72 protein-coding genes and 1 other annotated feature (1 of these 73 running past the window's edge) are annotated in these 55,475 nt (G+C 49.2%); of the genes, 3 read left to right on the plus strand and 69 right to left on the minus strand.

The window, feature by feature from the left end; genetic code table 11:
- Positions 1–212: 212 nt before the first annotated feature.
- Both C4S74_RS24815 and C4S74_RS24820 read right to left on the minus strand, forming a co-directional pair.
- The gene (locus tag C4S74_RS24815) at positions 213–443 is read right to left on the minus strand and encodes a hypothetical protein (RefSeq protein ID WP_009676794.1); all 231 of its coding nucleotides are present in this window, start codon (positions 441–443) and stop codon (positions 213–215) included.
- A gap of 152 nt (positions 444–595) precedes the next feature.
- Positions 596–1,207 carry a stage II sporulation protein M gene (locus tag C4S74_RS24820; RefSeq protein ID WP_103997994.1) on the minus strand — a complete coding sequence of 204 codons (612 nt, stop codon included), beginning with the start codon at positions 1,205–1,207 and terminating at the stop codon, positions 596–598.
- A 100-nt stretch (positions 1,208–1,307) separates the two neighbouring features.
- Between C4S74_RS24820 and pdaB the strand changes: the two genes are divergently transcribed.
- Together pdaB and gerD are read left to right on the plus strand one after the other, a co-directional pair.
- On the plus strand, positions 1,308–2,090 hold the full coding sequence (gene pdaB / locus C4S74_RS24825; protein WP_103997995.1) for a polysaccharide deacetylase family sporulation protein PdaB: 783 nt from the start codon (positions 1,308–1,310) through the stop codon (positions 2,088–2,090).
- 143 nt (positions 2,091–2,233) lie between these two features.
- The gene (gerD, locus tag C4S74_RS24830; RefSeq protein WP_103997996.1) at positions 2,234–3,070 is read left to right on the plus strand and encodes a spore germination lipoprotein GerD; all 837 of its coding nucleotides are present in this window, start codon (positions 2,234–2,236) and stop codon (positions 3,068–3,070) included.
- Positions 3,071–3,092: 22 nt separating this feature from the next.
- Here the strand turns inward: gerD and C4S74_RS24835 are convergent, their stop codons facing one another.
- The 63 genes from C4S74_RS24835 to C4S74_RS25150 form a co-directional block, all read right to left on the minus strand.
- Positions 3,093–4,202 (minus strand): Mrp/NBP35 family ATP-binding protein, encoded by a 1,110-nt coding sequence (locus C4S74_RS24835; RefSeq protein WP_103997997.1) that lies wholly within the window; start codon positions 4,200–4,202, stop codon positions 3,093–3,095.
- A gap of 51 nt (positions 4,203–4,253) precedes the next feature.
- The gene (cwlD, locus tag C4S74_RS24840) at positions 4,254–5,012 is read right to left on the minus strand and encodes an N-acetylmuramoyl-L-alanine amidase CwlD (protein ID WP_103997998.1); all 759 of its coding nucleotides are present in this window, start codon (positions 5,010–5,012) and stop codon (positions 4,254–4,256) included.
- A gap of 68 nt (positions 5,013–5,080) precedes the next feature.
- Positions 5,081–6,262 (minus strand): sulfate adenylyltransferase, encoded by a 1,182-nt coding sequence (gene sat, locus C4S74_RS24845; protein ID WP_103997999.1) that lies wholly within the window; start codon positions 6,260–6,262, stop codon positions 5,081–5,083.
- Between the two features lie 43 nt (positions 6,263–6,305).
- Positions 6,306–6,998: a phosphoadenylyl-sulfate reductase gene (locus C4S74_RS24850; RefSeq protein ID WP_103998000.1), complete on the minus strand. Its 693-nt coding sequence runs from the start codon at positions 6,996–6,998 to the stop codon at positions 6,306–6,308.
- 271 nt (positions 6,999–7,269) lie between these two features.
- On the minus strand, positions 7,270–7,662 hold the full coding sequence (rpsI, locus tag C4S74_RS24855; RefSeq protein WP_009676832.1) for a 30S ribosomal protein S9: 393 nt from the start codon (positions 7,660–7,662) through the stop codon (positions 7,270–7,272).
- A gap of 20 nt (positions 7,663–7,682) precedes the next feature.
- A complete protein-coding gene (gene rplM, locus C4S74_RS24860) occupies positions 7,683–8,120 on the minus strand; it encodes a 50S ribosomal protein L13 (protein WP_042235549.1) in 438 nt (145 codons plus the stop codon).
- A 174-nt stretch (positions 8,121–8,294) separates the two neighbouring features.
- Entirely contained in the window at positions 8,295–9,065 is a 771-nt protein-coding gene (gene truA / locus C4S74_RS24865; RefSeq protein WP_103998001.1) for a tRNA pseudouridine(38-40) synthase TruA, read from the minus strand.
- 122 nt (positions 9,066–9,187) lie between these two features.
- Complete coding sequence (rplQ, locus tag C4S74_RS24870; RefSeq protein WP_009676799.1) at positions 9,188–9,550, minus strand: 50S ribosomal protein L17; 363 nt, start codon at positions 9,548–9,550, stop codon at positions 9,188–9,190.
- 24 nt (positions 9,551–9,574) lie between these two features.
- Positions 9,575–10,519, minus strand: coding sequence for a DNA-directed RNA polymerase subunit alpha (locus C4S74_RS24875; RefSeq protein ID WP_009676831.1), 945 nt, complete (start codon positions 10,517–10,519; stop codon positions 9,575–9,577).
- 122 nt (positions 10,520–10,641) lie between these two features.
- Positions 10,642–11,037: a 30S ribosomal protein S11 gene (rpsK, locus tag C4S74_RS24880; protein WP_016423660.1), complete on the minus strand. Its 396-nt coding sequence runs from the start codon at positions 11,035–11,037 to the stop codon at positions 10,642–10,644.
- A 21-nt stretch (positions 11,038–11,058) separates the two neighbouring features.
- Entirely contained in the window at positions 11,059–11,427 is a 369-nt protein-coding gene (gene rpsM, locus C4S74_RS24885) for a 30S ribosomal protein S13 (RefSeq protein WP_016423661.1), read from the minus strand.
- 20 nt (positions 11,428–11,447) lie between these two features.
- On the minus strand, positions 11,448–11,561 hold the full coding sequence (rpmJ, locus tag C4S74_RS24890; RefSeq protein WP_003333770.1) for a 50S ribosomal protein L36: 114 nt from the start codon (positions 11,559–11,561) through the stop codon (positions 11,448–11,450).
- A gap of 88 nt (positions 11,562–11,649) precedes the next feature.
- Complete coding sequence (gene infA, locus C4S74_RS24895; protein ID WP_009676800.1) at positions 11,650–11,868, minus strand: translation initiation factor IF-1; 219 nt, start codon at positions 11,866–11,868, stop codon at positions 11,650–11,652.
- 3 nt (positions 11,869–11,871) lie between these two features.
- Positions 11,872–12,183, minus strand: a complete 312-nt coding sequence (locus C4S74_RS24900; protein WP_103998035.1) for a KOW domain-containing RNA-binding protein — start codon at positions 12,181–12,183, stop codon at positions 11,872–11,874.
- 10 nt (positions 12,184–12,193) lie between these two features.
- A complete protein-coding gene (map, locus tag C4S74_RS24905) occupies positions 12,194–12,946 on the minus strand; it encodes a type I methionyl aminopeptidase (RefSeq protein ID WP_103998002.1) in 753 nt (250 codons plus the stop codon).
- Entirely contained in the window at positions 12,943–13,596 is a 654-nt protein-coding gene (locus C4S74_RS24910) for an adenylate kinase (protein WP_103998003.1), read from the minus strand. The genes map and C4S74_RS24910 overlap by 4 nt, the downstream gene beginning before the upstream one ends.
- 85 nt (positions 13,597–13,681) lie before the next feature.
- Positions 13,682–14,989, minus strand: coding sequence for a preprotein translocase subunit SecY (gene secY / locus C4S74_RS24915; protein WP_009676812.1), 1,308 nt, complete (start codon positions 14,987–14,989; stop codon positions 13,682–13,684).
- Positions 14,989–15,429 carry a 50S ribosomal protein L15 gene (gene rplO, locus C4S74_RS24920; protein ID WP_009676816.1) on the minus strand — a complete coding sequence of 147 codons (441 nt, stop codon included), beginning with the start codon at positions 15,427–15,429 and terminating at the stop codon, positions 14,989–14,991. Before rplO ends, secY begins: the two co-directional genes overlap by 1 nt.
- Positions 15,430–15,460: 31 nt before the next feature.
- A complete protein-coding gene (gene rpmD / locus C4S74_RS24925; protein ID WP_009676811.1) occupies positions 15,461–15,646 on the minus strand; it encodes a 50S ribosomal protein L30 in 186 nt (61 codons plus the stop codon).
- An 11-nt stretch (positions 15,647–15,657) separates the two neighbouring features.
- Positions 15,658–16,155, minus strand: a complete 498-nt coding sequence (gene rpsE / locus C4S74_RS24930; RefSeq protein ID WP_009676829.1) for a 30S ribosomal protein S5 — start codon at positions 16,153–16,155, stop codon at positions 15,658–15,660.
- Positions 16,156–16,183: 28 nt separating this feature from the next.
- Positions 16,184–16,549, minus strand: a complete 366-nt coding sequence (gene rplR / locus C4S74_RS24935; RefSeq protein WP_103998004.1) for a 50S ribosomal protein L18 — start codon at positions 16,547–16,549, stop codon at positions 16,184–16,186.
- A 52-nt stretch (positions 16,550–16,601) separates the two neighbouring features.
- On the minus strand, positions 16,602–17,144 hold the full coding sequence (rplF, locus tag C4S74_RS24940) for a 50S ribosomal protein L6 (RefSeq protein WP_009676801.1): 543 nt from the start codon (positions 17,142–17,144) through the stop codon (positions 16,602–16,604).
- A gap of 29 nt (positions 17,145–17,173) precedes the next feature.
- Positions 17,174–17,572, minus strand: a complete 399-nt coding sequence (rpsH, locus tag C4S74_RS24945; protein ID WP_009676818.1) for a 30S ribosomal protein S8 — start codon at positions 17,570–17,572, stop codon at positions 17,174–17,176.
- Between the two features lie 32 nt (positions 17,573–17,604).
- A complete protein-coding gene (locus C4S74_RS24950; protein WP_040953112.1) occupies positions 17,605–17,790 on the minus strand; it encodes a type Z 30S ribosomal protein S14 in 186 nt (61 codons plus the stop codon).
- 93 nt (positions 17,791–17,883) lie between these two features.
- Positions 17,884–18,426, minus strand: coding sequence for a 50S ribosomal protein L5 (gene rplE, locus C4S74_RS24955; RefSeq protein ID WP_009676826.1), 543 nt, complete (start codon positions 18,424–18,426; stop codon positions 17,884–17,886).
- A gap of 29 nt (positions 18,427–18,455) precedes the next feature.
- On the minus strand, positions 18,456–18,809 hold the full coding sequence (rplX, locus tag C4S74_RS24960; protein WP_009676802.1) for a 50S ribosomal protein L24: 354 nt from the start codon (positions 18,807–18,809) through the stop codon (positions 18,456–18,458).
- Positions 18,810–18,910: 101 nt separating this feature from the next.
- Complete coding sequence (gene rplN / locus C4S74_RS24965; protein WP_103998005.1) at positions 18,911–19,279, minus strand: 50S ribosomal protein L14; 369 nt, start codon at positions 19,277–19,279, stop codon at positions 18,911–18,913.
- A 32-nt stretch (positions 19,280–19,311) separates the two neighbouring features.
- Complete coding sequence (gene rpsQ / locus C4S74_RS24970; RefSeq protein ID WP_009676813.1) at positions 19,312–19,575, minus strand: 30S ribosomal protein S17; 264 nt, start codon at positions 19,573–19,575, stop codon at positions 19,312–19,314.
- A gap of 26 nt (positions 19,576–19,601) precedes the next feature.
- The gene (rpmC, locus tag C4S74_RS24975) at positions 19,602–19,799 is read right to left on the minus strand and encodes a 50S ribosomal protein L29 (RefSeq protein WP_009676819.1); all 198 of its coding nucleotides are present in this window, start codon (positions 19,797–19,799) and stop codon (positions 19,602–19,604) included.
- Positions 19,789–20,223 carry a 50S ribosomal protein L16 gene (gene rplP, locus C4S74_RS24980; protein WP_103998006.1) on the minus strand — a complete coding sequence of 145 codons (435 nt, stop codon included), beginning with the start codon at positions 20,221–20,223 and terminating at the stop codon, positions 19,789–19,791. The genes rpmC and rplP overlap by 11 nt, the downstream gene beginning before the upstream one ends.
- A gap of 2 nt (positions 20,224–20,225) precedes the next feature.
- Positions 20,226–20,888 carry a 30S ribosomal protein S3 gene (gene rpsC, locus C4S74_RS24985; protein ID WP_103998007.1) on the minus strand — a complete coding sequence of 221 codons (663 nt, stop codon included), beginning with the start codon at positions 20,886–20,888 and terminating at the stop codon, positions 20,226–20,228.
- 13 nt (positions 20,889–20,901) lie between these two features.
- Positions 20,902–21,234 (minus strand): 50S ribosomal protein L22, encoded by a 333-nt coding sequence (rplV, locus tag C4S74_RS24990; RefSeq protein ID WP_016423663.1) that lies wholly within the window; start codon positions 21,232–21,234, stop codon positions 20,902–20,904.
- A gap of 30 nt (positions 21,235–21,264) precedes the next feature.
- Entirely contained in the window at positions 21,265–21,543 is a 279-nt protein-coding gene (gene rpsS / locus C4S74_RS24995) for a 30S ribosomal protein S19 (protein ID WP_009676795.1), read from the minus strand.
- A gap of 48 nt (positions 21,544–21,591) precedes the next feature.
- Positions 21,592–22,422, minus strand: coding sequence for a 50S ribosomal protein L2 (gene rplB, locus C4S74_RS25000; RefSeq protein ID WP_103998008.1), 831 nt, complete (start codon positions 22,420–22,422; stop codon positions 21,592–21,594).
- A gap of 30 nt (positions 22,423–22,452) precedes the next feature.
- Positions 22,453–22,743 carry a 50S ribosomal protein L23 gene (gene rplW, locus C4S74_RS25005; protein ID WP_103998009.1) on the minus strand — a complete coding sequence of 97 codons (291 nt, stop codon included), beginning with the start codon at positions 22,741–22,743 and terminating at the stop codon, positions 22,453–22,455.
- A complete protein-coding gene (rplD, locus tag C4S74_RS25010; RefSeq protein WP_103998010.1) occupies positions 22,740–23,366 on the minus strand; it encodes a 50S ribosomal protein L4 in 627 nt (208 codons plus the stop codon). Before rplD ends, rplW begins: the two co-directional genes overlap by 4 nt.
- A gap of 16 nt (positions 23,367–23,382) precedes the next feature.
- On the minus strand, positions 23,383–24,006 hold the full coding sequence (gene rplC, locus C4S74_RS25015; protein WP_103998011.1) for a 50S ribosomal protein L3: 624 nt from the start codon (positions 24,004–24,006) through the stop codon (positions 23,383–23,385).
- Positions 24,007–24,051: 45 nt separating this feature from the next.
- On the minus strand, positions 24,052–24,360 hold the full coding sequence (rpsJ, locus tag C4S74_RS25020) for a 30S ribosomal protein S10 (RefSeq protein WP_103998012.1): 309 nt from the start codon (positions 24,358–24,360) through the stop codon (positions 24,052–24,054).
- 429 nt (positions 24,361–24,789) lie between these two features.
- On the minus strand, positions 24,790–25,980 hold the full coding sequence (gene tuf, locus C4S74_RS25025; RefSeq protein ID WP_103998013.1) for an elongation factor Tu: 1,191 nt from the start codon (positions 25,978–25,980) through the stop codon (positions 24,790–24,792).
- Between the two features lie 45 nt (positions 25,981–26,025).
- Positions 26,026–28,101, minus strand: a complete 2,076-nt coding sequence (fusA, locus tag C4S74_RS25030) for an elongation factor G (protein ID WP_103998014.1) — start codon at positions 28,099–28,101, stop codon at positions 26,026–26,028.
- Positions 28,102–28,136: 35 nt separating this feature from the next.
- Positions 28,137–28,607, minus strand: coding sequence for a 30S ribosomal protein S7 (gene rpsG / locus C4S74_RS25035; RefSeq protein ID WP_016423665.1), 471 nt, complete (start codon positions 28,605–28,607; stop codon positions 28,137–28,139).
- A 42-nt stretch (positions 28,608–28,649) separates the two neighbouring features.
- Positions 28,650–29,069: a 30S ribosomal protein S12 gene (gene rpsL, locus C4S74_RS25040; RefSeq protein WP_009674503.1), complete on the minus strand. Its 420-nt coding sequence runs from the start codon at positions 29,067–29,069 to the stop codon at positions 28,650–28,652.
- A 158-nt stretch (positions 29,070–29,227) separates the two neighbouring features.
- The gene (locus tag C4S74_RS25045) at positions 29,228–29,479 is read right to left on the minus strand and encodes a ribosomal L7Ae/L30e/S12e/Gadd45 family protein (RefSeq protein ID WP_103998015.1); all 252 of its coding nucleotides are present in this window, start codon (positions 29,477–29,479) and stop codon (positions 29,228–29,230) included.
- 158 nt (positions 29,480–29,637) lie between these two features.
- The gene (gene rpoC, locus C4S74_RS25050) at positions 29,638–33,258 is read right to left on the minus strand and encodes a DNA-directed RNA polymerase subunit beta' (RefSeq protein WP_103998016.1); all 3,621 of its coding nucleotides are present in this window, start codon (positions 33,256–33,258) and stop codon (positions 29,638–29,640) included.
- Positions 33,259–33,336: 78 nt separating this feature from the next.
- Positions 33,337–36,873, minus strand: a complete 3,537-nt coding sequence (gene rpoB / locus C4S74_RS25055; protein WP_103998017.1) for a DNA-directed RNA polymerase subunit beta — start codon at positions 36,871–36,873, stop codon at positions 33,337–33,339.
- A gap of 419 nt (positions 36,874–37,292) precedes the next feature.
- Positions 37,293–37,892 carry a class I SAM-dependent methyltransferase gene (locus tag C4S74_RS25065; RefSeq protein WP_103998018.1) on the minus strand — a complete coding sequence of 200 codons (600 nt, stop codon included), beginning with the start codon at positions 37,890–37,892 and terminating at the stop codon, positions 37,293–37,295.
- 149 nt (positions 37,893–38,041) lie between these two features.
- Complete coding sequence (gene rplL / locus C4S74_RS25070) at positions 38,042–38,407, minus strand: 50S ribosomal protein L7/L12 (protein WP_009674515.1); 366 nt, start codon at positions 38,405–38,407, stop codon at positions 38,042–38,044.
- Positions 38,408–38,452: 45 nt separating this feature from the next.
- Complete coding sequence (gene rplJ / locus C4S74_RS25075; protein WP_103998019.1) at positions 38,453–38,962, minus strand: 50S ribosomal protein L10; 510 nt, start codon at positions 38,960–38,962, stop codon at positions 38,453–38,455.
- Between the two features lie 62 nt (positions 38,963–39,024).
- Positions 39,025–39,174 (minus strand) — a sequence feature (ribosomal protein L10 leader region).
- 59 nt (positions 39,175–39,233) lie between these two features.
- The gene (gene rplA, locus C4S74_RS25080) at positions 39,234–39,926 is read right to left on the minus strand and encodes a 50S ribosomal protein L1 (protein ID WP_009674490.1); all 693 of its coding nucleotides are present in this window, start codon (positions 39,924–39,926) and stop codon (positions 39,234–39,236) included.
- A 77-nt stretch (positions 39,927–40,003) separates the two neighbouring features.
- Positions 40,004–40,429, minus strand: coding sequence for a 50S ribosomal protein L11 (rplK, locus tag C4S74_RS25085; RefSeq protein WP_103998020.1), 426 nt, complete (start codon positions 40,427–40,429; stop codon positions 40,004–40,006).
- A gap of 179 nt (positions 40,430–40,608) precedes the next feature.
- Positions 40,609–41,142: a transcription termination/antitermination protein NusG gene (nusG, locus tag C4S74_RS25090; RefSeq protein ID WP_009674510.1), complete on the minus strand. Its 534-nt coding sequence runs from the start codon at positions 41,140–41,142 to the stop codon at positions 40,609–40,611.
- A 22-nt stretch (positions 41,143–41,164) separates the two neighbouring features.
- The gene (gene secE, locus C4S74_RS25095; protein WP_103998021.1) at positions 41,165–41,377 is read right to left on the minus strand and encodes a preprotein translocase subunit SecE; all 213 of its coding nucleotides are present in this window, start codon (positions 41,375–41,377) and stop codon (positions 41,165–41,167) included.
- Positions 41,378–41,395: 18 nt separating this feature from the next.
- On the minus strand, positions 41,396–41,545 hold the full coding sequence (gene rpmG / locus C4S74_RS25100; protein ID WP_082211310.1) for a 50S ribosomal protein L33: 150 nt from the start codon (positions 41,543–41,545) through the stop codon (positions 41,396–41,398).
- A 255-nt stretch (positions 41,546–41,800) separates the two neighbouring features.
- Positions 41,801–42,445 (minus strand): RNA polymerase sporulation sigma factor SigH, encoded by a 645-nt coding sequence (gene sigH / locus C4S74_RS25105; protein ID WP_009674492.1) that lies wholly within the window; start codon positions 42,443–42,445, stop codon positions 41,801–41,803.
- 130 nt (positions 42,446–42,575) lie between these two features.
- A complete protein-coding gene (locus C4S74_RS25110) occupies positions 42,576–43,088 on the minus strand; it encodes an NYN domain-containing protein (protein ID WP_103998022.1) in 513 nt (170 codons plus the stop codon).
- A gap of 6 nt (positions 43,089–43,094) precedes the next feature.
- Positions 43,095–43,832 (minus strand): 23S rRNA (guanosine(2251)-2'-O)-methyltransferase RlmB, encoded by a 738-nt coding sequence (gene rlmB, locus C4S74_RS25115; RefSeq protein WP_103998023.1) that lies wholly within the window; start codon positions 43,830–43,832, stop codon positions 43,095–43,097.
- A 27-nt stretch (positions 43,833–43,859) separates the two neighbouring features.
- The gene (locus C4S74_RS25120; RefSeq protein WP_308458033.1) at positions 43,860–44,459 is read right to left on the minus strand and encodes a Mini-ribonuclease 3; all 600 of its coding nucleotides are present in this window, start codon (positions 44,457–44,459) and stop codon (positions 43,860–43,862) included.
- Positions 44,444–45,841 (minus strand): cysteine--tRNA ligase, encoded by a 1,398-nt coding sequence (cysS, locus tag C4S74_RS25125; RefSeq protein ID WP_103998024.1) that lies wholly within the window; start codon positions 45,839–45,841, stop codon positions 44,444–44,446. The genes C4S74_RS25120 and cysS overlap by 16 nt, the downstream gene beginning before the upstream one ends.
- A complete protein-coding gene (gene cysE, locus C4S74_RS25130; protein WP_009674501.1) occupies positions 45,822–46,493 on the minus strand; it encodes a serine O-acetyltransferase in 672 nt (223 codons plus the stop codon). The genes cysS and cysE overlap by 20 nt, the downstream gene beginning before the upstream one ends.
- A gap of 376 nt (positions 46,494–46,869) precedes the next feature.
- Positions 46,870–48,324, minus strand: coding sequence for a glutamate--tRNA ligase (gene gltX, locus C4S74_RS25135; protein ID WP_103998025.1), 1,455 nt, complete (start codon positions 48,322–48,324; stop codon positions 46,870–46,872).
- A gap of 51 nt (positions 48,325–48,375) precedes the next feature.
- A complete protein-coding gene (ispF, locus tag C4S74_RS25140; RefSeq protein WP_103998026.1) occupies positions 48,376–48,861 on the minus strand; it encodes a 2-C-methyl-D-erythritol 2,4-cyclodiphosphate synthase in 486 nt (161 codons plus the stop codon).
- Positions 48,862–48,865: 4 nt separating this feature from the next.
- Positions 48,866–49,567 (minus strand): 2-C-methyl-D-erythritol 4-phosphate cytidylyltransferase, encoded by a 702-nt coding sequence (gene ispD / locus C4S74_RS25145; RefSeq protein WP_181024538.1) that lies wholly within the window; start codon positions 49,565–49,567, stop codon positions 48,866–48,868.
- A 99-nt stretch (positions 49,568–49,666) separates the two neighbouring features.
- Positions 49,667–50,713 (minus strand): PIN/TRAM domain-containing protein, encoded by a 1,047-nt coding sequence (locus C4S74_RS25150; protein WP_103998028.1) that lies wholly within the window; start codon positions 50,711–50,713, stop codon positions 49,667–49,669.
- 163 nt (positions 50,714–50,876) lie between these two features.
- Between C4S74_RS25150 and C4S74_RS25155 the strand changes: the two genes are divergently transcribed.
- Entirely contained in the window at positions 50,877–51,272 is a 396-nt protein-coding gene (locus tag C4S74_RS25155; protein ID WP_103998029.1) for a DUF1573 domain-containing protein, read from the plus strand.
- 122 nt (positions 51,273–51,394) lie between these two features.
- Here C4S74_RS25155 and pssA read toward each other — a convergent pair whose 3' ends face one another.
- The 4 genes from pssA to clpC all read right to left on the minus strand — a co-directional run.
- Positions 51,395–52,141 (minus strand): CDP-diacylglycerol--serine O-phosphatidyltransferase, encoded by a 747-nt coding sequence (gene pssA / locus C4S74_RS25160; RefSeq protein WP_103998030.1) that lies wholly within the window; start codon positions 52,139–52,141, stop codon positions 51,395–51,397.
- A gap of 86 nt (positions 52,142–52,227) precedes the next feature.
- Positions 52,228–53,307, minus strand: a complete 1,080-nt coding sequence (disA, locus tag C4S74_RS25165; RefSeq protein ID WP_042235469.1) for a DNA integrity scanning diadenylate cyclase DisA — start codon at positions 53,305–53,307, stop codon at positions 52,228–52,230.
- Positions 53,308–53,412: 105 nt separating this feature from the next.
- Positions 53,413–54,780, minus strand: a complete 1,368-nt coding sequence (gene radA, locus C4S74_RS25170; RefSeq protein WP_009674513.1) for a DNA repair protein RadA — start codon at positions 54,778–54,780, stop codon at positions 53,413–53,415.
- Between the two features lie 157 nt (positions 54,781–54,937).
- On the minus strand, positions 54,938–55,475 hold the final stretch of the coding sequence (gene clpC / locus C4S74_RS25175) for an ATP-dependent protease ATP-binding subunit ClpC (protein ID WP_103998031.1). 1,910 nt of this gene lie beyond the right edge of the window; only the last 538 of its 2,448 coding nucleotides appear in the window; its start codon lies beyond the right edge, outside the window — the gene reads right to left on this strand; it ends in the stop codon at positions 54,938–54,940.

Raw genomic sequence — 55,475 nt, forward strand, 5'->3', positions numbered from 1 at the left:
CTTCAATCACTCGTTGTTCAGTTTTCAAAGGACAAATTCTATCATTTTATCGCTTCGTCTTAACCCGCTAAGTTTCAGCGGCGACTTGATTAATATATCACAGATCGACTATTCATTGCAAGCTTTTTTTAAAATTCTTTTTTGCTTGGCTTGTTGAATGAAAAACTTGTCGAATCAGCGAAATTCAATTTACCATGAATACTTGCCTTCAGTCAAGACTTTTTTTGATGCTGGACACGGTTCCTTGCGTATTTGGATATTTCCCTAGGCGAAGCAAGCCTGGCATACATCCGGAAGATCACCTTATAGCGGGATTCTATAGCTTTCTTAATCTCCTCGTCCATTCTCTTATCGTTAAGATCGAAGAGCATTTCGTCTAATTCTTTTCTAAGTACATAGTCCAGTTCTCTGCATTCCCTGTCATTAAAAAGAAATCCAAGCATCAACTTATTCTAACTCCCCTCGAAATCGACTCTGCATGCACAACAGCGGGAAGGTCACCTGCACCCATTGAACGCAGGCAACCGTTCCGCTTTACTGTTATGCTCATGTTTGGTCATTTTTATGACGGGACTTAAGAAAATTTTTACAATTGTTATCCTTTTAAAAGCCAAAGAGTCAGTGTGCTTTCCACGACGGCCGCCAGAAGCAGCGTTCCTACGACGAGCAAAATTAAAGGCCGTGTCAGTCTCATAACACGTTTGAACTCCGCGGCGGCTTTCCCGCTTCTTTTGGAAGTGAAAAGTCCCCCGATCATCTTGATAACAAGAATACCGAGCCGGAGACCATAAGCGCAGGCCACGATAATTGCCGGAATCTCCAGAATTCCATGCGGCAGGATTCCTTTCAGAACATAAGCGAGGCTTTGCGCCTCCATCTGATATTGGATGACATAACCCAGCAGCATCCCGTTTACCAGGAGCACCATTAAGGGAAGAATACCGAAAAACAGACCGAGGTATACAAACATCAATGACTTGATCGCATTATTCAGAAAAATAACGATAAACAGCCAGAGGTTAAGATTTTCTTTGCCTTTAACCAGTCCCGAAATTTTCTCCAGGCCCTGCATCTGCTGGTCCAGAAAAGCCTGAAAGCGGTCGGGGTACATCATCCCCATTACTAAACCGGCTGCAAAAACCAAAACGGAAGCAATCAGATAATGCTTCATTTCACCGAAATGCTTAAACAGCTCTCTCCACTTCAATTTCCCGTTCTCCTTTCTCTTTAACGCATAACTCGATGGTACGAGCATACATTTTACTAAGCCGGAATACAAGCCCAAGGAGAAGGAGGCTGGAGCAAGCGTGAGCCATTTTTATGTTTTTAACGGCAAGAAAATAAAACAAGCCGTCTTTATCGGTGTCGCCGTAGTTTTTGCCGCAGGTATCGTCTATTCGGAACGGGGGAATATGGCGGTTTTCTCAAGCGGGGGTCCCGCGGCTATCTACAATGTAAAAACGGAAAAGAAACAGATCGCGTTGACGTTCGACATCTCGTGGGGTGAAACGCGTACGGCTCCGATACTGGATGTGCTGGAGCAAAAGGGGGTCAAAAACGCTACATTCTTTCTTTCCTCGCCCTGGAGCAAAAGCCACCCCGATATCGTAAACCGGATCGCCAAGACCGGATATGAAATCGGAAGTCACGGCCATAAGCATGTGAATTACAGCAGTCTTGCAGACGAGGAGATCCGCAAACAAATTCAGACAGCAGACGGTGTCCTTAAGGAGCTTACCGGTAAAAGTCCTAATTTGATCCGTATGCCCAACGGCGATTTCGACAAAAGGGTACTCGGTATTGCGGACCAGTTAGGGTATAAGGTTATTCAGTGGGATACGGACTCTCTGGATTGGAAAAATCCCGGAGCGGAGACCATTATCAGCCGCGTTGTAAGCAAAGCGCATCCTGGCGATATTGTTCTGCTCCATGCCAGCGATTCATCCAAACAGACCCATGAGGCGCTTCCCGCCATCATCGACCAGCTCAAGAGCAAGGGATATGAATTCGTGACGGTTTCGGAACTGATGAAACAGGCTCAGGCTGAGAATAAAGCCGTTGAGGAGCAGTCGTTTAAACAGGTTTACTAATTCCCGTAATCGTACATACATGTCTTGAACAGGGCAAATCCGCCCATATTTCTCAGTAATCAACCATGGCACCCGTTTATGAAAAGGCTCCCCCCCACGCATACTAACGGTACTAATTCAGGGGAAGGGAGCTTGTGTGCACAATGAATCGGAAAACGGTGCGTTATGTTCCTGCCTTAATTGCGGTTTTTCTCTTAGCTTCCTGCAGCTCCGACAATTCTTCACAGGGATCTTCATCATCCCAGGGAAATTATAAAGAAACGAAATCCATGGTGCTTGACATCCTAAAGTCAGACGAAGGCCGAGCAGCGATCGATAAAGCTTCCCGCTCCGGTTTATCCTCGGCAGGTTCAGGCAGTTCTTCGGTCAGCATGTTGACCGAAGGTCAGAAATTGCAGATGCAAACGGCGGTCAAAGATGTTCTGACAAGTACGGAAAGCAGCAAATTCGTAAGGGATATGATGAAAGATCCGCGTTTCGCCGGTGATTTCGCCAAAGTAGTGAGTACGCAGGATAAGCAGCTCCATAAGGATCTAATGAAAGATCCGGAGTATCAGAAACAGCTACTGCAAATCATGAAAAACCCCGAATACCAGCAACTTATGATGGAGCTGACCCGAACTACCCAATACCGCCAACAGATGATGAATGTTATTCAGGAATCTTTCCAGAGCCCCTTATTCCAGGCTCAAATGCTCACCATCATGAGAAAAGTCATGGAAGAGGGCATTATCCCCAAAGAAGCCGGAGGTCAAGGCCAGGGCGGGCAAGGTGGCGGTCAGAGTGGGCAAGGTGGCAAAGGCGGGCAAGGCGGCGGCGGGCAAGGTGGACAAGGTCAGGGTTCCGGAGGCGAAGGCGGCCAAGGAGAACAAAAAACCAAACAAGATCAGGGTCAGGAAGGCGATCAAGGAGAGCAAGGCCAGGACGAAAAGGAATCCCCGAACAAGAAGGGCAAGAAAGATCAAGATTCCGAATATTAAAAAAAGGACTGATGCGTACGCATCAGTCCTTTTGAGATTGTTGAACGACATTCCGTGCCAGGTCCAAATACAGTTGGCCGGTCGTGGAATCTTCTTTATAAACCGACGGGGAATAATCGGGCTCGGAGATATGGTTGTCCGGTGCGCCGAGTGGAATTTGGGCAAGCAGCTGGGTATGCAGCTGTTCCGCCAGCATGCCCCCTCCACCGCGGCCGAAGACGTAATCCTTCTCCCCGCATTTGGAACACTCGTAGTAAGCCATATTTTCCACTACACCCATAATCTCATGTTTGGTATGCACGGCCATAGCGCCCGCTCTCGCTGCTACAAATGCAGCCGTAGCGTGCGGGGTCGTGACCAGGATCTCTTTGCTTTGCGGCAAGAGCTGATGAATATCCAGCGCGATGTCGCCCGTACCCGGAGGCAGATCAAGCAGTAGATAGTCCAGTTCTCCCCAGTCCACCTCGTGAAAGAAGTTATGGAGCATCTTGCCCAGCATAGGGCCACGCCAGATCACCGGGGAATTATCCTCCACAAAGAAACCCATGGAGATGACTTTAACGCCGAATTTTTCTACGGGGAGAATCCGGTTATTGACGAGCTGAGGCTGCTCCTCTATTCCCATCATGTCCGGAATACTGAAACCGTAGATGTCGGCGTCCATAATCCCCACTCTCTTACCGAGACGTGCTAACGCAACAGCAAGGTTCGCCGTAACGGTAGACTTCCCTACGCCGCCCTTACCGCTTGCAACGGCGATAAAATTGACGGGGGAATCGGGATTCAGCAAAGGAGCCGCCCCTTGTCCCGTACCCGCGTCCGCGTCGGCAGTTTCACCGCTTTCCGCCGAGGATACACCCTCAAGAGCGGAGAGCTGGTTTTTCTCATAATCCGTTATTTCTCGAAAACGAATATGAACCCCTTCGGCTCCAATTTGGGACAAAGCGGATTCAATGCGTTCTTTTATACTTGCTTTGTAGCTTTCATCCGTAACGGACAAAACACACGTAAGAGAAACACGGTTCTCTTTAATGACCACGTCTTTAACGAAGTTCAGTTCTACGATAGAAGCTCCGTAAGTCGGATCTGTTATAGGCTGAAGCGATTGCCGGATAAGCTCTTTGGTCACCATTTCTTCCACCTCGGTAGGCTTATTTCTGTTCAGATCATTATACCACACCGATTAGGACGAACGCACTTTCTCCCCGGAGAAATAACGCAAAATCGCTTGATAGACGGACGCGGCGACTTTCTTCTGATACTTATCGTCGGCCAGCAGTCTCGATTCTTCCGGATTGGACAAGAACCCGACTTCAACGAGTGCACTCGGCATTTTCAAGGTTTTCAGCAAATAAACGCCTTTGTCCGCCTTTTTGGCGATCCGCTCCGTATTCTCCAAATTCTTTTTAAGTTCATTTTGAATTAGGGTGGATAAAGTCGCGTTGTCAGGATGATTCGGGTAGTAGAACGTTTGTGCTCCTCTCCATTTATCGGACGGAATACTGTTGAGATGGATACTGATGAACAAGTCGGCTTTTTTGCCGTTTATGAATTCGGCACGGCTTAACAGATCCTCTGTCTTCCGCCGGCTGAGTCCCTTCGTTCCCTCCTGGGCTAAATCCGTATCCGTTTCCCTGGTCATTACTACGATAGCACCCGCCTGCTGCAAATAATCACGCAAATAGAGAGTGATCGCGAGGTTGATATCCTTCTCGATAACGCCGGATTGGCTGACCGCCCCTCCGTCAGGTCCTCCGTGCCCGGCATCCAGAGCAACCGTTTTCCCTGAAAGAGGCATCGACCATTCACTCCATGTTCGGGTCGAGGGCAGCTCGTAGGTGTACATAAAGGCCATCAGCATTACCAGCAGGGCCGCCATGATGATCTTGATGCCGCTGTCCCAGGTCAGCCATACGACAAACCTTTTTCTTGGTCTCCGCATGAAAAAAATCCACCTCTGTTCCCCAATAGACTCCATTCATCTATATGGGACAGGGTGGACAATTATACCTACTGTGCGGACGTGCCTACAGGCTCTGACATGCCGTCTATAAGCACTTTGGCCACTTCCGGACGTGTGAACTCCTGAGGAGGACACTGGCCGTCACGCAGCAGAGCGCGTACTTTCGTGCCCGAAAGATGCAGGTGGTCAGCTTTATCGTGCGGGCAAGTTTTGCTCGATGCCATATTCCCGCACTTCGTGCAATAGAAGCTGTGCTCGAAGAAAAGCGGCGTAATGCCGATCTCTTCCGGTGTAAAGTTGCTGAAGATTTCCTGTGCTTCGTAAGTACCGTAGTAATCGCCTACACCCGCGTGGTCCCTGCCCACGATAAAATGGGTGCAGCCGTAGTTTTTCCGGACTAAAGCATGGAAAATCGCTTCCCGCGGACCCGCATAGCGCATGGCAGCCGGAAAAACACCCAGAAAAGCACGGTCCGAAGGATAATAATTTTCAAGGAGAACCAGATAGCTTTTCATCCGGACATCGGCGGAAATATCATCGGACTTGGTTTCGCCAACCAGCGGATTTAGGAACAAGGCGTCAACGATTTCCATGGCCGACTTTTGAATATATTCATGAGCCCGGTGGACCGGATTACGGGTTTGGAACCCTACGATAGTCCGCCAGTTCTTCTCGGCAAAAATTCGGCGTGTCTCGGCCGGATCATAGTAAAAGTCTTCGAACTTGGCCGGCTTCGGTCTGTTCAACACCTGCACAGGGCCCCCGATATAGGTAGATGGCCTCGACAACAGTTTCTGGACGCCCGGATGCTCCTTATCGTCCGTTTTAAAGACCTGACGGGCTTCATGAAGCTGATCAGCCTTATAGATGCTGGTGACGTCAACAAGACCGTATACGACGCCGTCCTCTTCTCCTACCAAAACAGCTCGTGTGCCAACTGCGAGTCCCTCGGCAGCGGACTCTTCAACCGCCAGGGTCACGGGAATGCTCCAGACGGTTCCATCCGCCAGACGCATGCTGTTAACAACCGAAAGGTAATCCTTCTCATCCAGAAAGCCGGTTAGGGGTGAAAAAGCACCTACACCTATAAGATCAAGATCGGAAATGGCCCAATTGTTTATGCGAATTTGAGGCAGACCGTCCGCAGCCGCAAGTAGTTGCTCGCGTTCGCTACCCGTAACCAGGCGATTGATCAGTGTTCCGCCGTGAGGCGCAATTGAAGATTGCATGGATGTCTCTCCTTTAGTCTTTCTGATAATGTCGGTTTCCCGCTTACTTATGGAGTCCGCATTCCGTTTTGTCATTGCCTGCCCAGCGGCCGGCACGCGGATCTTCACCGGGAGCTACCGCTTTTGTACAGTGGCTGCAGCCGATACTCGGGTAATTCAGATCGTGAAGAGCGTTATAAATAATGCCATTGGAACGAATATACTCCCATACATCGTCCGAAGTCCAGCTAGCAAGCGGGTTAAACTTAACGAGACCGAATTTTACATCGTATTCAACCTTCTTGGCATTTGCCCGGGTCGGAGCTTGGTCCCGGCGAATTCCTGTAATCCATGCATCATAATTTTTCAAAATATCCGTCAATGGGTCAACCTTGCGGATGTTGCAGCATTCGTTCGGCGCGGACAACCAAAGTTCGGCACCATATTGAGCCGTTTGCTCTTCCAAAGTGAGTTTAGGCTGAACTTGAATAAATGATTTTTGATAATGATCCTGCAGACGGTCCCTTGTAACGTACGTCTCCTGAAAATGTACATTAGTGTCGAGATAGAAAATGTCTGTTTCCGGACTAACTTTATGCAGCATATCCACCAGGACCACGTCTTCCGCACCGAAGCTGCAAGCGAGCGTAATGCTTGGAAATGTGTTCACAGCCCAACGAATAAGCTCTTCGGGTGACTGGTTCTCGAATTCATCGGCCGCTTTGTTTATTAAGGCTTCCTTTTCGAACAAATTCATAATTTGTACCCTCCCGTTTTAATTCCGAGTATCCTAATATGTTTTGTTATTTTATTTCATTATAAAACACAACTTATCGTTGTCAATAGCCTAAAGGCGATCTTTATATCATATTGAACAAAAGTAAGATAAGTTCGTTCATCATATCGCATATTTGAGTGAATATAACGTCCATCTTTCCTATCATTTATTCGTAACGGTCAAAAGGACACAAAAAAACCCTTCCGGTACATTTCTGTACCCGGAAGGGTTTGCTTTGTATAAGCCGATCTTAACGTTTCGAGAACTGAGGTGCACGACGAGCTGCTTTCAAGCCGTACTTCTTACGTTCTTTCATACGTGGATCACGAGTCAAGAATCCAGCGCGTTTCAGAGATCCGCGGAATTCAGGATCTGCTTTAAGAAGTGCGCGGGAGATGCCATGGCGGATTGCGCCGGCTTGTCCGCTCATTCCGCCGCCGTTAGCCAGTACGAGTACATCGTACTTGCCGATTGTTTCGGTCAGCGTCAGAGGTTGTTTCACGATTAGTTTCAGCGTTTCCAGGCCGAAGTATTCGTTAAGGTCACGCTTGTTGATGATGATGCGTCCTTCGCCCGGTACTAGACGTACACGTGCTACCGAATGCTTACGACGACCGGTTCCGTAGTATTGAACTTGTGCCACAAGTCAGTCCTCCCTTTCTATTAACCCCGAAGTTCCCAAACTTCTGGTTGTTGTGCTTGGTGTGGATGTTCCGCGCCTGCATATACTTTCAGCTTCAGCTTCATGCTGTTGCCAAGACGAGTCTTAGGAAGCATGCCATGAATAGCAAGTTCCAGTACACGCTCAGGCTTCTTGTTCAGCATATCTTGAGCTGTCGTAACTTTCAGACCACCTGGGTGCATCGAGTGACGGTAGTATTTCTTGTCTTGCAGTTTGTTGCCGGTCAGATGAATCTTCTCGGCGTTGATGATGATTACGAAATCTCCGGAATCCACGTGCGGTGTGAATTGCGGTTTGTGTTTGCCGCGGATAATGCTTGCAGCTTCACTAGCCAGACGTCCGAGCGTCTTGCCGGTAGCATCAATGATGTACCATTTGCGTTCAACTTCATTCGGCTTAGCCATATATGTGGTACGCATGCTCTGATCCTCCTAAAAATATATCTCCGAACTTTATTAACAAACATAGTCATAGGTTAAAATACGTCTTGAAACTTTGAGTGCTTTTGAAGTCGGGGCCGTGGGGTAGCCCTTCAAGAAACACCATCACATATTTTACAGCATAGTCCAGGGAATAGCAAGAATTAAATTACATTATTCCGCGTATTCTACATTCCACAGCATAAGCCCGTGAGCTTCAGCCGTCGGGCCCGCAAGCGCCCGGTTACGTCCCCTCAAAATCGCAGCCATTTCTTCGGCTGGGCGTTTGCCTTCCCCGATTTGTATCAATGTTCCCACGAGAATCCGGACCATGTTATAGAGAAAACCGCTTCCGGTAAAATAAAAACGAAGCTGTCCGGGCCGATTGGGCTCTGTAGACATCTGATCCGGTTCTTCAACGATCCAAGCGTCATAAATCGTACGAATACGCGATTCGGCTACGGTTTTGACCGAACAGAACGAGGAGAAGTCGTGCGTGCCTAGGATCGCCGCTAGAGCGTCTCTCATGGCATCCACATCCAAAGCGTTGGGATGATGGAATTGGTATCGGCGCTGAAAAGTATCCGGTATCCGTGCGGTACGGATCGTATAGGAATAAGTTTTTCGTTTTGCCGACTTGCGGGCATGAAAAGATAGGGGCACTTCATCCGCACGAAGCGCAACGATATCTTTCGGAAGCCTGGAATTAAGAGCAAGGCACCAGCGTTCTGCGGGGATCTGGGAGGCTGTAGTGAAGTTGATCACCTGAGCGCGGGCGTGAACGCCAGCGTCCGTCCGCCCTGATGAGGTGATCTTCACCGTCTCCCCGGACAGCATCCGAATGGCTCGTTCCAGATAATCCTGGACCGTATTGCCATGTGGCTGCGTCTGAAAACCCGAGTACGAGGTGCCGTCATAACTTACCGTTATTCTTATATTTCTCACGAATCCATACCCTCCGTATACCAAACGGATAGGTGATCGGGAGGTGAGTACAATCCGGTCAGATTGCAAAAAAAGGGCTTCAGCAGAATCCAAAGATTCTGTCCACCCTTTCCCACCCTTCGTTACGCCCGGTCTACCAGTTCCAGATATACCATAGGAGCAGCATCTCCACGACGAGGTCCCAGTTTCAGGATACGTGTGTATCCACCTGGACGCTCAGCATAGCGAGTTGCCAGCTCGGAGAACAACTTCTGGATTGCATCCTGGTCTCCTGCGGTTTCACGACGAACAAATGCAGCTACTTGACGACGAGCATGCAGATCTCCGCGTTTCGCTAATGTGATGAGCTTCTCGGCGATAGAGCGAACTTCTTTCGCTTTCGCTTCAGTTGTTTGAATGCGCTCGTTAATGAAAAGGTCCGTTACGAGGTCGCGGAACAATGCTTTCCGCGCACTGGAGTCACGGCCTAACTTTTGATATGCCATGTCTTAACCCTCCTTCTGAGGTGATTATTCTTCCGTACGCAGGCCAAGACCCAGCTCTTCGAGCTTCTCTTGAACTTCTTCAAGAGATTTACGGCCAAGGTTACGCACTTTCATCATATCTTCTTCGGTTTTGGTGATCAGCTCTTGCACGGTATTGATACCGGCACGCTTCAGGCAGTTGTAAGAACGAACGGAAAGATCCAGTTCCTCGATCGTCATCTCGAGAACTTTCTCTTTCTTATCTTCTTCTTTCTCTACCATGATCTCCGCATCTTTAGCTTCATCGGTTAATCCAACAAAGAGCATTAGGTGTTCCGTCAGAATCTTCGCACCAAGACTTACTGCTTCCTCAGGGCGAATACTTCCGTCCGACCACACTTCGAGGGTTAGTTTGTCGTAGTTCGTCACTTGGCCGACACGAGTGTTCTCTACCGTGTAGTTCACACGCGTGATCGGAGTGTAGATCGAGTCAACCGGAATGACGCCAATAAGCTGCTCATCCCGTTTGTTCTTATCAGCCGGTACATAACCGCGGCCTCTGTTCGCATGAATTCTCATATGAAGACGAGAGTCAGACGATAGAGTCGCGATATGAAGATCCGGGTTCAAGATCTCCACATCACTATCTCCGCGAATATCAGCAGCTGTGATTCTACCTTCTCCTTCGGCGTCGATCTCCAATACTTTTTCTTCATCTGAATGGATTTTCAAAGAAAGACCTTTCAGATTCAGAATAATCTCCGTAACGTCCTCCATAACTCCCGGAATAGTCGAGAATTCATGAAGAACTCCGTCGATTTGTACAGAGCTAACCGCAGCACCCGGTAGTGAAGACAGTAAGATACGACGTAGTGAGTTACCTAATGTGGTCCCGTATCCGCGTTCCAGCGGTTCTACGACGAATTTGCCGTAAGCTCCGTCTTCGCTTAAAGATACGGTCTCTATTTTTGGCTTTTCGATTTCGATCATGAAATTAACCCTCCTTCAAAACGTCGTTACCCTGGAACATTTCCATAAACGATGTAGTATGCCTATCCTTCAACATCATTATTCACATGTTTAGAATATTTATACCACATGCCGACTTGAAATTACACGCGACGACGTTTTGGAGGACGGCAACCGTTATGCGGAATTGGTGTTACGTCCTTAATCAGGTTCACTTCGAGACCAGCAGCCTGCAAAGAACGAATTGCTGCTTCACGGCCGGCACCAGGGCCTTTAACCATGACTTCAACAACTTTCAGACCATGTTCCATAGCGGCTCTAGCTGCAGATTCAGCAGCCATTTGCGCAGCAAACGGAGTGCTTTTACGGGATCCTTTGAAGCCCAGGTTACCGGCACTTGCCCAGGAAAGCGCGTTTCCATGAGGATCCGTGATCGTTACGATTGTATTGTTGAATGTGGAACGGATGTGTGCCACACCGGATTCAATATTTTTACGGTCACGACGTTTCGTACGGACGACTTTTTTAGGTTTAGCCATTATTCACTCTAACCCCCTTTATTATTTCTTCTTGTTAGCTACAGTCCGACGAGGACCTTTACGTGTACGAGCATTGGTTTTCGTGCGTTGACCACGAACAGGCAGGCCGCGACGATGACGGATACCACGGTAGCATCCGATTTCAACCAGACGTTTGATGTTCAGAGCGATTTCGCGACGAAGGTCGCCTTCCACTTTGATCGTTTTGTCGATAACTTCACGAATTTTGCTTACTTCTTCTTCCGTAAGATCGCGAACACGAGTGGATGCGTCAACGCCAGTTTGGCTCAGAACTTTCTGAGAAGTCGTTTTACCGATACCAAAAATGTACGTCAATGCGATTTCTACGCGCTTGTCACGCGGTAAGTCTACACCAGCAATACGTGCCATTGTTGAACGTGCACCTCCTTTTAACCTTGTTTTTGTTTATGTTTCGGGTTTTCACAAATTACCATGACGTTGCCTTTGCGACGAATGACTTTGCATTTTTCGCAGATCGGCTTGACCGACGGTCTTACCTTCATGTTTATTACCTCCTGAGAGTTTGCCACCGCAAACTTGCTTCGTAAGGGTTGGCCGCTATGTCGGCTAAGACTGCGGCGTAGCAGCTATTTATTTGAATCGATAGGTTATACGACCTCTCGTCAAGTCATATGGGGATAATTCTACAGTAACCTTGTCGCCAGGTAAAATCCGAATGAAGTGCATTCTGATTTTTCCGGATACATGGGCCAAAATTTTATGTCCGTTCTCAAGCTCTACCTTAAACATTGCGTTCGGAAGAGGTTCGATTACTGTACCTTCCACTTCAATTACATCTTCTTTAGCCACTGATTATTCTCCTTTCTCATCTGCCTCAGATTGTAGACTGTCGATAAACTTCTTCACCGCATGTCTTAACTTGGCATTCGTAACACGGCTGCTTTCCGTTAAACTTCTGGAAACTTCTCCGCTGATCTTGTGCTGAAGCTGAAGATGCTGAACATTCTTCTTCTTCGGCTGGTCGAATTTGCGTTTATCACCATCGGCAATCCAGACGAATCTGTCATCCTCCGTTCGGATGATAACCGCATATTGACCTTGATCTTTGCCTCGGAGAACTTTTACGATTTGACCGGGCTGCGGCAGCTGTTCCTGATCTACCAATTCGGTCACCCTAAGCCTTCAGCTGGGTTAATATTTCATAACCGTCTACCGTAATGGCAATGGTATGTTCGAAATGTGCACATAAGGAATTATCTACGGTAACAACGGTCCAATCATCCTCGAGTGTCTTTACGAATCGCTGTCCGACGTTCACCATAGGCTCGATTGCAAGTACCATACCGGGTTTAAGCCGGGGGCCTTTGTCCCGAATCCCATAGTTGGGAATCTGCGGATCTTCGTGAAGCTCCGTGCCGATCCCGTGACCGACATATTCACGAACAACCGAGAAACCCGCGTCTTCGATCACTTGCTGTATAGCGTGTGAGATCGTATACAGCCGGGCGTCCGGTTTGGCTTCCGCCAATCCGGCAAACAGCGAACGTTCAGTTACATCCAGAAGTTTCTTTGCGGTTTCAGAAATTTCACCGACGCCATAAGTCCAGGCCGAATCACCATGATATCCTTTATATTGTGCCCCGATATCAATGCTGATAACGTCGCCTTCGACTAATTTGCGGCTGCCGGGAATGCCGTGCACCAATTCTTCATTAACTGAAGTGCAGATGCTTCCAGAGAAACCGTTGTAGCCTTTGAAAGAGGGAACGGCACCTTGACTGCGAATGTATTCCTCAGCGATTTTATCCAGGTCCTTAGTCGTGATGCCCGGGCGAACCGCTGCAGCCATCAACTTGTGAGTCTCGGCTACGATCCGACCTGCTTCGCGCATAAGTTCCAATTCTACTTCGGACTTACAAATGATCATTCAGAATGACCTCGCAGCAATGAACTGATTTGGGAAGTTACATCCTCGATGTCCTGCTCCCCGTCAACCTCGCGCAATACGTTACGTTTCTCGTAGTACTCAAGAAGCGGTGCTGTCTTCGACGTGTATTCGTCCAAGCGGGTACCGACTTTCTCTTCCGTATCATCGGATCTCTGATACAATTCGCCGGAGCATTTGTCGCATACGCCTTCCTGCTTCGGAGGATTGAAAATCACGTGATACGTGGCGCCGCAGGATTTGCAGATACGGCGACCGGTCAGTCTGGCCAGCAGGAAGCTGCGATCGACTTTCAAGTTAATGACGTGATCGATTCGCTTACCCAGAGATTGCAGGATATCATCCAATGCTTCCGCTTGAGCAATCGTGCGCGGAAAACCATCGAGAAGAAATCCTTTGTCGCAATCCGGCTGCTGCAGACGTTCACGAACAATACCGTTAGTGATTTCGTCTGGAACAAGTTTGCCTTGATCGACATAGGATTTAGCTTCTATGCCGAGCGGCGTTCCTTGACTCATTGCCAATCTAAAGGCATCGCCGGTTGAAATGTGAGGAATCTGAAATTCGCTGACAATTTTCTCCGCCTGAGTACCTTTACCCGCACCCGGAGGACCCATAAATAAAACGTTCACGTTTTTCCCTCCTTCGGCACTTAGTAGTACGAACAGCACAATAGGTGCCGATGCCGCAACAAAGTGCCTACATCAGAACCTATTGCTATTTGTTGATAAATCCTTTGTAATGACGTTTGATCAGTTGGCTTTCTACTGTTTTCAACGTCTCCAATGCCACACCCACAAGGATGAGAAGTGAAGTTCCGCCGATCCGAACCGAAGTTGGCAGACCTGCCAGAGCCCCGAAGATCATTGGGAGAATCGAGATGAAAGCCAGGAAGAAGGCGCCGGACAAAGTAATTCTTGACATTACTCTTGTCAGGTAGCTGGAAGTTGGTTTTCCCGGACGAACGCCTGGAATATAACCGCCGTTCTTCTTCATTTGATCTGCCATTTGCACCGGATTAATCTGTACAAACGTGTAGAAATAGGTGAAGCCGACAATCAGTAGTACATATAGAGCAAGCGCAATCGGCGCCGAATTGTTAATGCTTAGATTACGGATAATCCAATCCGCAAATGGATTCCCCGCCCAGAAACCTGCAATAATCGTCGGGAATTGAAGCAGTGATACGGCAAAGATGACCGGAATTACTCCTGCAGCATTCACTTTCATAGGAATGTGAGTGCTCTGTCCGCCGTACATTTTCCTCCCTACAACACGTTTAGCGTATTGTACGGGTATCTTCCGAACTCCCTGCTGAACGTAGATAACGCCAACGATAATGGCTACCACTACGATCAGAATGAGGACGATTTTCAAGATGTTCAGGAACAGGGCATCTCCTGCATTCGCAAACTGCGTCTGGTAAATCTGACTGATTCCTGTCGGAATAGCAGCTACGATTCCCGCGAAGATAATAATCGAAATCCCGTTTCCGATTCCTTTTTCAGTGATCTGCTCACCTAACCACATCAGGAACATCGTTCCTGCCGTCAAGACAATCGCTATCAGAGAGTAGGTAGCAAAGCTAGGATTGATCACAAGCCCTTGGAAGGAGTTGTTAAACATGATCGCATATCCATAAGCTTGAATCACGCCAAGCACAACCGTTAAGTAACGAGTAAGCTGGGCCGATTTCTTTCTCCCCACTTCTCCCTCTTTCGCCCACTGTGTAAGCCTTGGAACAACGTCCATGGACAGTAGTTGAACGATAATCGAAGCCGTAATGTACGGAAAGATCGACATCGAGAAGATGGAGAACTGGAAAAGCGCTCCGCCGGAGAAAGTATTCAGCAGCCCGAACACGCTATTCTGGTTGGCCTGATCCTGCAGCTTCAAAAGCTCTGCATTGATATTGGGTACCGGAATGAAGGCGCCGATTCTGTAGATGATTAACACGAGAAGCGTGAAAATGATTCTCTTACGCAAATCCTCTACTTTAAAGATGTTGGACAGGGTCCGGAACATTAAATCACCTCGGATTGACCGCCGGCAGCCTGGATTTTATCTACCGCAGATTGGGAAAACTTGTTCGCCTTAACTGTAAGCTTTACAGTGAGTTCGCCGTTTCCAAGAATCTTAATTCCATCTTTAGGTGATTTTACTACACCCGTTTCCATCAGAAGCTCAGGAGTTACTTCCGTACCAGCTTCGAACTTGTTCAGGTCTTCCAGGTTAACGATAGCAAATTCCTTACGCGTTGGGTTCACGAAACCACGCTTAGGGAGACGACGGTAAAGTGGGTTTTGTCCACCTTCAAAGCCGGGACGAACACCACCGCCGGAACGGGCGTTCTGACCTTTGTGACCGCGTCCGGAAGTTTTTCCGAGTCCGCTACCTACACCGCGACCGAGACGTTTGCGAGTGTGGCGTGCGCCTTCTGCAGAGCTCAGCTCATGTAATTTCATAGTTGCACCTCCTCCAGATTGAATGGGTTACTTATGCTTGAATTTCTTTAACTTCGATAAGGTGGCTGACTTGATTAATCATACCACGGATTGCTTCGTTGTCGCTTTGAACAACAGAATGGTTCAGCTTTCTCAGACCAAGAGCCTGAACTGTCTTCTTCTGTGTTTCCGGACGTCCGATCAGACTACGTTTTAGGGTAATTTGAAGTTTAGACATGTTTATCCTCCTTAACCCATCAACTCTTCAACGGTTTTACCGCGAAGTTTGGCTACTTCTTCCGCTTTCTTCAGACGGGAAAGACCCTCTAAAGTAGCGTTCACCATGTTCATGGAGTTCGAAGAACCCAGGGATTTTGTTAAAATGTCGCCAACGCCAGCAAGTTCGAGTACTGCACGAACAGGGCCGCCAGCAATAACACCGGTACCTTCAGATGCTGGTTTCAACAGCACACGTCCAGCGCCGAAGTGACCAGTTACAAGGTGAGGAATCGTAGTTCCAACGATAGGAACGTGGACGAGGTTCTTCTTAGCATCTTCGATTCCTTTGCGGATTGCATCAGGAACTTCGGAAGCTTTACCGATACCAGCGCCGACATAGCCGTTACCATCGCCTACTACGACAAGAGCGCTAAAGCTAAAGCGACGTCCGCCCTTTACAACTTTAGCAACGCGATTAATATGAACAACTTTTTCAGTCAGCTCTAAAGTGTTAGGATCTACACGCAAGTCGTTTACCTCCTTATGAAATGTTTTCTTAGAATTCTAGACCAGCTTCACGAGCTGCTTCGGCCAGAGCCTGCACACGTCCGTGATAGAGATATCCGCCGCGGTCAAATACTACTTGGCTTACGCCTTTTTCTTTCGCACGATTCGCAATCAGTTCGCCGACTTTACGAGCGGCTTCGACGTTGCCGCCGTTGCCAACCTCTGTAAGTTCTTTGTCCTGAGTGGATGCCGATGCCACTGTTACTCCGTTCACATCGTCAATGATTTGCGCGTACATGTGCTTCTCAGAGCGGAAAATGTTCAAGCGAGGACGTGCTGTCGTCCCTTGAATTTTCTTACGAACACGCAGATGTCTTTTCAGACGTGCTTTATTCTTATCGCCTTTAGTAATCATGGGTTGCACTCCTTTCATCTGTATTCCGATGTCAGGCCGGCCTTAGGCCGCCTTACTTCTTCTTACCAGCTTTACCTTCTTTGCGGATAATACGCTCGCCTTCGTACTTAATACCTTTACCTTTGTACGGCTCAGGTTCACGAACGGCACGGATTTTGGCAGCAGTTGCGCCAACGAGTTCTTTGTCGATCCCTTTAACAATCACTTTCGTGTTGCTAGGTACGTCGAATTCGATTCCGCCTTCAGGGTTGATTTCAACCGGGTGAGAGTAACCTACGTTCAGGACGAGTTTGTTTCCGGTTTTGTTAGCACGGTAACCTACGCCAACGAGCTCCAGATTCTTCTCGAAACCTTGCGTTACTCCTGTAACCATGTTGTTCAATACGCTGCGAGTCGTGCCGTGCAGGGAACGATGCAGTTTATGATCAGAAGGTCTTTCAACCGTAATGACATTGTCTTGTACGGATACCTTCATATCTTTGTGAAGTTCGCGGGAAAGGGTTCCTTTCGGTCCTTTTACCGTGATTGTCGTGTTCTCAAGCTTTACGTCAACGCCACTTGGAACAGTAATTGGTTTGCGACCAATACGAGACATGTTTGCACCTCCATTCAATCGAGTCTAAATTACCAAACGTAGCAGAGAACCTCTCCGCCGGATTTTGCTTGACGAGCGTCTTTGTCCGTCATCACGCCACCGGAAGTGGAGATGATAGCGATACCCAGACCGCCAAGTACCCGAGGGATCTCTTGGGATTTTGTGTATACGCGCAGACCAGGTTTGCTGATACGTTTCAAACCGGTGATTACGCGCTCGTTATTCGGACCGTATTTCAGGAACAAGCGGATGATGCCCTGCTTGTTATCTTCTACGAATTCAGCGTCACGGATGAAACCTTCATTTTTGAGGATTTCAGCAATCTCTTTCTTGATCTTGGAGGCCGGAATTTCTACCGTCTCGTGACGAACAATGTTTGCATTACGAATGCGTGTAAGCATATCTGCAATTGGATCAGACATAACCATGGATGTGAACCTCCTTCCCGAAAATAAGTGGATTACCAGCTTGCTTTACGCACACCTGGAATCTGGCCTTTATATGCTAGTTCACGGAAACAAATTCTGCAAATTTTAAATTTGCGGAGAACGGAATGCGGGCGGCCGCAACGTTCGCAGCGAGTGTACGCCTGCACTTTGAACTTAGGGGGACGTTGTTGCTTGATTTTCATCGAAGTTTTTGCCACTTAAATTACACCTCCTACAAGTTTTCGCCTGAAAACTCTCTCCGATCATTATCGGCAGGGGCTTCCTTCCGAAAGCTCCGTGATGATTTGTTCTTACTTCACAAACGGCATTCCGAGTTGGGTAAGCAGTTCACGAGCTTCTTCGTCCGTTTTCGCAGTTGTTACGATAACGATGTCCATACCACGAACTTTATCAATTTGATCGTATTCGATCTCTGGGAAGATCAATTGTTCTTTAAGACCCAGCGTGTAGTTACCGCGTCCGTCGAACGCTTTGGAGGAAACTCCACGGAAGTCACGTACGCGCGGAAGCGATACGTTGAACAATTTGTCCAGGAATTGATACATGCGTTGGCCGCGCAGTGTTACTTTAACGCCGATCGGCATGTTCTCACGAAGTTTGAAACCCGCGATGGATTTCTTCGCACGAGTGATTACCGGTTTTTGACCCGCAATTTTTTGCAGATCCTCTACGGCACTGTCGAGCACCTTGGAGTTCGATACAGCCTCACCAACCCCCATGTTGATGACTACTTTCTCGATCTTAGGAACTTGCATAACAGTAGTGTAGTTAAACTTCTGCATCAGAGCAGGAGTGATTTCATTCAAGAAACGATCTTTCATTCTTGCTGCCATTCTGGTGCCTCCTTTCCGCACTTAGTCGATTAATCGATAGCTTCGCCGGATTTTTTCGCAATACGTACTTTAGTTCCGTTTTCAAGGACCTTGTAACCTACACGAGTCGGTTTGCCGCTCTTAGGATCCACGAGCATTACGTTGGAAGCGTGAATTGCAGCTTCTTGAGTAATGATTCCGCCTTGAGGGTTTTGCTGGGAAGGTTTCGCATGTTTCTTGATCATGTTCACGCCTTCGACCAGAACACGATTTTCACGCGGGTAAGCTGCGAGAACGCGACCTTTCTTACCTTTGTCTTTGCCGGAGATAACAAAAACTGTGTCGTCTTTCTTTACATGCAGTTTATGGTTATGAGACTCAAGTCTCTTTTTCGTTCTTGGCATGTTGATTACACCTCCTAAGCTTTCGTATGAAAGCTAACTTCGTAAGAGCTGCCGGACTTTCCAGAAGAAAGCCGCGCCGCAATTTAATTGTGCTGCCTGTGTTAGATAACCTCAGGAGCAAGAGAAACGATCTTCATGAAGTCTCTATCACGAAGTTCACGAGCAACTGGTCCGAAAATACGAGTTCCACGAGGGCTCTTATCATCTTTTACGATAACTGCCGCGTTCTCATCAAATGTGATGTAAGATCCGTCTTTACGACGAGCTCCGCTCTTCGTACGAACGATAACCGCTTTGACCACATCACCTTTTTTGACAACGCCCCCTGGTGTTGCTTCTTTCACAGAGCAGATGATCAAATCACCGATATTGCCTACACGACGACCAGTACCGCCAAGCACACGAATGCACATCAGCTGTTTCGCACCGGAGTTGTCCGCAACCTTCAAACGAGATAATGGTTGAATCATGTTAGTCCCTCCTTTCGGATTATACCTGTTGGTTAAACAATAACTGCTTTTTCAACGATCTCAACGAGACGGAAACGCTTGTCTTTAGACAATGGGCGAGTTTCCATGATTTTCACGGTGTCGCCAATTTGCGCTTCATTGTTCTCATCGTGAGCTTTAAACTTCTTCGTATATTTAATCCGCTTGTGGTACAAGTCGTGTTTTTTGTAAGTTTCCACGGCAACAACGATGGTTTTATCCATTTTGTCGCTGACCACTTTACCGGTTTGGACTTTACGTTCGTTACGCTCTGCCATATACGAGCCCTCCCTTCTGAATTTGCTTAACCAATCCCGAGTTCTCTTTCACGCAAAACTGTTTTCGCACGGGCGATTTCTTTGCGCAGCTTCTGAATTTGAACCGGGTTATCCAGTTGTCCGGTAGCTAGTTGAAAACGGAGGTTAAAAAGTTCTTCCTTAAAGCCGTTAATTCTTTGTTCAATCTCAGCAGTGGTTAAGTTGCGGAATTCACTAGCCTTCATGTGCTTCACCACCCACTTCTTCTTTCTTCACGAACTTACATTTAACGGGAAGCTTGTGCATAGCAAGACGCATAGCTTCGCGAGCAACTTCTTCGCTAACACCAGCAAGCTCGAACATAACTTTACCTGGTTTTACTACGCTAACCCATTTCTCAACGTTACCTTTACCGCTACCCATCCGAACTTCAAGAGGCTTTTGGGTAATTGGCTTCGAAGGGAAGATTTTGATCCACACTTTACCGCCACGCTTGATGTAACGAGTCATGGCAATACGTGCTGCTTCGATCTGACGGTTTGTGATCCACGCAGGCTCGAGAGCCTGGAGACCGAATTCACCGAAAACAACTTCAGTGCCGCCTTTAGCGCGACCTTTCATTTTACCGCGGTGTTCTTTGCGGTGTTTTACACGTTTAGGTACTAACATGATTAGTTGCCTCCTTCCGATTGAGCCTTTTTCTTAGCTGTCGGAAGTACCTCTCCACGATAGATCCATACTTTCACGCCGATCCGTCCGTAGGTCGTGTGCGCTTCAGCTGTACCATAATCGATATCCGCACGAAGCGTGTGGAGTGGAACTGTTCCTTCGCTGTATCCTTCCGTACGGGCAATCTCCGCTCCGCCCAGACGACCGCTGGTCGAAACTTTAATACCTTTAGCTCCCGCTCTTTGCGTTCTTTGCATCGCTTGTTTCATAGCACGACGGAAAGACACGCGGCGCTCAAGCTGCTGTGCAATGCTTTCTGCAACAAGGACAGCGTCAAGCTCAGGGTTTTTCACTTCTGCAATGTTGATGTGTACCTTCTTGCCTGTCATGTTGGCAATGTAGTTACGGATGTTTTCAACTTCCGATCCACCTTTACCGATAACCATACCAGGTTTAGCTGTATGAATCGTCACGTTAACGCGATTAGCCGCGCGCTCGATATCGATATGGGACACTGCAGAATCTTTCAGCTTGTTCTTCAGATATTCACGAATTTTAACGTCTTCCATCAGCAGGTCGCCGAAATCTTTCTCAGCATACCATTTGGATTCCCAATCGCGAATAATACCAATTCTAAGACCCACCGGGCTTACTTTTTGACCCACACGTTATCCCTCCTTATTTCTCAGATACCACAACAGTGATGTGGCTGGTACGTTTATTGATACGGCTTGCACGACCCATCGCACGAGGGCGGAATCTTTTCATGATTGGACCGTGGTTCACATAAACTTCACTAATAACAAGTTTGTTAGGATCCATCGAATAGTTGTGCTCAGCGTTGGCAATTGCGGAGTTCAGAACTTTCTCCACGATCGGAGAAGCTGACTTTGGAGTATGACGAAGGATTGCAACCGCATCGCCTACTTGTTTGCCGCGAATCAAGTCAATTACCAGCTGCACTTTGCGAGGAGCGATCCGAACGAATTTAGCAGCAGCTTTAGCTTGCATAGTAGTACCTCCTCCCAGTAAAAATAACGATTAGCGCTTGCCTGTTTTCTTGTCGTCATCGTGACCTTTGTACGTACGAGTTGGTGCAAACTCACCGAGTTTGTGTCCGACCATATCTTCCGTTACGTATACAGGCACGTGTTTTCTTCCGTCATACACCGCGATTGTGTGGCCCACGAATTGCGGGAAAATCGTAGAACGACGAGACCAAGTTTTGATTACCGTTTTCTTGCTCGACTCATTCAGTTCTTCGACCTTTTTCATCAGGTGTCCGTCGATAAAAGGACCTTTTTTCAAGCTGCGACCCATTGAAGCCCCTCCCTTCTCTGAACAATAAAATATTCAGATGTGTATAAATTACTTCGTGCGACGACGTACAATGTACTTGTCAGAAGCTTTGCCTTTTTTACGAGTTTTATAACCGAGTGTCGGTTTGCCCCATGGGGACAACGGAGACTTACGTCCGATTGGAGCGCGGCCTTCACCACCACCGTGTGGGTGATCGTTCGGGTTCATTACTACCCCGCGGACTTCTGGTCTCTTACCGAGCCAACGATTACGTCCTGCTTTACCGATTTTCACGAGCTCGTGATCTTCGTTACCTACAGAACCGATTGTCGCGCGGCAGCCTTTAAGCACTTTGCGAACTTCGCCAGAGGAAAGACGAATAGTCACGTACACATCTTCTTTACCGAGCAGTTGAGCTTCCGTACCGGCAGCACGAACCAATTGTCCGCCTTTGCCTGGCTTCAACTCAATGTTGTGGATAACTGTACCGACCGGAATGTTTTCCAGAGCGAGTGCGTTACCTACTTTAATGTCAGAACCCAATCCGGATTGGATTTGATCGTCGACTTTCAGACCCTTAGGAGCGATGATGTATCTCTTCTCACCGTCTGCATAGTGGATCAGAGCAATGTTAGCGGAACGGTTTGGATCGTATTCGATCGTAGCAACGCGACCCGGAATGCCGTCCTTATTGCGTTTGAAGTCGATGATGCGGTATTTACGCTTGTGTCCGCCACCTTGGTGACGAGTAGTGATTTTACCTTGGTTGTTACGACCAGCTTGTTTGCTCAGAGGAGCAAGCAGGGATTTCTCCGGTACGGATGTCGTGATTTCTTCGAAAGAAGATACCGACATGGCACGTCTTGCTGGAGAGGTCGGTTTATACTTTTTAATTGGCACCTGTGTTACCTCCTTACTTTAGAGATATTGTTATACCGTTTCAAAGAACTCCAGCTCTTTGCTGTCCGCGCTAAGTGTCACGATGGCTTTCTTCCATTCGGAAGTGTAACCGGAGTGACGTCCTTGACGCTTCGGTTTCGCTGGCATTCTGAGTGTGTTCACGTTCGATACTTTTACTTTGAAAATCTGTTCGATCGCTTGCTTGATTTCCGTTTTGTTAGCGCGGATTTCAACTTCGAACACATATTTCTTGTCAGCCATCATTTCCGTAGAACGTTCCGTGATGACCGGGCGCTTGATAATATCGCGTGGGTTCTTCATTGCGCAAGCACCTCCTCTACCTTCTGAACCGCATCCTTCGTAATGATCAATTTGTCATGAACCATTACGTCGAGTACGTTGATTCCATCAGCAACGACGAATTTAACTCCAGGAATATTACGTGCGGAGAGAGCAACACTATCTTCGTAAGAAGCAGCAACCACGAGAGCTTTACGCTCTACATTGAGGTTTTTCAAAATAGCTACGAATTCTTTCGTTTTCGGAGCGTTCATTTGAAGCTGATCCAGAACGATAATGTCGTTATCAATTACCTTCGAGGACAGGGCCGACTTGATTGCAAGACGACGAACCTTCTTAGGCAGTTTGTAACCATAGCTGCGAGGAGTCGGTCCGAATACGACACCGCCACCCTTCCATTGTGGAGCACGGATACTACCTTGACGAGCACGGCCAGTACCTTTCTGCTTCCACGGCTTACGTCCGCCGCCGCGTACTTCAGAACGTCCTTTAACCTTGTGGGTTCCTTGACGAACGGATGCTTGCTGGAGCAAAACAGCTTCATGCAGAGCGTGTACGTGAGGTTCGATACCGAACACTGCATCAGACAGTTCTACTTCACCGACTTGCGAGCCGGATACATTATAAAGAGCTACTTTTGGCATCAGTCTTCCTCCTTTCTTACTTTTTCACCGCGGATTTCACGCTAACGTAGCTGTTTCTAGGACCAGGAATGGAGCCTTTAACAAGAATTACGTTGCGTTCCGCATCAACTTTAATAACTTGCAGGTTTTGCAGGGTTACGGTTTCGCTACCCATATGTCCTGGCAATTTCTTGCCTTTCATTACACGGTTAGCTGCGATGGAACCCATCGAACCCGGTCCACGATGATATCGGGAGCCGTGAGACATTGGACCAGTGTGCTGATTGTGTCTTTTGATAACGCCTTGGAATCCTTTACCTTTGGAAGTACCGGATACGTCAACAAATTCACCCTCGCTGAAAAGATCAGCATTCAGCTCTTGACCAACTTCATACTCACCCAGTGCCACTCCACGAAATTCTTTAACGTAGCGCTTAGGAGCAGTGTTCGCCTTCTTGGCATGACCAATTTCAGGCTTAGTTGCATTTTTCTCTTTCTTGTCCGCGAAACCGATTTGGATCGATTCGTAACCGTCGTTATCCACATCTTTCTTCTGCAGAACCACACAAGGTCCAGCTTGGATAACAGTGACAGGTACTACGTTTCCTTCCGGTGTAAACACTTGAGTCATTCCAAGTTTTTTACCTAAGATACCTTTCATCGTTGACACCTCTTTTCCTTTTCGTTTCTTCTATATATAGAAGCTTTACAGTTTAATTTCAATGTCTACGCCGGACGGTAAGTCCAGTCTCATCAAAGCGTCCACAGTTTGTGGTGTAGGATTCACGATATCGATCAGACGCTTGTGTGTACGCTGCTCGAATTGCTCACGAGAATCTTTGTATTTGTGTACCGCACGAAGAATCGTGATAACTTGCTTCTCAGTTGGAAGCGGAATCGGACCGGAAACACTTGCTCCGGAACGCTTGGCAGTTTCAACGATTTTCTCAGCCGATTGATCGATCACTCTGTGATCATAAGCTTTCAAACGGATACGAATTTTTTGCTTTGCCATATAAGTCCCTCCTTCTATCGCCCAATTTAGTATCGGACATACTCCGTGAAAATCTCCTGACAACCACTCCCATGGCAAAGGGGCCGGGTGTGCCAGCAACCTCTCACATCATCGCAACGTCACAGACCAACGCTCACTATTATATCGAATACCAAAGATAAATGCAACATTTTTATACGACAAATATCTAGAAACAAAAAGGTTTCCGAAAATGTCGCTTTCATGTGCATAATCGTTCGATTTTCTTTATGAATCGTGTGCTTGTTGATGTCTTGCCGCTGGATGTGTCTGACCGAACTTTATTGACCGATTAATAGCTTTCATATAAAAAGGCCCCGCCACCAAGGGCAGGGCCTTCGTCTTACTTCGTTACAGTACAGGGGTCTCGTTACAGTACGTGTTTCATATGAAGATCGTCGTCAGACGAAATTATTTGCTGATTGTTGCTACTGCGCCGGCGCCAACAGTACGGCCGCCTTCACGGATCGCGAACTTAGTACCTTGCTCGATAGCGATTGGGTTGATCAGTTCTACCGTTACAGTGATGTTATCACCAGGCATAACCATTTCAGTTCCTTCTGGCAGGGTGATGATACCCGTTACGTCAGTTGTACGGAAGTAGAACTGAGGACGGTAACCTGTGAAGAAAGGCTTATGACGGCCACCCTCTTCTTTAGTCAGAACGTAGATTTGTGCAGAAAAGTTAGTGTGCGGGTTAACGGAACCCGGCTTCGAAAGAACTTGTCCGCGCTCGATGTCTTTACGGTCTACACCACGAAGCAGTGCGCCGATGTTGTCACCAGCTTGAGCGGAATCAAGAAGCTTACGGAACATTTCTACGCCTGTAACTACGCATTTGCGAGTTTCTTCAGCGATACCAACGATTTCAACTTCGTCTTGTACTTTAACAGTACCACGCTCTACACGGCCTGTAGCAACTGTACCACGACCTGTGATGGAGAATACGTCCTCGACAGGCATAAGGAAAGGCTTGTCAGTTTCGCGTTCTGGAGTTGGGATGTAAGTATCAACTTGCTCGAAGAGCTCGATGATTTTGTCAGCCCATTCGCCGTCTGGGTTTTGCAGAGCTTCACGAGCGGAACCACGAATGATCGGAGTGTCGTCGCCTGGGAACTCATACTCGGAAAGAAGATCACGGATCTCCATTTCAACCAGTTCAAGAAGCTCTTCGTCTTCAACCATGTCGCATTTGTTCATGAATACGACGATGTAAGGAACGCCTACTTGACGGGAAAGAAGGATGTGTTCGCGAGTTTGCGGCATAGGGCCGTCAGCTGCGGATACAACCAGGATCGCTCCGTCCATTTGAGCCGCGCCAGTGATCATGTTTTTAACATAGTCGGCGTGACCTGGGCAGTCAACGTGAGCGTAGTGACGGTTAGGAGTCTCGTACTCAACGTGTGCTGTGGAGATTGTGATACCACGCTCGCGCTCTTCTGGTGCTTTGTCGATTTGGTCGAATGCTACTGCGGATCCACCATATCTTTTGGACAGTACGTTTGTGATCGCAGCTGTCAGAGTTGTTTTACCGTGGTCGACGTGACCAATAGTACCGATATTAACGTGCGGTTTATTACGTTCGAATTTAGCCTTTGCCATGTTAAACAATTCCTCCTCGGGATAAAGTTTAAGCTTAATTTTATATTAAGCGCCTTTGTTCTTTGCAATGATTTCTTCTGCAATAGTTCTAGGCACTTCTTCATAATGCGAGATTTCCATGGAGTAAACACCGCGACCTTGCGTTCTGGAACGAAGTGTCGTGGAGTAACCGAACATTTCGGAGAGAGGCACCTTAGCACGGATGATTTGCGCACCCGAACGGTTATCCATACCCTCAATGCGTCCGCGGCGGGAGTTCAGGTCGCCCATTACGTCGCCCATGTACTCTTCCGGAACTGTTACTTCTACTTTCATGATCGGCTCAAGCAGGGCCGGGTTACATTTGTCCTTAGCTGCTTTAAGAGCCATGGAACCAGCGATTTTAAACGCCATTTCGTTGGAGTCAACATCATGGTAAGAACCGTCAACGACAGTTGCTTTGATGTCCACAACAGGGAAACCGGCGATTACACCGTTCTTCATGGATTCCTCGATACCAGCTTGGATCGGAGCGATGTATTCTCTAGGAATAGCACCACCGACGATTTTGCTTTCGAATACGAAGCCGCTGCCTGGTTCAAGCGGTTGGAACTCAACCCAACAATGTCCGTATTGACCACGGCCACCGGATTGACGAACGAACTTACCTTCAACCTTGGCACCAGACTTGAACGTTTCGCGGTAAGCAACCTGCGGTTTACCTACGTTGGTGTCCACTTTGAATTCGCGACGCATACGGTCAACGATGATTTCCAAGTGAAGCTCACCCATACCTGCGAGAATCGTTTGACCGGTTTCCTCGTTGGTGCTGGCGCGCAATGTAGGATCTTCCTCGGTAAGCTTGGAAAGCGCAACGCCCATTTTGTCTTGGTCGGCTTTCGTTTTAGGCTCAACTGCGATTTCGATAACCGGTTCAGGGAAGTTCATGGACTCCAAGATAACCGCGTTTTTCTCGTCACAGAGGGTGTCACCTGTACCTGTATCTTTCAAACCTACGGCTGCCGCGATATCCCCTGCATAAACTTCGGAGATTTCTTGACGGCTGTTCGCATGCATTTGAAGAATACGGCCAACGCGCTCACGCTTGCCTTTGGTAGCATTCAGAACATAGGAGCCGGACTGCAATACGCCGGAGTACACACGGAAGAACGTGAGTTTACCAACGTAAGGGTCGGTCATGATTTTGAATGCAAGCGCAGCAAAAGGTTCGCTGTCGGAAGATTTGCGGATTGTCTCCGTTCCGTCTTCAAGAACACCTTGAATATCCGGTACGTCGATTGGAGCCGGCAAATAGTCGATTACGGCGTCCAGCATAGGCTGAACCCCTTTGTTACGGTAAGAAGAACCACAGATAACCGGGAAGATTTGAACGGATACTACGCCTTTGCGGAGAGCCGCTTTCAGCTCGGCAACCGTAATTTCTTCACCTTCCAGGTATTTCATTGTAAGCTCTTCATCTAGCTCAGCAACTTTCTCGACAAGTTCCATACGAAGTTCAGCGACTTTGTCTTTGTACTCCGCAGGAATCTCGATATCTTCTACTTCTTTACCAAGGTCATCCTTGTAAAGAATAGCTTTCTCTTCGACGATGTCAATGATGCCGACGAAGTCATTCTCAGCGCCGATCGGAAGCTGAATAGCTACCGCATTGGCACCCAACTTGTCACGCATCGAATCAACTACTCCCAAGAAGTCAGCGCCGATGATATCCATTTTGTTGACGTAAGCGATACGAGGAACGCTGTACTTGTCAGCCTGTCTCCAAACGGTTTCAGACTGAGGCTCTACGCCTTCCTTCGCACTGAATACACCAACAGCTCCATCCAATACACGCAGGGAACGTTCAACTTCTACCGTGAAGTCAACGTGTCCCGGGGTATCAATGATATTGATACGGTGATTTTTCCATGCAGCAGTGGTAGCGGCGGAAGTAATCGTAATTCCGCGCTCCTGTTCCTGCTCCATCCAGTCCATCGTAGCTGCACCTTCGTGCACCTCACCGATTTTGTGGGTACGGCCTGTGTAGTACAGGATCCGTTCGGTTGTAGTCGTTTTACCCGCATCAATATGCGCCATGATCCCGATATTACGCGTATCTTTTAAGGAGAACTCTCTTGCCATGGTTTTGTCTCCTTCCTAATTCGAGGATCTGAATCCTACCAACGGTAGTGAGCAAACGCTTTGTTCGCTTCCGCCATCTTGTGTACATCTTCACGTTTCTTAACGGAAGAACCTGTGTTGTTGCTAGCATCGATAATTTCGAAAGCCAGTCTCTCTTCCATGGTTTTCTCACCACGAAGACGAGAGTAGTTTACGAGCCAACGCAAACCTAATGTCGTACGACGCTCAGGTTTAACTTCGATCGGAACTTGGTAGTTAGCACCGCCGACACGGCGAGATTTAACTTCCAGCACCGGCATGATGTTCTTGATGGCTTGTTCGAAAACTTCCATCGGCTCCTTACCGGTACGCTCTTGCACGAGTTCAAATGCGTTATATAGAATCGATTGTGCTACCCCTCTTTTGCCGTCGATCATGATGCGGTTGATCAGACGAGTAACCAATTTGCTGTTGTAAATCGGATCTGGCAATACGTCTCTGCGTGTTACTGGACCTTTACGAGGCATAGTGATCCCCCTTTCCCCAAAAAATAAATGCTTTAAAAATTATTACTTCTTCGCTTTCGGACGCTTCGTACCGTATTTGGAACGAGCTTGCATACGGTTGTTAACACCGGACGTATCCAGTGCACCGCGAACGATGTGGTAACGTACCCCCGGAAGGTCTTTAACCCTTCCGCCGCGAATCAGAACAACACTGTGTTCTTGCAGGTTGTGTCCGATACCCGGAATGTATGCAGTAACCTCTACACGGTTCGTCAAACGCACACGTGCGTATTTACGAAGTGCGGAGTTCGGTTTCTTCGGAGTCATTGTACCTACACGAGTACAAACACCACGTTTTTGTGGAGCGCTGATTTCCGTCGACTCTCTTTTCAGGGCGTTGAAACCTCTTTGGAGAGCTGGGGATTTCGATTTAACGACTTTAGCTTGACGTCCTTTACGAACTAGCTGGTTAATTGTTGGCATGCCGCCACCTCCTCTCTAGCATTTGTTACTTCCTTTATTGCAAGCCCACAGATCCAGGCGAGTCGTAAAAAAGCAAAGGAAAGTTTTTGTTTTTAGACTCAGCAAAAATAAGCTGGTTATTCTCACATGAAATCTAGAAACAAAAACACTCGGCCTTACTATTTATCGACGATCGCAGCCACAGCGGCTCCCACTTCGATTCCGCATGCTTTTCCAAGCAGCTTCATGGAATCTACGTAAGTAACCTCTACTCCTGATTTGGTGCAGAGATTAACAATCTTAGTAGTCAATCGCGGATCTGCATCTTTGGCAACAATAACTTCTAATGCCTGACCAAGCTCGACGCTTTTCGTTGCTTGCTTTGTGCCGACACTTAATTTCGACGCCTGTTTTACTTTGTCATATGTCATAATCCCATATCCCCCAAAGAACAGGAAAGAATATTAATTTAGGCACACTACGATATCTTAGCATCTCGGCAGGGTAGTGTCAAGAATATTACCCGTCTCCTTCGATATTTTTTACAAACTCTCGGGAGACGGGCCTTTTATTGCCGAATCAGTTCCGTTTAGTCAACGGATACCGCTTCTTTTTCTGCATTTTCTTCTTCAGCAGGCTCCTGGTTCGGATCTACGACCCGGATGTTCCGGTAACGGGTCATACCCGTACCTGCAGGAATCAGCTTACCGATGATAACATTCTCCTTGAGGCCGAGCAGCTGATCGACTTTGCCTTTGATCGCGGCATCCGTCAATACGCGTGTCGTCTCCTGGAACGATGCCGCGGAGAGGAAGGAATCCGTCTCCAGCGATGCTTTCGTAATCCCGAGAAGAATCGGTTTGGCTACGGCTGGCTCTTTATCCGCAAACAAAGCTACTTTGTTCGCTTCTTCGTATTCGTGCATATCTACGAAGGAACCCGGCAGAAGTGTAGTGTCACCCGCATCAACGATACGGATTTTGCGAAGCATCTGGCGAATCATAACTTCAACGTGCTTATCGTTAATTTCTACACCCTGGTTCCGGTAAACGCGCTGAACCTCTTGAAGGATATAGTTTTGAACGCCACGGATACCTTTGATACGGAGCATTTCCTTCGGATCGATCGAACCTTCGGTAAGCTCATCCCCGGCTTCGATCGTCTGACCGACAATCGCTCTTACACGGGAACCGTAAGGTACCGCATATACACGGGATTCAGCTTCGCCCTGAACTTCAATTTCACGGCGATCCTTGGCTTCGCGGATCTCTTTAACAAGTCCGTCGATTTCGGAGATAATCGCTTGACCTTTCGGATTCCGGGCTTCGAAAAGCTCCTGAATACGCGGAAGACCTTGCGTGATATCGTCTCCGGCAACGCCCCCGGTATGGAACGTACGCATGGTAAGCTGGGTTCCTGGCTCGCCGATGGATTGGGCTGCGATAATACCGACAGCTTCCCCGATTTCAACGTGCTGGCCGGTCGCCAGGTTACGTCCGTAACACTTCTTGCAGACCCCGTGACGGGAGCGGCAGCTAAGCACGGACCGAATTTGAAGACGTTCGATATTCGCATCGATGATCGCGTTCGCAATGTTGGCTTCGATCAGCTCGTTGCGGTTTACGATGACTTCGCCCGTTTCCGGATGACGAATCGTTTCGAACGCATAGCGGCCTTCAATACGGTCAAACAGGTCTTCAATAACTTCTTTGCCGTCTTGAATTTTGCTGACGATGAATCCTTTATCCGTTCCGCAATCATCTTCACGGACGATAACATCCTGGGCTACGTCAACGAGACGACGAGTCAGGTAACCCGAATCCGCTGTACGAAGGGCCGTATCGGCAAGACCTTTACGGGCACCGTGCGTGGAAATAAAGTATTCCAATACGGTAAGACCTTCACGGAAGTTCGACTTAATCGGCAACTCGATAATTTTACCGGACGGGTTGGCCATCAGACCACGCATACCGCCCAGCTGAGTGATTTGCGATTTGTTACCCCGCGCTTTGGATTCTACCATCATGTTGATGGAGTTGTATTTGTCGAGGGATTTCATCAGGATATCCGTGATTTCATCCTTCGTTTTACTCCAGATCGCGATAACACGGTCATAACGCTCGTCGTCAGTAATAAGACCGCGGCGGTATTGGTTCGTTACCGTGCGTACCTTTTCTTCGGAATCTTCGAGGATCTTCTTCTTCTCGTTAGGTACCACGACATCCGCCACGGCAACGGTAATACCGGCTTTAGTGGAGTAGGTGAAGCCGAGTTCTTTGATCTTGTCGAGAATGACCGAAGTTTTAGTCGTATGGTAATTACGGAAACACTCGGCAATAATCGAACCGAGGTAGTCTTTACCGACCGCTTTCGCCTCCGGAAGCTCTTCCATTCTGGCACGGATGTTGGAGCCTTTTTCAAACACGAAATAGTCATCGGAAGGACCGTTGAGCAGGTTCGCTTTAGTCGCATCATTGATGTACGGGAAGTCATCCGGGAAAATCTCGTTGAAGATGATTTTACCGATGGTCGTAATCAGATAAGCGTTCTGCTGGGCTTCCGTAAAGTTATTCTTGTTCAAAACCTTGGCAGGAATCGCTACACGGGCATGCAGCTCGGCAGTGCCGTTCTGATAAGCGGAAACGGCTTCGTTTACGGAACGGAAGATCAGGTTCGCTCCGCGTCCATGCTTGTTGTCCGTAGTCAGATAGAAGCTTCCGAGAACCATATCCTGCGATGGAGTTACGACCGGCTTGCCGTCTTTCGGGTTAAGAATGTTGCCTGCCGCAAGCATGAGAAGCCGTGCTTCAGCCTGCGCTTCGGCGGAAAGCGGCACGTGAACGGCCATTTGGTCACCGTCGAAGTCGGCGTTATAGGCCGTACATACGAGCGGATGCAGCTTGATGGCGCGTCCTTCGACCAGAATCGGTTCGAACGCCTGGATACCCAGTCTATGCAGTGTGGGGGCACGGTTCAGAAGAACCGGGTGCTCCTTAATTACTTCTTCAAGGACGTCCCAAACTTCAGGGCTGACACGTTCTACTTTGCGCTTCGCACTTTTGATGTTATGGGCAAGACCTTTGTTCACCAGTTCTTTCATAACGAACGGCTTGAACAGTTCCAAAGCCATCTCTTTAGGCAGACCGCATTGGTACATTTTGAGGCTAGGACCTACAACGATAACGGAACGGCCGGAGTAGTCAACACGTTTACCGAGCAAGTTCTGACGGAAACGGCCCTGCTTACCTTTCAGCATGTGGCTGAGAGATTTAAGCGGACGGTTACCGGGACCCGTTACAGGACGGCCACGGCGGCCGTTATCGATCAAAGCGTCAACCGCTTCTTGAAGCATACGCTTCTCGTTCTGAACGATAATATCCGGTGCGCCCAGGTCAAGCAGACGCTTCAGACGGTTGTTACGGTTAATAACGCGGCGATACAGGTCGTTAAGGTCGGAAGTCGCAAAACGTCCGCCGTCCAGTTGAACCATTGGGCGAAGTTCCGGAGGAATAACGGGCAGCACATCAAGAACCATCCAGTCCGGACGGTTTTTTGAATTACGGAACGCTTCCATTACTTCCAGGCGTTTAATGGCCCGGTTGCGGCGTTGGCCTTGAGCGGTTTTAAGTTCTTCTTTCAAGGATTCCACGTCTTTATCGATGTCGATATCCTGAAGAAGCTTCTTAACGGCTTCGGCACCCATACCTGCTTGAAAAGCATAGCCGTATTTCTCACGGTAGCTGCGGTATTCTTTCTCGGAAAGAAGCTGTTTCTTCTCAAGAGGCGTATCTCCCGGGTCCGTTACTACATAGGATGCAAAGTAGATGATCTCTTCAAGGGAACGAGGAGACATATCCAAGGCAAGACCCATACGGCTAGGAATACCTTTGAAATACCAGATGTGGGATACGGGAGCGGCAAGCTCGATGTGTCCCATACGTTCGCGGCGAACTTTCTGACGCGTGACTTCAACGCCACAGCGGTCACAAACTACACCTTTGTAACGCACACGCTTGTATTTACCGCAGTGACACTCCCAGTCTTTCGTCGGTCCGAAAATCTTCTCGCAGAACAAACCTTCTTTCTCCGGTTTCAATGTTCTGTAGTTGATGGTTTCCGGTTTTTTAACTTCCCCACGGGACCACGAACGGATCTTCTCAGGTGAGGCCAATCCAATTTTCATAAATTCGAAGTTGTTTACGTCCAACAAGGAGCAACCCTCCTTAGAATGTGCTAGTTATGGGAAGGAGGCGGACTGCTATGTCCGCCTTTCCTCTATCAGTTGCAGCTATTCGACTCCAATTTCTGCCCCTTCAAGGTTCAGATTAAGCTTGTCACTGGTCGTATCTTCCTCATCATCGAGTTCTTTCATCTCGATTTCCTCTTCGTCGCCGGACAGGATTTTAACGTCCATACCCAAGCTTTGAAGCTCTTTGATCAATACTTTAAACGATTCCGGAACTCCCGGCTCCGGAACGTTCTCGCCCTTGACGATAGATTCGTACGTTTTAACACGTCCGACCACGTCATCCGACTTCACGGTCAGGATTTCCTGAAGCGTGTAAGCCGCGCCGTAGGCCTCAAGGGCCCAAACTTCCATCTCCCCGAAACGCTGTCCGCCGAACTGGGCTTTACCACCGAGAGGCTGTTGTGTAACGAGAGAGTACGGACCCGTGGAACGGGCGTGGATTTTATCATCAACCATGTGCGCCAGTTTGATCATGTACATGACGCCAACGGTTACTTCGCGTTCAAAAGCATCGCCTGTGCGGCCGTCATAGAGCTTGGTTTTACCGTTGCGCTGCATACCGGCTTCTTCCATCGTATCGAACACATCGTACTCGCGTGCTCCGTCGAATACCGGCGTAGCCACGTGGATACCAAGCGCTCTGGAGGCCATACCCAGATGGACTTCCAGTACTTGACCGATGTTCATACGGGATGGTACGCCCAGCGGGTTAAGAACGACTTCTACAGGCGTTCCGTCCGGCATGAACGGCATATCTTCCTCAGGAAGAATGCGCGCGATAACCCCTTTGTTACCGTGACGACCGGCCATTTTATCGCCCTCGGAGATTTTACGCTTCTGGGCAATGTAGACGCGAACGAGCTGGTTAACGCCCGGAGGCAGTTCGTCGCCGTTCTCGCGTGTAAATACTTTCACGTCCACGACGATACCGTCGGTTCCGTGAGGAACGCGCAGGGAGGTATCCCTTACTTCACGCGCCTTCTCACCGAAAATCGCATGCAGGAGACGTTCTTCTGCCGTCAGCTCCGTCACGCCTTTCGGCGTTACTTTACCGACCAGAATGTCGCCCGCGCCGATTTCGGCACCGACGCGGATAATTCCGCGCTCGTCGAGGTTCTTCAGAGCGTCTTCGCCGACATTCGGAATGTCGCGAGTGATCTCTTCCGGACCGAGCTTCGTATCCCGCGCTTCAGACTCGTATTCCTCGATGTGAATGGATGTGTACACATCTTCTTTTACAAGTCTTTCGCTCAGAAGGATCGCATCCTCGTAGTTGTAACCTTCCCAAGTCATGAAGGCAACGACCACGTTACGTCCAAGAGCCAATTCCCCTTGTTCAGTCGAAGGGCCGTCGGCGAGGATGTCGCCCGCTTTAACAAGCTGGCCTTTTTGAACGATCGGACGCTGGTTGATACACGTACCTTGGTTGGAACGCATAAACTTGTGAAGCTTATGTTTGATGAGATTGCCGTTAACCAGTTTTCCGTCCACCAGTTCCTGGCGGCGCAGCCAAATCTCATTACCGGCAACTTTTTCAATAATTCCGTCATGTTTGGCAACAATACAAACACCGGAGTCTTTAGCGGACTTATGCTCCATTCCCGTACCAACAAGAGGCGCTTTAGGAATAAGAAGCGGAACGGCTTGACGCTGCATGTTCGATCCCATGAGGGCACGGTTGGAGTCATCGTTTTCCAGGAACGGAATCAGCGCTGTCGCAACCGATACAACCTGCTTAGGAGATACGTCCATGTAGTCGACGCGCTCTTTAGGCAGAGTCAAGATATCATCTTTATAACGGACGATAACACTGTCGTTAACGAATGTTCCTTCTTCCGTAAGCTCGGCATTCGCTTGAGCAACGACGTAGTTATCCTCTTCATCCGCTGTCATATACACGATTTCTTCCGTGACCACACCGGTCTTCGGATCCACGTGGCGGTATGGCGCTTCGATAAAGCCGTACTCGTTGATCCGCGCGAAGGTGGACAAGGAGTTGATCAACCCGATGTTCGGACCCTCCGGCGTTTCAATCGGACACATCCGGCCATAGTGGGAGTGATGGACGTCACGGACTTCAAAGCCCGCGCGCTCACGCGTCAAACCACCGGGACCGAGAGCGGACAGACGGCGCTTATGCGTAAGTTCTGCCAGCGGATTCGTCTGATCCATGAACTGCGAAAGTTGGGAGCTTCCGAAGAACTCCTTGATGGCCGCAATAACCGGACGTATGTTGATCAGAGCCTGCGGTGTGATGACATTCGCATCCTGAATGGACATACGCTCGCGAACGACACGCTCCATACGGGACAAACCGATACGGAACTGGTTCTGGAGCAGCTCGCCTACGGAACGGAGACGACGATTTCCGAGATGATCGATATCATCCGTGTTTCCGATTCCATGCAGAAGGTTTATAAAGTAGTTAATGGACGAAATGATATCGGCCGGTGTAATGTTCTTAACGGACTTGTCAATGACAGCGTTAGAAATGACTTTGACTACTTTACCGTCTTCGATAGGCGAGTATACATCAATCGTTTGAACCGGAATGATTTCCTCTCCGGCAACTCCGTTAGGTACGGAGTAATCTTTGAATCCGATCTTCTTCTCCAGGAAAGGAAGAACTTCATCAAGCAGACGACGGTCAAGCAATTGACCCGCCTCGGCTACGATTTCTCCCGTTTCCGGATCCACAAGAGTTTCGGCAAGACGCTGGTTGAACAAGCGGTTCTTGATATGAAGCTTCTTGTTGATTTTGTATCGGCCCACATTGGCGAGGTCATACCGCTTCGGATCGAAGAAACGAGCTACAAGCAAGCTTCTTGCATTATCCAGAGTCGGCGGCTCACCCGGACGAAGACGCTCGTAAATCTCAATCAGCGCTTTATCCGTTGAATCGGTGTTGTCTTTGTCGAGCGTATTGCGTATATATTCATTATCGCCAAGAAGATCAAGAATCTCGGCATCGGTTCCGAATCCAAGTGCACGCAGAAGAACGGTAACCGGAATTTTACGTGTGCGGTCGATTCTCACATAAATGATATCTTTCGCGTCCGTCTCTAATTCCAGCCAAGCTCCCCGGTTAGGAATAACCGTAGCTGTGTAAGTCTTTTTACCGTTCTTATCCACTTTAGTGCTATAATAGACGCTAGGAGAACGAACGAGCTGGGAGACAATTACACGTTCAGCACCGTTAATAATAAAGGTTCCGGTCTCGGTCATGATCGGGAAATCGCCCATGAACACTTCCTGTTCCTTTACTTCTCCGGTTTCCTTATTGATCAGACGTACCTTCACCCGAAGCGGTGCAGCGTAGGTTACGTCACGCTCTTTGGATTCGTCCACGGAATACTTAGGCTCTCCTAAGCTGTAGTCAATAAACTCAAGCACTAGATTCCCCGTAAAATCCTGAATCGGTGAGATATCTAAAAACATCTCCCGCAATCCTTCATCCAAAAACCATTCGTACGATTTTTGTTGAATTTCAATCAGGTTGGGGATGTCCAGCACCTCATTAATTCGAGCATAAGTCCTGCGTTTGCGTCGTCCAAATTGAACAAGATGTCCCGCCAACTTCATTCACCCCTTAAGTCTACTCAGTTCATAAAAATAAATAAGAAAAACTTCTATCGACGTACACTTCATGCGGCGCCGTCTTGTATGGTGGCACCCCCTTAAGGAAGGGCGTCTAAGCCGGGCGCACGCTAAGGTTGGACATCTCCGATCTTGTCAGAGAGCCCGTCCGAAGAAGCGACTGCAATGGATGGAGGTTTTTCTTGTTGATCCGCATCGTTATGACTAGTACTACTATTTTGTTAGAATTTCCTAAAATTTCAACATTATACTCAACGTTTGAAATTTTATTCATTTCTCTCCAAAAAAAATGCTTGACATTTTCTTAAACGAAAGACATCAAGCCCATCTTAATACTGACATTTTTTAATGATACCATATCAAGATTGTCAAGTCAAACTTTTTTCTCAAACACTTGACTATTTCTTAAAAGCCCGTATTATACGATAGCCTTTGTCTTTGGTAACTTCATCGGCCTCTCCGAAAAGCTCTTCCATCTTGGCGAAGGCCGACGGCGATCCTTGTTTCTTCTGAATAACCACCCATAATCCCCCTCCGGGATTCAGACATTCGTATGCCTGTTCAAATATGGCATGCACAGTCTGTTTACCTGCCCGTATCGGCGGATTCGTCAGAACCACATCGAATTTTTCCGTGTTTACTGCCTCCAGCTTATCGCTTTGATGCACGGTGATATTCCGGATTCCATTACGTTCCGCGTTTTGTGCCGTAAGCTCGATAGCCCGTTCGTTGATATCTACCATCGTTACATGACCGGACGGACATTTAAAAGCCGCACTCAATCCGATCGGCCCATAACCGCAGCCCACATCCAGAATACGCGCCTTAGCCGGCAGCACCATAGTTTCGATTAGCAGACGGCTGCCGAAATCGACCTCGCTCTTGGAAAAGACTCCGGCGTCCGTCTTCAATTTGAGCTTGCGATCGCCCACTTGAAACTCTATTTCCCGCACATTGTGTTTCACTGTCGGTTTTTGCGTATAGTAGTGATCCGTCAACGCGATCGCTCCTTTGTATTCAAGTCACTTTTCCTATCCTAGAATACCCGGAATTATGAAGCTCTACATAACAGCATCCAAAAAGCTCTATAAATTCAAAAGAAACCTCTTGAAGCCAGGCTTCAAGAGGTTTCTCGTGTAAAGCAAAATTATTTCACTTCGATAGAAGCGCCAGCTTCTTCGAGTTTTGCTTTTACTGCTTCTGCTTCTTCTTTGCCTACTTTTTCTTTGATAGGCTTCGGTGCGTTGTCAACCAGGTCTTTTGCTTCTTTCAGACCAAGACCAGTGATTTCGCGAACAACTTTGATAACGTTGATTTTGGAAGCACCAGCGTTGTTCAAGATTACGTCGAACTCGGATTGCTCAGCAGCTTCAGCACCGCCAGCAGCGCCGCCCATTACTGCAACTGGAGCTGCAGCAGTGACGCCAAATTCTTCTTCGATTGCTTTAACCAGATCGTTCAGTTCCAGAACTGTCATGCCTTTAATGGCTTCCAAGATTTGCTCGTTACTCATGGTTAAACCTCCATTATATTCATTCGAATGATTTTTGGGTAAAAATTAAGCTTCCGCTCCGCTTTCTTGCTTTTCAGACACAGCTTTAACCGCAAGAGCGAAGTTGCGAACAGGTGCTTGAAGCACGCTGAGGAGCATGGACAGAAGACCTTCGCGGGAAGGCAGATCAGCCAGCGCTTTGATTTGAGTTACATCCACAACTTTACCTTCAACAACGCCTGCTTTAATGCTCAGGCTTTCGTTTTTCTTAGCAAAGTTGTTAAGGATTTTCGCTGCAGCGATAACGTCGTCATTGCTAAACGCGATAGCAGTCGGACCTGTCAGATGTTCATCCAGTTCCGTCAGCTCAGCGTTAGCAGTTGCACGTCTTACCATCGAGTTCTTAAGAACTTGGAATTCTACGCCTGCTTCACGTAGTTGCTTACGAAGTTCCGTTACTTGCGCAACGTTAAGTCCACGATAGTCTGTTACGATTGTGCAGGAGCTTGCACGTAGTTTGTCCGACAAGTCGGATACGATCTGCTCTTTTTCTGCTAAAATCTTTGCGTTTGCCATAGGTACACCTCACTTCTTGTCAATCTGGTTTTCACCGAATCTATTGCAAGCATTTCCGCTGCCTAAGCATAAGAAATGCCTTCGTAGACTCTACGAAGGCATGACACTTCCGGTATAACCCGAACTTATATCATAACACCTCGGCAGGACATTAAGCTGTTTGGGATGCTCCCATCGGCACCTGCTGTCTACGGTCTATATATTCGTTTGTTAAACTAACGACCTCAGTTATGTTATCACGTTCGACACAAGATGTCAACCGTAAAATAACTTATCTGAAGGATTGAAGGTTCACGCGAACGCTCGGGCCCATTGTGGAGGAAATTGCAACGCTTTTCAGGTATACACCTTTAGCAGCGGCAGGTTTCGCTCTGAGCAGTGCGTCGATCAGCGCTTTGAAGTTCTCGGAGAGCTTGTCAGCGTCGAAAGATACTTTGCCGAGTGGAGCATGAATTTGTCCTGCTTTATCCAGGCGGTATTCGATTTTACCGGCTTTGATCTCTTGAACAGCTTTGGTAACGTCGAAAGTTACGGTACCTGCTTTAGGGTTAGGCATAAGGCCTTTACCACCGAGCAGACGTCCGAGCTTACCAACTTCACTCATCATGTCAGGAGTAGCTACGCAAACATCGAATTCGAACCAACCTTGCTGGATTTTGTTGATCATATCCTGATCGCCTACAAAATCAGCGCCGGCTGCTTCTGCTTCTTTAGCTTTGTCGCCTTTCGCGAATACGAGGACGCGCTTAGTTTTACCAGTACCGTGCGGAAGTACAACTACGCCGCGGACAGCCTGGTCCTGTTTTCTTGGGTCAACGCCAAGACGAACAGCAATATCAACTGTTTCATCAAATTTCGCCGGAGCTGTTTTCTTAACAAGCTCAATCGCTTCAGCCGGCTCATAAAGTGCATCGGCAGTAACCTGCTTAGCCACTTCGTTATATTTCTTACCGTGTTTAGCCATTTGTATTCCTCCTCTGTGGTCGTAACGGATTGCCCTCCCACTGTTTTGCGGCTTCCCGGGGAAGCCTACGAATCGAATTAGTCTTCGATCGTGATGCCCATGCTGCGAGCAGTACCTTCAACCATCAGCATTGCAGCCTCTACGGATGCAGCGTTAAGGTCAGGCATTTTCGTTTCAGCGATTTCGCGGACTTTCGCACGCTTAACCGTTGCAACTTTCTTCTTGTTCGGTTCGCCGGAACCTTTTTCGACACCAGCTGCGATACGAAGAAGTACGGCTGCCGGAGGCGTTTTCGTTTCGAATGTGAACGAACGGTCCTCGAATACAGTGATAACAACCGGAATGATCAGACCCGCTTGATCAGCAGTCTTAGCATTGAACTCCTTACAGAAAGCCATAATGTTCACGCCAGCTTGACCCAGAGCAGGACCGATTGGCGGAGCCGGATTCGCTTTCCCTGCAGGAACCTGCAGTTTCACCATTTTAATTACCTTTTTTGCCATGTGTGATGACACCTCCTTGCACGTAGTGTGGTTCGACGGGATCATTTCCCTCCCACCAGCAAAAGCCCATCCGCGAAAGAAACAGATCTGGCTAAGCTTTTCTTAAGGAACCAGCCAGAATCAGCAACCTGATTCCGCAAGAGAAACTTCCTCAATAGAGGGATTTGAATCGATGCAGTCTACAGTTTCTCCACTTGATGGAACTCAAGCTCCAGCGGAGTCTCTCGACCAAACATGTTGACATGAACCTTGAGCTTGCTCTTGTCTGCAATAATTTCTTCGACGGTGCCGACGAAATTCGCAAAAGGACCTACCTTCACGCGAACCGTTTCCTTCAGATCGAAATCGATCTTCGGTTTCGGTTCTTCCATTCCCATATGCTTCAGAATAGATTCGACTTCTTCCGGAAGCAGCGGAGTCGGTTTAGAGCCGGAACCCGTTGAGCCTACAAAGCCGGTTACGCCAGGCGTGTTGCGGACAACATACCAGGAATCGTCGGTTTGAATCATCTCTACGAGCACGTATCCGGGATAAACTTTACGCATGACGGTTTTCTTCTTGCCGTCTTTGTTTACCAGCTCTTCCTCCATGGGTACGAGTACGCGGAAGATCTTGTCCGCCATATCCATAGATTCAACGCGCTTCTCCAAATTTGCTTTAACTTTGTTCTCGTAACCTGAATAGGTATGAACGACATACCATCTCTTTTCCATATTTGCCACCTAGTTCCTGAATTTATTTGAAGACAAGCCGCAGCAACTCAGAGATCCCCAGGTCGAGCAAGAAAAAATAGACAGTCACGAAAGCCACCGTTACAAGGGTCACGGTCGTATAGCTGATCATTTCCTTGCGTGTTGGCCACTTGACCTTCTTCAGTTCGCTCCAGCTTTCAGTAAAAAACGAGAACGAGGAGCCGAAACCCTGCTTCATTTTAGCTAAGAAAGCCACGCACTACACCTCCACAGACTATCTGGTTTCGCGATGAGCGGTATGTTCATTGCAATATTTGCAGAATTTCTTGAACTCCATACGGTCTGGATGGTTACGCTTGTTCTTGTTGGAAGTATAGTTCCGTTGCTTGCAGTTTGTACAAGCTAGCGTCATAACAACTCGCATGTGTTACACCTCCCGTATCAAGATATACCCTTTTTTGCGCACAAAAAAAAAGCGATAGGGCTACCTGCAATACTTTAACATAACCGGTATGGGGTGTCAAGGATAACATCCTGCCCCGCGCACAGCAAAAAACCCTTTCTCGACCCGGGTTCTCTCCTCATTATCGACCAGCCTACATTCCCTTAAACGTGCCTTATTTCCATTACCGGCCGACGACAAAAATAAAAACACCCATTCACCGAAAGGGTGCCTCATCTATAGATCGCGTACTTCCAAATAACGTTCCAGCTTGCGTTTGACCCGCTGCAGCGCGTTGTCGATCGACTTCACGTGGCGGTCCAAATCTACCGCAATTTCCTGATAAGATCTTCCATCCAAATAGAGCATAAGCACACGGCGTTCCAAGTCGCTCAGAATCTCGCCCATCTTGTCTTCGAGTCCGCTGAATTCTTCCTGATTGATAATCAGTTCTTCAGGGTCCGTTACCTTCGAGCCGCAAATGACGTCCAGCAGCGTACGGTCTGAATCCTCGTCGTAGATAGGCTTGTCCAGCGAAACGTAAGAGTTAAGCGGGATATGCTTCTGGCGGGTCGCCGTTTTAATAGCCGTAATGATCTGCCGCGTAATGCACAACTCTGCAAACGCTTTGAATGACGATAGCTTGTCTCCACGGAAATCACGAATCGATTTATATAAACCGATCATGCCTTCTTGCACGATATCTTCGCGGTCAGCGCCGATGAGAAAATACGAACGGGCTTTAGCGCGCACAAAATTGCGATACTTGTTGATCAGATACTCCAGCGCATCGCTGTTGCCGCAATGGACAGCGTCGACGATGTCTTCGTCAGTCTTGAGATCGTAATCGGTCATTCTAAGCTCTTTGAGGTCGACACTCACCAACAATCCCTCCGGCCTGCAAAACTACCAATTTTGCTAAAAAAGGATAGGATAAGTATACATTATGTAATCTTACATCGTCAATGCAAACGGACATTCTTTTTCCAGACTTTTTCAAATGTGTCTGATGTTACTTTCCCCGTCTCCATTTCTCGAAGATCTCCCGCACTTCCTCGTTCAGCTTGCTGTCAAAGGTGTTTCGGCCGCTCTCGGACTCTTCCCGGATACGTTTGCGGACTTCCGTGCGGCTCTGTTTGATTTTGACGAAAAGCTCGGAAGCCGGAAGCCGGAGCGCGCCTTTGCCGAATATCACATGCTGCTCGGTCATATCCGAGGTCGCCACGTAAATCTGACGGCGCCGGCCGGTCAGTTCGGTAACGAGACGCTCGATCAGTTCGTCGGCCGTTTCCTTTTCTTTCGTATACAGAACGCTGAGCCTGCTCTGCACGTAGGTTTTGCCGAGTCCCGGAACCTGATACGCGTCAAAAACCAGATAAACCTTTACGCCGGAGAAAGACTGATATTCCGCCAATATGGTGATGAGCCTGTCTCTCGCCTCTTCCAGACTGCGGTCGCGCAGCTGCTTCAGTTCGGGCCAGGCCCCGATGATATTGTAGCCGTCCACAATCAGGAATTCTTTCATACGAGGTTATCCCGTCGTACGTTGTCTGACTACCTCGTACATCAATACTCCGGCGGCTACGGATGCATTGAGCGAATTCACTCGTCCGTGCATCGGCAGCTTCACGAGAAAGTCGCACGATTCTTTAATCAGGCGACCGACTCCGCGGCCTTCGTTGCCGATGACCAGAGCCAGCGGCATTTTAAAATTGCTGCGGTATACGTCTTCGGCCGCAGTCACGTCCGTGCCCGCTACCCAGACACCGCGTTCTTTCAGATCGCCGATGGTCTGGGAAATATTCGTCACGCGGGCTACGGGCACATATTCCACCGCTCCGGCCGATGTCTTCGATACGGTTGCGGTCAAGCCGACGGAACGCCGCTTCGGAATGATGACACCGTGCACGCCGGTGCAGTCCGCCGTACGGAGAATGGATCCGAGATTATGCGGATCCTCGATCTCGTCGAGGATCAGAATGAACGGATCCTCTCCTTTGCGCTCGGCGCGTGCCAGAATGTCTTCCACGCTGACGTAGTCATAAGCCGCCACCTGGGCGACGACACCCTGGTGCTGCAAATCCGGAGCAAGCTGGTCGAGCTTGCGCTTGTCGGCTGTCTGCACGATAACGCCAAGCTTCTTGGCTTCCGCGGCAACGGGCTGGGCCAGCTGCTTCTGGGCGGACTCGCTCAGCCATATTTTATGAATGGTGCGGCCGGAGCGCAGCGCTTCGAGCACCGAGTGTTTACCGCCGATGTATTCTTCCATGGTCGTGCCTCCTACATTGAATTCTGCTTAAAGTTTGTTTGCATCGGACGGCGCTTGCCGATCTGGAGCGCTTTCGGACGCCTTCGTACCTCCGGAAACGCCGGCTTGAATCTTTTCCATGCCGGTATCCGTACCGCCGGGTTGATTCGAAGCTGCGCCCGCTTCGGGCTGAGAAGCCGTCAAAGCCGCAATTTTCTCCGGCTCCAGCGAGGCTTGCATGATATAGTTCAGGCGTTCATACGCCTGCTTATAGTACAAATAGCCGATCAGGGTTTCGAATGCGGTGCTGTGCCGGTATTCCAGCACATCCGCGTTTTTGGCCGTCGAGCCGGATTTGGCGTTGCGCCCGCGTTTAACGATGTTCGTTTCTTCCTCCGTAAGGAGAGGAAGAAGCGCCTGCAGAGCTCTCGACTGCGCTTTGGCCGATACGTAGCGTGTAGCCGTTCGGTGCAGGTGATTCGGACGCTGGCTGGGCATGGAAATGACGTATTGACGGATGAACATCTCATATACGGCATCCCCCACGTAAGCCAGGACCAGCGGGTTAAGGAGTTCCGGCTTCTGGGAAGGCGGGTACCGGAACAGCTGCGGGCTCAACTTGTCGGGAGAATTCATTTCCGGCGCCAACGGATGCCCTGCGGTGTATCCTCGAGAAAGATGCCCTTCTCGGTAAGCAGGTCGCGGATTTCATCGGCGCGCGCCCAGTTTTTCGCCCGTCTCGCCTCATTGCGTTCTTCGATCAGCCCTTCGACTTCCTCGTCCAGCAGCTCATCTTCTTCTCTTGCCAGAATGCCGAGTACGGAATCGAAGTTACGGAAGCGTCCCATAATCAGTCTGAGCGTAGCCGCGGATACCCGCTCCTGCTGAAGCACACGGTTAGCTTCCGTGACGAGATCGAAAACAGCGGTAATCGCATCCGGAGTGTTGAAATCATCGTCCATTTTCGAAATAAACTGGGTTTCGATTTCTTTCACGCGTGCCTCCACCTGATCGTCCAGTGCATCTTCCTGAGCGATGCCGAGCCGGTGCTTCAGGTTGATCACACAATTCTGGATACGGTCCAGTCCGTTGCCCGCCTGCGTCAGTCCGTCTTCGCTGAAATTAAGCGGATTCCGGTAATGGGAGGACAGCATGAAAAAGCGGAGCGTTTCCGGCTTGATCTTTTTGGCGATCTCACGGATCAGCACTCCGTTGCCGAGGGATTTAGACATTTTTTCGTTATCGATATTGAGAAATTCGTTGTGCAGCCAGTATTTCGCCATCGGCTTGCCGGTAATGGCTTCGGTCTGGGCAATTTCGCACTCATGGTGCGGGAACGTCAAATCGACGCCGCCGCCGTGAATGTCAATCGACTCTCCCAGATATTTGTGCACCAAAGCGGAGCACTCGATGTGCCATCCCGGACGTCCGTTGCCCCAAGGACTGGACCAGAACACTTCACCCGGTTTCGCCGCTTTCCAAAGGACGAAATCCTGCGGATTTTCCTTACGCTCATCCACCTCAATGCGGATACCATACTGAAGCTCATCCAAATTTTGATGCGACAGCTTTCCGTATTCCTTAAAACGGGAGGTCCGGTAGTACACATCCCCGCCGTTTTCGTAGGCGAAGCCCTGCTGTACCAGCGAATTAATGAAGGTGATGATGATCTCCATGTTGTCCGTGACCCGTGGATGAATAGTCGCCGGCTCGATACGGAGAGTTTTCATGTCTTCCATATAAGCGGCGATAAAACGGTCGGCCAGCTCCTGGACAGTCTCCCCCGTCTCTTCCGCTTTGCGGATCAGCTTGTCGTCCACGTCCGTAAAGTTCACCACGTAGGTCACTTCGTAACCGATATAGGTTAAATAGCGGCGGACGACATCGAAGAAAATCGCCGGGCGTCCGTTGCCGATATGAATAAAGTTATATACGGTCGGGCCGCACACGTACATTTTCACCTTGCCCGGTTCAAGAGGTTTAAATTCTTCTTTTTCTCTTGTCATCGTATTAAACATTCTGAGTGTCATGCTCCCTAACGCCTCCATTCTTGATCTTCTCTTCTTCTAATTGTTCCCTTAATTCGTCGATTTGCACCTGTAAAGTGCGGCAAAGATCAAGTACAGGATCGGGCACGTTGCCGTGATCCAGCCGGTTAACCCGGATTCCGTCCCTTTTGACAATCTTTCCGGGAATGCCTACTACCGTAGAGTTCGCGGGAACTTCCTTAAGCACGACCGCATTGGCCCCGATCATTGCATTGTCTCCCACTTTGAAGGAGCCCAATATTTTGGCTCCCGAGGAGATAACGACCTTACTGCCGATCGTCGGATGCCGCTTGCCTTTTTCTTTTCCCGTTCCGCCGAGGGTGACTCCCTGATAAAGAATAACGTCATTGCCGATTTCACACGTTTCGCCAATCACTACCCCCATCCCGTGATCAATAAACAGCCTCTCGCCGATTGTGGCTCCCGGGTGGATTTCTATGCCTGTCATAAAGCGGCTGAACTGCGAAATGATACGTGCCGCCGCAAATAACTTGCGGGTGTAGAGCCAGTGAGCAATCCGGTGCGCCCAAATGGCATGGAGCCCGGAATAAGTAAACACAACCTCGAACCAGCTTCGGGCGGCAGGATCATTGTCGAAGACGGCTTTTATATCAGAACGTATGGTTTTCCACAAGGTTCATCACCTTCTTATTCGTTTCTGGGATGCTTAGCTCCTACCAACTGCTCCTGGCAAAAAAATCAAAAAGCCCCCGCAGCCCTAAGGCTGCAGAGGCGTATAATCGCGGTTCCACTCTGCTTGGTGACTGTGAAGTCTCCCAACTCTGCGCTGTTAACGGGTACGATCCGGCTGAACCTACAAATGGACAAGCCATCATTCGGCGCAGCAGCTCACAGGTGCATTTCCTCATAAAGGGATCGGATAACTTTCAGCCTTGCGGGGTTGCCGCTCGGTTATCCTCTCTGGAGATTCCGTCTTATGGGTACTCTCCTGTTCGGCGCTGTTCATAAACGTATAAAGTTGGTATCAGTATAGCTCAAAAGAGACAGCTTTACAATAAGGCGCGAAGCCGTTCCTGTACTTTTTCGCGGCCCAGCAGATGGATGGTCATGTTCAGGTCTCTTCCGTGCATCTGTCCCGTTAAAGCTACGCGGATGGACATAAAGAGCTGCTTGCCCTTATAGCCGGTTTCCGCCTGCACGGCTTTGAGCAGCTTCTGCACATTTTCCGGCGCCAGGCTGTCGGCCCCTTCCACCTGCTTCAAGAAGCTTTGCACCACGGCCGGCACATGCTCCTCGGCAAGCAGCGCGGCCGCTTCATCGTCGAAAGCCAGCTTTTCCCGGAAAAACAGCTCGGCGAGATCGACGATCTCCGCAGCGTAACGAAGCTGCTCCTGATACAATCCGACGAGTTCGGTTGCCCAGCGCTGCTGGTCTTCCGACAGCTCCGCAGATATAAGTCCCGCTTTCTGAAGGTGAGGAATAGCCAGTCCGGCGATTCGATCAAGCGGCGCCTGTTTGATGTAATGATTGTTCATCCAGTTGAGCTTGTCCATATCGAAAACGGCCGGGCTTTTGGAAACGCGGTCCAGATCGAATTGTTCCACCAGCTCGTCCAGCGTAAACATCTCCACTTCGCCTCCGGGAGACCAGCCCAGCAAAGCGATGAAATTCACAACCGCTTCCGGCAGGTAACCCAATTCGCTGTACTGCTGTACGAATTGAATGATAGACTCGTCGCGCTTGCTCATTTTTTTACGGTCCGGGTTGAGGATCAGCGAAAGATGCGCAAAATCCGGTACCGGCAGACCGAGTGCCTCATACAGCATGATCTGGCGCGGTGTATTCGTCAGATGCTCCTCGCCCCGGATGACGAGGGAGATTTTCATGAGATGGTCGTCCAGTACAACGGCAAAGTTATAGGTCGGAATTCCGTCGGGACGGACGATGATAAAGTCGCCGATTCCGTTCGTTTCGAATTCGACCTCTTCGCGCACTTTATCTTTGAATGCTATAATCTTATCCTTCGGTACGTGGAACCGGATAGAAGGCTTGCGCCCTTCCGCTTCGAACTCCGCCTTCTGCTCGGCGGTCAGGTGGCGGCATCTTTCCGAATACTGCGGAGTTTCTCCGCGCGCTTCCTGCTCTTCCCGTTCGCGCTCGAGCTCCTGCTCGGTGCAGTAGCAGTGATACGCGTTCCCCTCGTTCAGCAGCTGATCGATAAACGGCTGATACAGGCCCAGACGTTCCATCTGACGGTAAGGAGCGTACGGCCCGCCGATATCGACGGATTCGTCCCAATTCAGTCCCAGCCAGCTTAAGCCGTCCAGCTGATTTTGTACGCCGGACTCGACATGGCGGGTCTGGTCGGTATCCTCGAAGCGGACCACGAATTGGCCGCCGTTTTTACGGGCAAGCAAATAATCGAATAAAGCGGTACGGGCTCCACCGATATGAAGATGTCCGGTCGGACTCGGTGCGTAACGTACGCGGAGTGGGGTACTCATGGTATTAGCCTCTCTTCCGTTTTCCCTTACGGGATCCTTTGAAATAATAATTTATGATAGCACACCTTTTATCAAACAAACAACCGATTGCGCCGCTATTCCTTCGCCTCTTCCCGTAAAGCCGAGCTGCTCCGTAGTGGTCGCTTTCACGTTCACCTGCTCCAGTTCCGCATCCAGCGCCCGGGCAATAATTTCCGCCATTTGCGGAATATACGGAGCCATTTTGGGCTTCTGTGCGATAATGGTGGAATCCACGTTGCCGAGCCGGTAACCGCGTTCTCTGGCCAGGGACCAGACCCGCTTCAGCAGCACCAGGCTGTCCGCATCCTTGAATTCGGCAGCCGTATCCGGGAAATGCTTGCCGATATCGCCCAAACCCAGCGCGCCCAGGATCGCGTCCGTAATCGCGTGAAGCAGCACATCCGCATCCGAATGCCCCAGCAGTCCCTTCTCATACGGAATCGTAACACCTCCGATAATACATGGGCGGCCCTCCGCCAACTGATGCACATCAAATCCTTGTCCTACTCGAATCATCCGTCTATTCTCCTCTCCTGTTGCCTAACAACCATTCCGCCCATGGCAGATCTTCGGGGGTGGTGATTTTAATATTCGCATAGTCCCCTTCGACGACATGCACCGTATGCCCCGCCCGTTCAACGAGCATGGCATCGTCCGTGCCGAGAAATCCGTCTCGGGCCGCCTCTTCATGCGCTTCCTTTAAAAGAGAAAACCGAAAAGCCTGCGGCGTTTGGATCGCCCACAAGCTTTTACGGTCGGGTGTGGACATGATCTGACCATCCTCACTCACGACCTTGATCGTGTCTTTAACGGGAATGGCGAGCACCGCCGCACCGGTATCTATGGCTTTGTCCAGACAGGCGCATACCTGCTCTTCGGTAACGAGCGGGCGGACGCCGTCATGGACGAGCACCCAGCGCGTATCCGCACCGAGCGCCTCAAGCCCGGACCGGACGGAGTCCTGACGCTCTGCACCGCCTGCAATGACCCGGCTGACTTTATGCAGCCCGTAGCGGACGGCATACGATTCGCAGCGCGGGACGTCCGCTTCCCCGGTCACCAGCACAACGGAATCGATGCGGGCGATCTTCTCGAACAGCTCCAGCGTATGTACCAAAATCGGCTTGCCCGCCAGCTCCAGATATTGTTTGCTTTCCGCCGTCCGCATTCGCGAACCTCTGCCTGCCGCAACGACGATGACGCCGACTTTATTCACCTGCATACCTCCGGTTACCACCGGGTTTTGCTGCTGCAGCCTTATTCCTCTGCTGTAACGTGACAAGCTGCAGCCCCAGCGAAATACTCTCCCTATGATAACCCTTTATTGCGCTTTTTCCAAGAGCTTGGGCTTCGCGAAGATCATTCGTCCCGCTGACGTTTGAAGGACGCTGGTTACCATTACTTCAAGCAGGGAGCCGATAAAGTCTCGTCCGCCTTCCACGACAATCATGGTTCCGTCATCCAGATACGCTACTCCTTGCCCATGCTCTTTGCCGTCCTTGATGACCTGGACCAGAATCTCTTCGCCGGGAAGGACCACCGGTTTTACGGCATTCGCCAGATCGTTGATGTTCAGAACGGATACGCCCTGAAGCTCACAAACCTTGTTCAAGTTATAATCGTTGGTGATTACTTTGCCTTGAAGCACCTTCGCGAGCCGGATAAGCTTGCTGTCCACCTCGGAAATTTCTTCGAAGTCGCCTTCATAGATAAGAACTTTCACATCAAGTTCCTTCTGAATCTTATTTAAAATATCCAATCCGCGCCTGCCGCGGTTACGCTTGAGCAAATCGGAGGAATCGGCGATATGCTGAAGCTCTTCAAGGACAAATTCCGGAATGACCAGCGTCCCCTCAATAAACCCGGTTTTGCAAATGTCCGCAATCCGTCCGTCTATGATCACGCTCGTATCGAGAATCTTATGCTCCTCCGGCATTTTTCCTTTGCCGCTTCCGCCGTCTTTCCGGCTGCTCAGAAGATCGGAGATTTCCTCGCTCTTGCCGTAGCCGATCCGGCCGCCCATGACGGCGAGAAGAACGGTAACCGTAGCGGCCAACAGCACATGAACCCGTTCAAGCACCGGGAATACGAGCACCGCCGCAAGCAACCCCGCGATCATACCGAATGCCGCCGGAAGAAGATCGGAAGCGGGCATTTGCGACAAGCTGTTTTCTCCGCGCTGCATCAGTCTTAAAATAAGGCCCATGCCTATCCATGACACGATAAACATCCCGACAAAGCCAGCTCCGGCCGCCGTGTAATCCGCAACCGCTCCACCGTTGATTCCCGATAATTGAATAATGGCATCACTCCACCCGTAACCGAGTGCACCACCTAAGACGGCAATAATCCATTGAATCCATTTCATCTTACGGATTCACCTCCATCATCCAAAGTAAGAGGATTCCTTTCCCCTGTTACAAGTATGTTCCAAATGTTGGATGATTAAACACACGGAAGGTGTCAGATTGCCTCTCTATCCTAATTTCTATATAATGAGATGGAGACGAAACTAAAATGAGGTGCATGAGATGAGTGCCCTGTCCCTGAAAGATTTCCAGGAACAAGTTGGTGAACTGCTGCTTCGCCATCGCAGCCTGCTTGATGTATTGTCCAAATTTCAACAATCCAATGCCGGTGTGAACCGCTCTGTCATCAAATCGATTACCGAATGCGGCTGTATTGAAGTCAATGCCAAGAAACAGGAGTACTCTCCTGAAATGACATTGGATCAAGCTAAAATCGAGCTGCAAACCCATTTGGAAGGCAAGCTGTGCGAACATTGCATGGAAGCTATTTCCACTGAAATCGGGAAGCACCTTTTTTATCTTTCCGCTCTGAGCAACCTTCTTGATGTAAACTTGGAAAAAGTACTTGAAGACGAATCGAAAAAATGCTCGACACTCGGATTTTTCAATATGTCTTAGATAGAAGAAAAAAAGCATGTATTCTCCTCCGCAGCCCGGATGAAAATAGATGCTTTTTTTGTACACCACAGTATCGGTTCGCGGCAAAAAAAGAAACAGGAAGCTTAGGCTCCCTGCTCTTTTTATAGATGAGTCTTAGAATTCGCCAGATCTTCGGTCGTTTCCAGGCTTTTGTGCTTTCTGCGGCGAAGAACGAAGAGGCGATCAACGTTTTTTTTTAAGCCATAGAGCGCATAGATCACAAGCGGTATGAAAATCATTTTGGAAATGAACGATGGTTTGCTGATACCGATAATAACGGCAATGATCACGATAATCGGTGTAATCCAGATAGCGGCTTTGGGAATGCCCGCTTTCTTGAAGTTCGGATACTTGACGTTGCTCACCATGAGATAGGAAAGCAGCACTGTGCTGACCAGCAGAACATAGACGTTCAGCTCGTTGTGGAACAATGCCAGCGTTGCAAGTATGCCGCCTGCCGCCGGAATAGGTAAGCCGATAAAGTAACCCGGTGTACCCGCCACCACATTAAAACGTGCCAGACGAAGAGCGCCGCAAATCGGGAATATGGCCGTTACGACCCAGGCTGCCGCGGCAGGGCGGATATCGCCGAATGCGACAACGTACATAATGAACGCCGGTGCTACACCGAAAGAAATGACATCCGACAACGAATCCAGCTCTTTGCCAAATTCACTCTGCGCATTGAGCGCACGAGCAACTCGTCCATCCAGACCGTCGAGAAGCATAGCCACGATAACAAGCACGGCAGCCGTATCCGGTCTTTCGTTAAACACGAGAATAATGGCAAGAACGCCTAAAAACAGATTCCCAACAGTAAACAAGCTAGGAAGCGATTTGGTTATCATATTAGTTTAGTCCACCTCTAAATATACTGTACCCCATTAAAACAACGTGATCCAACCCATATTTATACTTTATGATTGTATGCAATTTAAATATGCCTGTCAATTAATACTTGCTCCTGAATTCTTCGCAGCCCTTCTTTGATCGCCCTTGCACGAACCTCACCGATTCCGTCTACCTCATCCAATTCTTCGATCGTCGCTACCGTGATATGAGGCAAATGACCGAATTTTTCCACCAGATTACTGATGATAATGGAAGGAAGCCGCGGAATTTTATTGAGCACCCGGAACCCTCTTGGAGAAACGAGTTCCTCCGATACGGCGTTGGTGTGCGGATAGCCGAGCAGCCGGATAATATGGTGCGGATCGAGCAGTTCTTCGGAAGAAAGGCGTTTGAGCCCCAGCAAAATATCTTTGATCTTCTCTTCGCTGAGTTCCCGGACATAATCCTTCAGAAGCAGACGCACTTCCAGTTCCGTATTGCCAACCAGTTCTTCGAGCTGCATGGAGATCAGGCGTCCTTCGGTTCCAAGCTCCGTAATGTATCTGTTGAGCTCATTCTTGATACGCAGCACCATCTCCACCCGCTGAATGGCATTGGTGACGTCGTGCAGAGTCACAAGCTCTTCGAACTCGGAAGCACCCAGATTGATCAAGGACTGATCCAGTTCCGTCTTGTACCGTTCCATCGTCTGGATCGCCTGATTCGCCTTGGTCAGAATAACCCCGATATCCTTGAGAGAATACCGCAGGTTTCCTTGATACAAGGTGATGATATTCCGTCTCTGAGAAATAGACACTACCAGTTTGTTCGTCTGCTTGGCAACCCGCTCGGCCGTACGGTGCCGGATCCCCGTCTCGGTCGATGGAATCGAAGAGTTCGGAATCAGTTGGGTGTTCGCATATAAAATTTTCTTGGCATCTTCGTTTAAAATGATGGCTCCGTCCATTTTGGCCAATTCATACAAGTAGTTTGGCGTAAAATCGCAGTCGATGGAAAATCCGCCGTCCACGATTTCCATGACTTCCGGAGTGCATCCGACGACAATCAAGGCTCCCGTCTTGGCACGAAGCACGTTCTCGAGCCCATCGCGGAAAGGCGTACCCGGAGCGACCAGCTGGAGCAGTTGGCTCATGACGTCTCGTTTAGTTTCTTCTTTGCTCATGTTAATCCTCCTGAAGCATTTCCGTTCTGTTAGCCGAGCGTCTTCACGCTAGCCTTGTTTTCAATAGATCCGTCTTGCACGGCCGGGCGAATCCGGCTGCATCGATTAGTCCAGTGCCGCTTTCAAAGCCTCCGACACCGTGCTTACGCCGACCACTTCGATGCCCTTCGGAGGCGTCCAGCCTTTGAGGCTTTTTTCGGGCATGATAACGCGCCGGAAGCCGAGCTTCTGCGCTTCCTTGACCCGCTGGTCGATGCGCGATACGCCGCGGACCTCTCCCGTGAGCCCGATCTCACCGAACACGGCGTCGTAAGCCTGCGTCGGCTGTTCTTTAAAGCTGGAGGCGATGCTTATCGCCACGGCCAGATCGACAGCCGGCTCATCGAGCTTAACTCCGCCGGCCACGTTCAAGTAAGCGTCCTGACTCTGAAGGAACAGGCCGACCCGTTTCTCCAAGACTGCCATAATGAGCGACAGCCGGTTATGGTCGATTCCCGTAGCCATTCTGCGCGGAGACGGGAAGTTGGTTGACGAGACGAGCGCCTGAATCTCAACCAGGACCGGTCTCGTTCCTTCCATGCTGGCGACGACTGTCGATCCGGCTACGCCAAGCGGGCGCTCGGACAGGAAAAGCTCCGACGGATTGCTCACTTCGGCCAGCCCGGTCTCACGCATTTCAAAGATACCGATCTCGTTCGTTGAACCGAACCGGTTTTTAACCGCACGCAGCACGCGGTAGGTGTGATGCCGTTCCCCTTCAAAATAAAGCACGCAGTCCACCATGTGCTCAAGCAGGCGCGGTCCTGCAATGGCGCCTTCTTTGGTTACATGGCCGACGAGAACCGTCGCTATATTCTTAAGCTTAGCTATGCGCATGAAATGGCTTGTGCATTCACGTACTTGGGAAACGGTTCCCGGGGCGGAGGATACGCTTGGATGGTAGACGGTCTGAATGGAATCGATGACCAGAAAATCCGGCTGGACTTCCTGAATCGCCTCTTCCACCACTTCCATATTCGTTTCGCAGAGCACGTAGAGATTCGGCGAAACGGCGTCCAGACGGTCCGCGCGAAGTTTCGTCTGACGAATAGATTCCTCGCCTGAGATGTATAGAACCTTCCGCCCCTCTTTGGTTAACGAGTGCGAGGTTTGCAGGAGCAGCGTTGATTTCCCTATGCCGGGATCTCCCCCGACGAGAATGAGCGAACCGGGTACGAAGCCGCCGCCCAAAACGCGGTTGAGCTCTCCGTTGTCCGTAAGCACACGCTGCTCTACACTGCTTTCTATGTTTATGATCGGAGTCGGTTTTTCTTTCGTCCGCAGAAAAGAAGAATTCATTCCCTGCGTTTTGACAACCGTCTCTACTTCTTCGGCAAAGCTGTTCCACGCTCCGCAGCCGGGACATTTGCCGAGCCACTTCGGGGTTTCATACCCGCACTGCTGGCAGATGAATTTCGTTTTTGTTTTACTCATGGCGCGAAGTTCCCCTTCTCTTTCTACGCTTAAAACGGGCAAACCGTTCCAGCGTCATTCAAAGTTTACCATTTTTGCGAATGCTATGAAAGTACTTGGCAAAAGAAAAAGCATTTTGCGGTACAACTGCATACCGCAAAATGCTTGATTATATGGCTTACTTGGACTGCGTCATCGCTTCTTCGTTCCGAAGCACAACTAGTTCGCCGTCCTTTTCGTCTATAGTAAGGGAGTCGCCCTTGGAAATGCTTCCTTTGAGAAGCTCCTCGGACAGACGGTCCTCAATGTGTTTCTGGATCGCCCTGCGGAGCGGTCTTGCTCCGTAACTCGGATCAAAACCTTCCTTCGCCAGGAAGTTCTTCGCGTTATCGGTAAGGATAAAGTCGACTTCCTGTTCTTTCAGACGTTTGCGGAGCTCATCGGCCATGAGGCTGACGATTTCAGCAATGTGCTTCTCGTCGAGAGAATGGAAGACGATAATCTCGTCGATCCGGTTCAGGAACTCCGGACGGAAGCTTTTCTTCAGCTCGTTCATTACTTTGTCCTTCATGTTGTTGTAATCTTTGCCGGAATCCTGGACAGCCGTAAAGCCGAGAGTCGAATTTTTCTTGATCGTATCGGCGCCCACATTGGACGTCATGATGATCAAAGTGTTGCGGAAGTCAACGGTACGGCCCTTGGAGTCTGTCAGGCGT

Origin of the sequence: Paenibacillus sp. UNC499MF (assembly GCF_900107975.1) — a bacterium.
Taxonomy (GTDB): domain Bacteria; phylum Bacillota; class Bacilli; order Paenibacillales; family NBRC-103111; genus Paenibacillus_F.

Excerpts from the sequence above, each read along its gene's own strand:
- C4S74_RS24815 (WP_009676794.1), bottom strand. The coding sequence starts at position 443 with ATGCTTGGATTTCTTTTTAATGACAGGGAATGCAGAGAACTGGACTAT.
- gerD (WP_103997996.1), top strand. The coding sequence starts at position 2,234 with ATGAATCGGAAAACGGTGCGTTATGTTCCTGCCTTAATTGCGGTTTTT.
- C4S74_RS24835 (WP_103997997.1), bottom strand. The coding sequence starts at position 4,202 with ATGGTGACCAAAGAGCTTATCCGGCAATCGCTTCAGCCTATAACAGAT.
- cwlD (WP_103997998.1), bottom strand. The coding sequence starts at position 5,012 with ATGCGGAGACCAAGAAAAAGGTTTGTCGTATGGCTGACCTGGGACAGC.
- sat (WP_103997999.1), bottom strand. The coding sequence starts at position 6,262 with ATGCAATCTTCAATTGCGCCTCACGGCGGAACACTGATCAATCGCCTG.
- C4S74_RS24850 (WP_103998000.1), bottom strand. The coding sequence starts at position 6,998 with ATGAATTTGTTCGAAAAGGAAGCCTTAATAAACAAAGCGGCCGATGAA.
- rplM (WP_042235549.1), bottom strand. The coding sequence starts at position 8,120 with ATGCGTACCACATATATGGCTAAGCCGAATGAAGTTGAACGCAAATGG.
- rplQ (WP_009676799.1), bottom strand. The coding sequence starts at position 9,550 with ATGGCATATCAAAAGTTAGGCCGTGACTCCAGTGCGCGGAAAGCATTG.
- C4S74_RS24875 (WP_009676831.1), bottom strand. The coding sequence starts at position 10,519 with ATGATCGAAATCGAAAAGCCAAAAATAGAGACCGTATCTTTAAGCGAA.
- rpsK (WP_016423660.1), bottom strand. The coding sequence starts at position 11,037 with ATGGCTAAACCTAAAAAAGTCGTCCGTACGAAACGTCGTGACCGTAAA.
- rpsM (WP_016423661.1), bottom strand. The coding sequence starts at position 11,427 with ATGGCACGTATTGCTGGTGTAGACTTACCGCGTGACAAGCGCGTAGAA.
- rpmJ (WP_003333770.1), bottom strand. The coding sequence starts at position 11,561 with ATGAAGGTAAGACCGTCGGTCAAGCCGATCTGCGAAAAATGCAAAGTC.
- map (WP_103998002.1), bottom strand. The coding sequence starts at position 12,946 with ATGATCATTTGTAAGTCCGAAGTAGAATTGGAACTTATGCGCGAAGCA.
- secY (WP_009676812.1), bottom strand. The coding sequence starts at position 14,989 with ATGTTCCGGACCCTGTCCAACATCTTTAAAGTAGAGGATTTGCGTAAG.
- rplO (WP_009676816.1), bottom strand. The coding sequence starts at position 15,429 with ATGAAATTACATGAGCTGAGCTCTGCAGAAGGCGCACGCCACACTCGC.
- rpmD (WP_009676811.1), bottom strand. The coding sequence starts at position 15,646 with ATGTCTAAACTTCAAATTACCCTAAAACGTAGTCTGATCGGACGTCCG.
- rplR (WP_103998004.1), bottom strand. The coding sequence starts at position 16,549 with ATGATTACTAAAGGCGATAAGAATAAAGCACGTCTGAAAAGACATCTG.
- rplF (WP_009676801.1), bottom strand. The coding sequence starts at position 17,144 with ATGTCTCGTATTGGTCGCAAACCAATTACTGTTCCAAGTGGCGTTGAC.
- rpsH (WP_009676818.1), bottom strand. The coding sequence starts at position 17,572 with ATGGTTATGTCTGATCCAATTGCAGATATGCTTACACGCATTCGTAAT.
- rplE (WP_009676826.1), bottom strand. The coding sequence starts at position 18,426 with ATGGCAGCAAGAATGAAAGATCGTTTCTTGAATGAAATCACTCCTGCT.
- rplX (WP_009676802.1), bottom strand. The coding sequence starts at position 18,809 with ATGCCAAGAACGAAAAAGAGACTTGAGTCTCATAACCATAAACTGCAT.
- rplN (WP_103998005.1), bottom strand. The coding sequence starts at position 19,279 with ATGATTCAACCATTATCTCGTTTGAAGGTTGCGGACAACTCCGGTGCG.
- rpsQ (WP_009676813.1), bottom strand. The coding sequence starts at position 19,575 with ATGGCAGAGCGTAACGAACGTAAAGTCCAAACCGGTAAAGTGGTCAGC.
- rpmC (WP_009676819.1), bottom strand. The coding sequence starts at position 19,799 with ATGAAGGCTAGTGAATTCCGCAACTTAACCACTGCTGAGATTGAACAA.
- rplP (WP_103998006.1), bottom strand. The coding sequence starts at position 20,223 with ATGTTAGTACCTAAACGTGTAAAACACCGCAAAGAACACCGCGGTAAA.
- rplV (WP_016423663.1), bottom strand. The coding sequence starts at position 21,234 with ATGCAAGCTAAAGCTGCTGCTAAATTCGTTCGGATCGCTCCTCGCAAA.
- rpsS (WP_009676795.1), bottom strand. The coding sequence starts at position 21,543 with ATGGGTCGCAGCTTGAAAAAAGGTCCTTTTATCGACGGACACCTGATG.
- rplW (WP_103998009.1), bottom strand. The coding sequence starts at position 22,743 with ATGAAGAACCCACGCGATATTATCAAGCGCCCGGTCATCACGGAACGT.
- rplD (WP_103998010.1), bottom strand. The coding sequence starts at position 23,366 with ATGCCAAAAGTAGCTCTTTATAATGTATCCGGCTCGCAAGTCGGTGAA.
- rplC (WP_103998011.1), bottom strand. The coding sequence starts at position 24,006 with ATGAAAGGTATCTTAGGTAAAAAACTTGGAATGACTCAAGTGTTTACA.
- rpsJ (WP_103998012.1), bottom strand. The coding sequence starts at position 24,360 with ATGGCAAAGCAAAAAATTCGTATCCGTTTGAAAGCTTATGATCACAGA.
- tuf (WP_103998013.1), bottom strand. The coding sequence starts at position 25,980 with ATGGCAAAGGCTAAATTCGAACGTAATAAACCGCACGTTAATATCGGT.
- fusA (WP_103998014.1), bottom strand. The coding sequence starts at position 28,101 with ATGGCAAGAGAGTTCTCCTTAAAAGATACGCGTAATATCGGGATCATG.
- rpsG (WP_016423665.1), bottom strand. The coding sequence starts at position 28,607 with ATGCCTCGTAAAGGTCCAGTAACACGCAGAGACGTATTGCCAGATCCG.
- rpsL (WP_009674503.1), bottom strand. The coding sequence starts at position 29,069 with ATGCCAACAATTAACCAGCTAGTTCGTAAAGGACGTCAAGCTAAAGTC.
- C4S74_RS25045 (WP_103998015.1), bottom strand. The coding sequence starts at position 29,479 with ATGACATATGACAAAGTAAAACAGGCGTCGAAATTAAGTGTCGGCACA.
- rplL (WP_009674515.1), bottom strand. The coding sequence starts at position 38,407 with ATGAGTAACGAGCAAATCTTGGAAGCCATTAAAGGCATGACAGTTCTG.
- rplJ (WP_103998019.1), bottom strand. The coding sequence starts at position 38,962 with ATGGCAAACGCAAAGATTTTAGCAGAAAAAGAGCAGATCGTATCCGAC.
- rplA (WP_009674490.1), bottom strand. The coding sequence starts at position 39,926 with ATGGCTAAACACGGTAAGAAATATAACGAAGTGGCTAAGCAGGTTACT.
- rplK (WP_103998020.1), bottom strand. The coding sequence starts at position 40,429 with ATGGCAAAAAAGGTAATTAAAATGGTGAAACTGCAGGTTCCTGCAGGG.
- nusG (WP_009674510.1), bottom strand. The coding sequence starts at position 41,142 with ATGGAAAAGAGATGGTATGTCGTTCATACCTATTCAGGTTACGAGAAC.
- rpmG (WP_082211310.1), bottom strand. The coding sequence starts at position 41,545 with ATGCGAGTTGTTATGACGCTAGCTTGTACAAACTGCAAGCAACGGAAC.
- C4S74_RS25110 (WP_103998022.1), bottom strand. The coding sequence starts at position 43,088 with ATGAAAGAATTCCTGATTGTGGACGGCTACAATATCATCGGGGCCTGG.
- rlmB (WP_103998023.1), bottom strand. The coding sequence starts at position 43,832 with ATGGAAGAATACATCGGCGGTAAACACTCGGTGCTCGAAGCGCTGCGC.
- cysS (WP_103998024.1), bottom strand. The coding sequence starts at position 45,841 with ATGACACTCAGAATGTTTAATACGATGACAAGAGAAAAAGAAGAATTT.
- gltX (WP_103998025.1), bottom strand. The coding sequence starts at position 48,324 with ATGAGTACCCCACTCCGCGTACGTTACGCACCGAGTCCGACCGGACAT.
- ispF (WP_103998026.1), bottom strand. The coding sequence starts at position 48,861 with ATGATTCGAGTAGGACAAGGATTTGATGTGCATCAGTTGGCGGAGGGC.
- ispD (WP_181024538.1), bottom strand. The coding sequence starts at position 49,567 with ATGCAGGTGAATAAAGTCGGCGTCATCGTCGTTGCGGCAGGCAGAGGT.
- C4S74_RS25150 (WP_103998028.1), bottom strand. The coding sequence starts at position 50,713 with ATGAAATGGATTCAATGGATTATTGCCGTCTTAGGTGGTGCACTCGGT.
- C4S74_RS25155 (WP_103998029.1), top strand. The coding sequence starts at position 50,877 with ATGAGTGCCCTGTCCCTGAAAGATTTCCAGGAACAAGTTGGTGAACTG.
- pssA (WP_103998030.1), bottom strand. The coding sequence starts at position 52,141 with ATGATAACCAAATCGCTTCCTAGCTTGTTTACTGTTGGGAATCTGTTT.
- disA (WP_042235469.1), bottom strand. The coding sequence starts at position 53,307 with ATGAGCAAAGAAGAAACTAAACGAGACGTCATGAGCCAACTGCTCCAG.
- radA (WP_009674513.1), bottom strand. The coding sequence starts at position 54,780 with ATGAGTAAAACAAAAACGAAATTCATCTGCCAGCAGTGCGGGTATGAA.